The 57671-nt window shown below is 36.3% G+C and carries 59 protein-coding genes (1 of these 59 only partly in view); 37 read left to right on the top strand and 22 right to left on the bottom strand.

Annotated features, from left to right (window positions below; translation table 11 throughout):
• From lysA to HXY53_05395, 3 genes are all read left to right on the top strand, one after another.
• Positions 1–695, top strand: the 3' portion of a protein-coding gene (gene lysA, locus HXY53_05405) for a diaminopimelate decarboxylase (protein ID NWF75998.1). 562 nt of this gene lie to the left of the window's left edge; 695 of the gene's 1257 nt are visible here — the last part of the coding sequence; the start codon falls outside the window, past its left edge; the stop codon is at positions 693–695.
• 128 nt (positions 696–823) lie between these two features.
• On the top strand, positions 824–1732 hold the full coding sequence (locus HXY53_05400; GenBank protein ID NWF75997.1) for a diaminopimelate epimerase: 909 nt from the start codon (positions 824–826) through the stop codon (positions 1730–1732).
• Positions 1733–1755: 23 nt separating this feature from the next.
• On the top strand, positions 1756–2628 hold the full coding sequence (locus HXY53_05395; GenBank protein ID NWF75996.1) for a 4-hydroxy-tetrahydrodipicolinate synthase: 873 nt from the start codon (positions 1756–1758) through the stop codon (positions 2626–2628).
• Between the two features lie 8 nt (positions 2629–2636).
• On the opposite strand, the gene bioD is transcribed toward HXY53_05395, so the two are convergent.
• Both bioD and bioF read right to left on the bottom strand, forming a co-directional pair.
• Positions 2637–3347: a dethiobiotin synthase gene (gene bioD / locus HXY53_05390; GenBank protein ID NWF75995.1), complete on the bottom strand. Its 711-nt coding sequence runs from the start codon at positions 3345–3347 to the stop codon at positions 2637–2639.
• A 17-nt stretch (positions 3348–3364) separates the two neighbouring features.
• Entirely contained in the window at positions 3365–4501 is a 1137-nt protein-coding gene (gene bioF / locus HXY53_05385) for an 8-amino-7-oxononanoate synthase (GenBank protein ID NWF75994.1), read from the bottom strand.
• A 160-nt stretch (positions 4502–4661) separates the two neighbouring features.
• Between bioF and HXY53_05380 the strand changes: the two genes are divergently transcribed.
• The 10 genes from HXY53_05380 (at position 4662) to xerD (ending at position 13964) form a co-directional block, all read left to right on the top strand.
• Positions 4662–5081, top strand: a complete 420-nt coding sequence (locus HXY53_05380) for a hypothetical protein (GenBank protein NWF75993.1) — start codon at positions 4662–4664, stop codon at positions 5079–5081.
• Positions 5078–5692 (top strand): F0F1 ATP synthase subunit B, encoded by a 615-nt coding sequence (gene atpF, locus HXY53_05375; protein NWF75992.1) that lies wholly within the window; start codon positions 5078–5080, stop codon positions 5690–5692. Before HXY53_05380 ends, atpF begins: the two co-directional genes overlap by 4 nt.
• Positions 5689–6228 (top strand): ATP synthase F1 subunit delta, encoded by a 540-nt coding sequence (atpH, locus tag HXY53_05370; GenBank protein NWF75991.1) that lies wholly within the window; start codon positions 5689–5691, stop codon positions 6226–6228. Before atpF ends, atpH begins: the two co-directional genes overlap by 4 nt.
• A 4-nt stretch (positions 6229–6232) precedes the next feature.
• The gene (locus tag HXY53_05365; protein ID NWF75990.1) at positions 6233–7750 is read left to right on the top strand and encodes a F0F1 ATP synthase subunit alpha; all 1518 of its coding nucleotides are present in this window, start codon (positions 6233–6235) and stop codon (positions 7748–7750) included.
• 26 nt (positions 7751–7776) lie between these two features.
• Positions 7777–8658 (top strand): ATP synthase F1 subunit gamma, encoded by an 882-nt coding sequence (atpG, locus tag HXY53_05360; protein NWF75989.1) that lies wholly within the window; start codon positions 7777–7779, stop codon positions 8656–8658.
• Between the two features lie 47 nt (positions 8659–8705).
• Complete coding sequence (gene atpD, locus HXY53_05355) at positions 8706–10127, top strand: F0F1 ATP synthase subunit beta (protein ID NWF75988.1); 1422 nt, start codon at positions 8706–8708, stop codon at positions 10125–10127.
• A 26-nt stretch (positions 10128–10153) separates the two neighbouring features.
• Positions 10154–10561, top strand: coding sequence for a F0F1 ATP synthase subunit epsilon (locus HXY53_05350; protein ID NWF75987.1), 408 nt, complete (start codon positions 10154–10156; stop codon positions 10559–10561).
• Positions 10562–10885: 324 nt separating this feature from the next.
• Complete coding sequence (locus tag HXY53_05345) at positions 10886–12340, top strand: response regulator (protein NWF75986.1); 1455 nt, start codon at positions 10886–10888, stop codon at positions 12338–12340.
• 26 nt (positions 12341–12366) lie between these two features.
• Positions 12367–13074 (top strand): tRNA1(Val) (adenine(37)-N6)-methyltransferase, encoded by a 708-nt coding sequence (locus HXY53_05340; GenBank protein NWF75985.1) that lies wholly within the window; start codon positions 12367–12369, stop codon positions 13072–13074.
• Between the two features lie 8 nt (positions 13075–13082).
• On the top strand, positions 13083–13964 hold the full coding sequence (gene xerD, locus HXY53_05335) for a site-specific tyrosine recombinase XerD (protein NWF75984.1): 882 nt from the start codon (positions 13083–13085) through the stop codon (positions 13962–13964).
• Positions 13965–14128: 164 nt separating this feature from the next.
• Here xerD and HXY53_05330 read toward each other — a convergent pair whose 3' ends face one another.
• From HXY53_05330 to HXY53_05310, 5 genes are all read right to left on the bottom strand, one after another.
• Entirely contained in the window at positions 14129–14482 is a 354-nt protein-coding gene (locus tag HXY53_05330) for a Fic family protein (GenBank protein ID NWF75983.1), read from the bottom strand.
• A 253-nt stretch (positions 14483–14735) separates the two neighbouring features.
• A complete protein-coding gene (locus HXY53_05325; GenBank protein NWF75982.1) occupies positions 14736–15038 on the bottom strand; it encodes a hypothetical protein in 303 nt (100 codons plus the stop codon).
• A gap of 129 nt (positions 15039–15167) precedes the next feature.
• Positions 15168–15431 carry a hypothetical protein gene (locus tag HXY53_05320; protein NWF75981.1) on the bottom strand — a complete coding sequence of 88 codons (264 nt, stop codon included), beginning with the start codon at positions 15429–15431 and terminating at the stop codon, positions 15168–15170.
• Between the two features lie 259 nt (positions 15432–15690).
• On the bottom strand, positions 15691–15909 hold the full coding sequence (locus HXY53_05315; GenBank protein ID NWF75980.1) for a hypothetical protein: 219 nt from the start codon (positions 15907–15909) through the stop codon (positions 15691–15693).
• Positions 15910–16312: 403 nt separating this feature from the next.
• On the bottom strand, positions 16313–16747 hold the full coding sequence (locus tag HXY53_05310; GenBank protein ID NWF75979.1) for a type II toxin-antitoxin system VapC family toxin: 435 nt from the start codon (positions 16745–16747) through the stop codon (positions 16313–16315).
• A gap of 681 nt (positions 16748–17428) precedes the next feature.
• Here HXY53_05310 and HXY53_05305 point away from each other — a divergent pair.
• Together HXY53_05305 and HXY53_05300 are read left to right on the top strand one after the other, a co-directional pair.
• On the top strand, positions 17429–19855 hold the full coding sequence (locus tag HXY53_05305) for an AAA family ATPase (protein NWF75978.1): 2427 nt from the start codon (positions 17429–17431) through the stop codon (positions 19853–19855).
• Between the two features lie 46 nt (positions 19856–19901).
• Positions 19902–20798, top strand: coding sequence for a lysophospholipid acyltransferase family protein (locus HXY53_05300; GenBank protein NWF75977.1), 897 nt, complete (start codon positions 19902–19904; stop codon positions 20796–20798).
• Here HXY53_05300 and HXY53_05295 read toward each other — a convergent pair.
• Genes HXY53_05295 through HXY53_05270 form a run of 6 tightly spaced genes read right to left on the bottom strand, consistent with a single transcriptional unit; the run spans position 20795 to position 26335 of the window.
• Positions 20795–21376 (bottom strand): flavodoxin family protein, encoded by a 582-nt coding sequence (locus HXY53_05295; protein NWF75976.1) that lies wholly within the window; start codon positions 21374–21376, stop codon positions 20795–20797. The two genes, HXY53_05300 and HXY53_05295, sit on opposite strands and share 4 nt — an antisense overlap.
• 1 nt (position 21377) lies before the next feature.
• Positions 21378–22895, bottom strand: a complete 1518-nt coding sequence (locus tag HXY53_05290) for a hydroxylamine oxidase (GenBank protein NWF75975.1) — start codon at positions 22893–22895, stop codon at positions 21378–21380.
• A gap of 30 nt (positions 22896–22925) precedes the next feature.
• On the bottom strand, positions 22926–23420 hold the full coding sequence (locus tag HXY53_05285; protein ID NWF75974.1) for a rubrerythrin family protein: 495 nt from the start codon (positions 23418–23420) through the stop codon (positions 22926–22928).
• Positions 23421–23432: 12 nt separating this feature from the next.
• Positions 23433–24101: a hypothetical protein gene (locus HXY53_05280; protein NWF75973.1), complete on the bottom strand. Its 669-nt coding sequence runs from the start codon at positions 24099–24101 to the stop codon at positions 23433–23435.
• Between the two features lie 3 nt (positions 24102–24104).
• Positions 24105–25319: an FprA family A-type flavoprotein gene (locus HXY53_05275; protein NWF75972.1), complete on the bottom strand. Its 1215-nt coding sequence runs from the start codon at positions 25317–25319 to the stop codon at positions 24105–24107.
• 38 nt (positions 25320–25357) lie between these two features.
• The gene (locus HXY53_05270; GenBank protein ID NWF75971.1) at positions 25358–26335 is read right to left on the bottom strand and encodes a radical SAM protein; all 978 of its coding nucleotides are present in this window, start codon (positions 26333–26335) and stop codon (positions 25358–25360) included.
• A gap of 120 nt (positions 26336–26455) precedes the next feature.
• Between HXY53_05270 and HXY53_05265 the strand changes: the two genes are divergently transcribed.
• The 3 genes from HXY53_05265 (at position 26456) to HXY53_05255 (ending at position 28135) form a co-directional block, all read left to right on the top strand.
• Positions 26456–27079: a nitroreductase family protein gene (locus HXY53_05265; GenBank protein NWF75970.1), complete on the top strand. Its 624-nt coding sequence runs from the start codon at positions 26456–26458 to the stop codon at positions 27077–27079.
• Positions 27080–27310: 231 nt separating this feature from the next.
• Positions 27311–27811: a ferritin family protein gene (locus HXY53_05260; protein ID NWF75969.1), complete on the top strand. Its 501-nt coding sequence runs from the start codon at positions 27311–27313 to the stop codon at positions 27809–27811.
• A gap of 138 nt (positions 27812–27949) precedes the next feature.
• Positions 27950–28135, top strand: a complete 186-nt coding sequence (locus HXY53_05255; protein ID NWF75968.1) for a ferredoxin — start codon at positions 27950–27952, stop codon at positions 28133–28135.
• 152 nt (positions 28136–28287) lie between these two features.
• On the opposite strand, the gene HXY53_05250 is transcribed toward HXY53_05255, so the two are convergent.
• The gene (locus tag HXY53_05250; GenBank protein ID NWF75967.1) at positions 28288–29433 is read right to left on the bottom strand and encodes a radical SAM protein; all 1146 of its coding nucleotides are present in this window, start codon (positions 29431–29433) and stop codon (positions 28288–28290) included.
• A 119-nt stretch (positions 29434–29552) separates the two neighbouring features.
• Between HXY53_05250 and HXY53_05245 the strand changes: the two genes are divergently transcribed.
• From HXY53_05245 to HXY53_05175, 15 genes are all read left to right on the top strand, one after another.
• Positions 29553–31742 (top strand): PAS domain S-box protein, encoded by a 2190-nt coding sequence (locus HXY53_05245; GenBank protein ID NWF75966.1) that lies wholly within the window; start codon positions 29553–29555, stop codon positions 31740–31742.
• A gap of 6 nt (positions 31743–31748) precedes the next feature.
• Complete coding sequence (locus HXY53_05240; GenBank protein NWF75965.1) at positions 31749–32087, top strand: hypothetical protein; 339 nt, start codon at positions 31749–31751, stop codon at positions 32085–32087.
• 44 nt (positions 32088–32131) lie between these two features.
• The gene (locus HXY53_05235) at positions 32132–32599 is read left to right on the top strand and encodes a ferritin family protein (GenBank protein ID NWF75964.1); all 468 of its coding nucleotides are present in this window, start codon (positions 32132–32134) and stop codon (positions 32597–32599) included.
• Between the two features lie 15 nt (positions 32600–32614).
• Complete coding sequence (locus HXY53_05230; GenBank protein NWF75963.1) at positions 32615–34342, top strand: 2-oxoacid:acceptor oxidoreductase subunit alpha; 1728 nt, start codon at positions 32615–32617, stop codon at positions 34340–34342.
• Positions 34320–35171, top strand: a complete 852-nt coding sequence (locus HXY53_05225; protein ID NWF75962.1) for a 2-oxoacid:ferredoxin oxidoreductase subunit beta — start codon at positions 34320–34322, stop codon at positions 35169–35171. The genes HXY53_05230 and HXY53_05225 overlap by 23 nt, the downstream gene beginning before the upstream one ends.
• Before the next feature lie 133 nt (positions 35172–35304).
• Positions 35305–38526: an AsmA family protein gene (locus HXY53_05220; GenBank protein ID NWF75961.1), complete on the top strand. Its 3222-nt coding sequence runs from the start codon at positions 35305–35307 to the stop codon at positions 38524–38526.
• Positions 38527–38551: 25 nt separating this feature from the next.
• A complete protein-coding gene (locus HXY53_05215) occupies positions 38552–39169 on the top strand; it encodes a DUF1318 domain-containing protein (protein NWF75960.1) in 618 nt (205 codons plus the stop codon).
• A 430-nt stretch (positions 39170–39599) separates the two neighbouring features.
• On the top strand, positions 39600–40817 hold the full coding sequence (locus HXY53_05210) for an efflux RND transporter periplasmic adaptor subunit (protein NWF75959.1): 1218 nt from the start codon (positions 39600–39602) through the stop codon (positions 40815–40817).
• The gene (locus HXY53_05205) at positions 40817–41518 is read left to right on the top strand and encodes an ABC transporter ATP-binding protein (GenBank protein NWF75958.1); all 702 of its coding nucleotides are present in this window, start codon (positions 40817–40819) and stop codon (positions 41516–41518) included. The genes HXY53_05210 and HXY53_05205 overlap by 1 nt, the downstream gene beginning before the upstream one ends.
• The gene (locus HXY53_05200; protein NWF75957.1) at positions 41493–42650 is read left to right on the top strand and encodes an FtsX-like permease family protein; all 1158 of its coding nucleotides are present in this window, start codon (positions 41493–41495) and stop codon (positions 42648–42650) included. The genes HXY53_05205 and HXY53_05200 overlap by 26 nt, the downstream gene beginning before the upstream one ends.
• A 25-nt stretch (positions 42651–42675) precedes the next feature.
• Entirely contained in the window at positions 42676–43842 is a 1167-nt protein-coding gene (locus HXY53_05195) for an ABC transporter permease (protein NWF75956.1), read from the top strand.
• A gap of 130 nt (positions 43843–43972) precedes the next feature.
• The gene (locus tag HXY53_05190; protein ID NWF75955.1) at positions 43973–44308 is read left to right on the top strand and encodes a hypothetical protein; all 336 of its coding nucleotides are present in this window, start codon (positions 43973–43975) and stop codon (positions 44306–44308) included.
• A 515-nt stretch (positions 44309–44823) separates the two neighbouring features.
• Complete coding sequence (locus HXY53_05185) at positions 44824–45528, top strand: hypothetical protein (GenBank protein ID NWF75954.1); 705 nt, start codon at positions 44824–44826, stop codon at positions 45526–45528.
• A gap of 415 nt (positions 45529–45943) precedes the next feature.
• Complete coding sequence (locus HXY53_05180) at positions 45944–46234, top strand: LysR family transcriptional regulator (protein NWF75953.1); 291 nt, start codon at positions 45944–45946, stop codon at positions 46232–46234.
• Positions 46147–46446: a hypothetical protein gene (locus tag HXY53_05175; GenBank protein NWF75952.1), complete on the top strand. Its 300-nt coding sequence runs from the start codon at positions 46147–46149 to the stop codon at positions 46444–46446. Before HXY53_05180 ends, HXY53_05175 begins: the two co-directional genes overlap by 88 nt.
• Here the strand turns inward: HXY53_05175 and nth are convergent.
• The 8 genes from nth to HXY53_05135 all read right to left on the bottom strand — a co-directional run bounded on the left by nth (position 46432) and on the right by HXY53_05135 (position 53521).
• Positions 46432–47064 (bottom strand): endonuclease III, encoded by a 633-nt coding sequence (gene nth, locus HXY53_05170; protein NWF75951.1) that lies wholly within the window; start codon positions 47062–47064, stop codon positions 46432–46434. The two genes, HXY53_05175 and nth, sit on opposite strands and share 15 nt — an antisense overlap.
• A gap of 117 nt (positions 47065–47181) precedes the next feature.
• Complete coding sequence (locus HXY53_05165; GenBank protein NWF75950.1) at positions 47182–48390, bottom strand: cofactor-independent phosphoglycerate mutase; 1209 nt, start codon at positions 48388–48390, stop codon at positions 47182–47184.
• Complete coding sequence (locus HXY53_05160) at positions 48387–49478, bottom strand: threonine synthase (GenBank protein ID NWF75949.1); 1092 nt, start codon at positions 49476–49478, stop codon at positions 48387–48389. The genes HXY53_05165 and HXY53_05160 overlap by 4 nt, the downstream gene beginning before the upstream one ends.
• 86 nt (positions 49479–49564) lie before the next feature.
• On the bottom strand, positions 49565–49801 hold the full coding sequence (locus tag HXY53_05155; GenBank protein NWF75948.1) for an NIL domain-containing protein: 237 nt from the start codon (positions 49799–49801) through the stop codon (positions 49565–49567).
• A gap of 13 nt (positions 49802–49814) precedes the next feature.
• Positions 49815–50087, bottom strand: coding sequence for a MoaD/ThiS family protein (locus HXY53_05150; protein ID NWF75947.1), 273 nt, complete (start codon positions 50085–50087; stop codon positions 49815–49817).
• Positions 50088–51332 (bottom strand): threonine synthase, encoded by a 1245-nt coding sequence (locus HXY53_05145; GenBank protein ID NWF75946.1) that lies wholly within the window; start codon positions 51330–51332, stop codon positions 50088–50090. It abuts the gene before it with no gap.
• A gap of 303 nt (positions 51333–51635) precedes the next feature.
• Positions 51636–52064, bottom strand: coding sequence for a M67 family metallopeptidase (locus tag HXY53_05140; protein NWF75945.1), 429 nt, complete (start codon positions 52062–52064; stop codon positions 51636–51638).
• A gap of 209 nt (positions 52065–52273) precedes the next feature.
• Complete coding sequence (locus HXY53_05135) at positions 52274–53521, bottom strand: class I SAM-dependent methyltransferase (protein NWF75944.1); 1248 nt, start codon at positions 53519–53521, stop codon at positions 52274–52276.
• A gap of 248 nt (positions 53522–53769) precedes the next feature.
• On the opposite strand from HXY53_05135, the gene HXY53_05130 reads away from it, so the two are divergent.
• The 4 genes from HXY53_05130 to katG all read left to right on the top strand — a co-directional run bounded on the left by HXY53_05130 (position 53770) and on the right by katG (position 57580).
• Entirely contained in the window at positions 53770–54273 is a 504-nt protein-coding gene (locus HXY53_05130; GenBank protein NWF75943.1) for a lipocalin family protein, read from the top strand.
• 7 nt (positions 54274–54280) lie between these two features.
• Complete coding sequence (locus HXY53_05125) at positions 54281–54682, top strand: pyridoxamine 5'-phosphate oxidase family protein (GenBank protein NWF75942.1); 402 nt, start codon at positions 54281–54283, stop codon at positions 54680–54682.
• 252 nt (positions 54683–54934) lie between these two features.
• Positions 54935–55372: a transcriptional repressor gene (locus HXY53_05120; protein NWF75941.1), complete on the top strand. Its 438-nt coding sequence runs from the start codon at positions 54935–54937 to the stop codon at positions 55370–55372.
• 51 nt (positions 55373–55423) lie between these two features.
• A complete protein-coding gene (gene katG / locus HXY53_05115; protein NWF75940.1) occupies positions 55424–57580 on the top strand; it encodes a catalase/peroxidase HPI in 2157 nt (718 codons plus the stop codon).
• Positions 57581–57671: the final 91 nt, after the last annotated feature.

Here is a 57671-nt window from a genome sequence, read left to right as displayed (position 1 = left end):
TGAAGAATATCAATGTCATTGGAATACATAAGCATATAGGTTCGCAGATTACTAAGATTTCGCCATTTGTTGATGCATTAAAGAGAGTGCTTATTCTTATAGACGAGCTTAACCTTCAGGGCGCAAAGATACAGTACCTCGATGCAGGTGGTGGACTCGGAATTACTTACAAAGATGAAGAGCCACCAGTCCCTAAAGACCTTGCAAAAAATCTTATACCTTTGCTTAATGGAAGAAAGCTGACTCTTCTTATAGAACCGGGTAGGTCTATAGTCGGAAATGCTGGAGTGCTTATTACAAAAGTTTTATATCTAAAAAAAGGTGCAGAGAAAGAGTTTGTAATCGTTGATGCAGGTATGAATGATCTTATAAGACCTTCCTACTATGGTGCATATCATGCTATTCTTCCTGTGGAGAAAAAGAAGAGGGATACTATTGTCTGTGATGTTGTTGGCCCAATATGTGAATCGAGTGATTTTCTTGCAAAAGACAGAAAAATGAAGGCAGTCAAAAAGGGAGAATACCTTGCTGTTATGAGCGCAGGAGCTTATGGATTTTCAATGAGTTCAAACTATAATAGCCGACCAAGGGCTGCAGAAGTAATGGTTAAAGGTAGAGACTGTTTTATGATAAGGGAACGCGAAACTTATAGTGATATTATCTTAAAAAATAAAATCCCGGTATTTTTAAAATGATATCAATTTAAAAATTTAGACTGTATCGCTATCTTAGCATGTGCAGAATATCTCGATTTATGAATATGAAATGAAGATTTAAGAGGTATCTCGAATAATTCAGTTGGCTATTATAAAATAAGATGAAAATACACTTCACAAAGATGCATGGTCTTGGTAATGATTTCATACTTGTGGATTGTATTACCCAGAAATGCGAAATACAACTTTTCAATGATTACCATTACCAAAAGGGGGGGAGAGGAGAAGAGGGGTTATCTTTTGCTGAATTAGCAAAAAACTTATGTGATAGACGGTTTGGCATTGGAGCTGATCAGATACTTTTACTTGAGAAGTCAGCTATTGCAGATTTTCTAATGAGGATTTTTAATGCTGATGGTAGTGAAGTCGAGATGTGTGGGAATGGAATACGTTGCCTCGCTAAATACATCTGGGATAGAAATCTTTCAAATAATACTAATATGCTTAAAATTGAAACACTTGCAGGCATAATCAAACCAGAGAAAGCAGGAGACATGGTGAAGGTTGATATGGGAGAGCCGTTCTTTGAACCTGAAAAAATACCGGTAAAAATAAAGAAATCAGAAGTCGGAAATCAGAAGTCAGAAGAAGCAAAGATGGTCACCGATTATCCTTTACAGGTCTCTGACAGGGAATTCAAAATTACCTGTGTTTCCATGGGAAATCCTCATGCAGTTATTGTTCTTGAAAATGTATCTGATTTCCCTGTAGCCTATTATGGTCCTCAAATAGAGACTCATCAAATTTTCCCTAATAGAACGAATGTAGAATTTATTCAGATAATAAATCCCCATGAAATTAAAATGCGTGTGTGGGAAAGGGGAGCAGGTGAAACTATGGCGTGTGGAACTGGTGCCTGTGCTGCAGCTGTAGCATCACATCTGAAAGGTCTTACAGAAAGAATTTTAACTGTCCACCTGCAAGGTGGAGATCTTTTCATAGAATGGGCAGGTGATAACCATGTTTACATGACCGGTCCTGCTGTTGAAGTTTATAAGGGAATTATAGAAATTTAACCGATGTAAAAATGGAGGGCGATATGTTTAGAGGATCAATCGTTGCAATCGTAACACCTTTTAAAAGAGGCAAGGTTGACGAAAAAGCGCTTGGAGACCTTATAGAGTGGCATATATCTCAGGGAACCAATGCTATTGTGCCATGCGGGACAACGGGCGAATCAGCAACACTTGATTATAAAGAGCATTATAGGGTCATAGATTTTACTGTAAAAACTGTTAACAAAAAGATTCCTGTTATAGCTGGAACAGGAGCAAATTCTACTGACGAGACGATAGAGATTACAAAGCATGCTAAAAAATCAGGAGCTGACGCTGTACTGCTTGTTGCACCTTACTATAATAAACCTACACAGGAAGGTATTTACAGGCACTATAAAACAGTTGCTGAAAAAGTTGATATTCCTATCGTGTTGTATAATGTGCCTGGAAGGACTGCTGTTAATATACTTCCTGCGACTGTAGCACGTCTCGCAGAGATCAGTAACATAGTCGCAATTAAAGAAGCTTCAGGCGATATGAAGCAGGTTAGTGAGCTTATTAGACTATGTGGAGATAAGATAACAGTTATATCCGGGGATGACTTTACAACTCTGCCTTTGCTTGCACTTGGGGGGAAGGGTGTAATATCTGTTTCTGCGAATGTAACCCCCAAGATGGTCTCGCAGATGTGTTCATTATGGCTTAAGGGTCAATATGAAAAGGCAAGAGAGATACATTACAGACTTGAACCTCTGAATGCAGCAATGTTTATAGAAACCAATCCGATTCCAGTTAAAACAGCTCTTGCAATGATGGGAAAAATTCAGGAAGAATTCAGGCTTCCTCTCTGTGAGATGTCACAGGGCAATAAAGATAAACTAAGAAAAGTTCTGACGGATTTAAAACTTATATAGATGAAAATTTAAGGCTGAAGATATCTTTCAATAATATCGAGGTTGAGATATTTTACTGCCATTTTTTCGAATGTGCTGCTTTCAAAATCTTTTAGATATGGAAATATGCCTAATAAGGGGACAGGACTGATTTTGCTTATAATGTCAGGATTTGTTTCTTCGGCAAGAGTATATTCAGGTGGGTGGTGATTATTTAAGATAATTCCTGCTACTTGCAATCCTTCTTTTAAGGCGTAATTGAGTGTGAGAAGGGTATGGTTGATTGTTCCGAGTCCAGGTTTTGCAACAATAATTAATGGAAGACCGAATTCCTTAGCAAGGTTAAGCACAAAATAGTCTTTTTTTATGGGGACAAGCAATCCGCCAATTCCTTCAACTATAACAGCATAATATTTTTTTGTGAGATTTATATAAGCTTTTTTTATATTTTCGAGATCGACAGTTATTCCTTCTATTTCAGAAGCCGGAAAGGGTGCGAGTGGACTTTGAAAGCAGCATGGTGAAATATGTCTGATATTCTCCTCCATATGTGCCATTGTTTTTATCAACATTCCATCAGAAGGTATAAAAACGTCACCTTCCTTTAAACACCCTGTTTCAATCGGCTTCATGCCCCCTGCTTTTTTACCGAGTAGATTTACTGCTTTAATAAGAGCTACTGTGATGATAGTTTTACCAACCCCAGTATCAGTTCCAGTTATGAAAAAACCTTTCGACATAATCTCATATTATAATTTTAAACCCTTATCTTTACCAATGCCTCGATAAATCTTTCAATGTCTTCGTCTGTATGTGCTGCAGTAATTGTTATCCTTATACGAGGTTCTTGCACAGTTGGAGGTCTGATAGCAGGAGCATAAATTCCGAGATTAAAAAGATGTGATGATATTCTAATGGTATTTTCTATACTCCCTGTTTTTAAAGGAATTATAGGTGTTTCGCTTCCCATAATATCATATCCCATTTGTTGAAGCCTGTTAGCTACCTTATTCCTGTTAATCCATAATTTTTCAATTATGGCAGGATTGTTCTCAATAAATTTTAGAGCAGCTATAGATGCAGCAATAACACAAGAGGGCAAGGCTGTTGAATAAATAAAACTTCTTGCATTATTTGTAACCCATTGTATTATGTTTTCGCTCCCGACGAGAAAAGCACCATATGAGCCAAATGCTTTTGAAAATGTCCCCATTTGAATAATCCACGGGTCAGGTTTGATATTAAAATGAGCAAGGCTTCCCTTGCCTTTTCCAAGAACTCCGGTTGCATGGGCATCATCTATATACAGAAATGCCTCATATTTTTGACATAGAGTGCATAGCTCCTTTATTGGGGCAATATCTCCATCCATACTAAATACACTATCAGTTGCGATAATCTTCTTTTTTTTGCCTGCTGTTCTTAATAATTCTTCAGCATGAGATATATCTTTATGTTTGTAAATTAAAGTGTTCGATTTGCTGAGTCTACAGCCATCTATAATGCTCGCATGATTTAATTGGTCGCTTAAAATTACAGTATTTTCATCAGTAATGGCCGGTATGATACCAATATTTGCAGCATAGCCGGAATTGAATAGAAGTGCTGATTCAGTCTCTTTAAATAATGCAATATTCTTTTCAAGTTCTTTATGAAGGATGCTCCCCCCGCTAAGGAGTCTGGATGCGCCAGCTCCATACCCATATATATATAAGAAATGTCTTACAGCTTCAATTATTATAGGGTGATTCGTTAGTCCAAGATAATCATTAGAGGAGAAATTTATATATTCAACGTTATTGAATTTGATTCTCGGTCCCTGAGTTGATTCCCTGTCTTTTATTGTCCTGAAGAGACTTTTTTCCTTTAAAATTCTTAGTTTTTCGTAAAACATAACTATTTAATTGTAACACAACATTTTCAATTAAAATTAAGTAAGGCTTGATTTAAAGTTAAAATTAAAAATTTAAAGGACCTCAAAAATAGCTTGACAATTTTTTTTGCACTGTGGTAATCTTCCCCTGTTTTTCAATCTACTTAAGGGAAGGTGTAAAATGCTTGAAATTAATAAATGGATACTTGTACTTGCCATTAATTTTTTCATTTTGCTCTTCATTTTAAATGCCATACTTTTCAAACCCATCATGAGAATCTTCAAAGAAAGAGAAGATACGGTAAAGGGTGCTCTCGATGCTGCAAAGGAAATGAGCAATAAAAGAGAAGAAGAGATTGCAAGGTTAAACCGTGAGTTGCTCGAAGCAAGAACTAAGGCAAAGGAAGTCTTCGATGCTTTGAAAGCAGAAGGATTAAACAGGCAAAAAGAGGTTATATCTGCTACTACCGTTGAAGCAACTGCAATGCTCGAAAAGGCAAAGGCTGAGATCAGAGCTGAAGCTGAAAAGGCACGGAGTTCATTGAGGGCAGAGGTTGATAAATTTTCAGATGAAATAGTTAGAAAGTTGGTGAAGGTATGATAAGAACAGATAAAGAATTAAAAGTTAAAAACAAAAAGTTAAGAACACTTATCTTACCATTATTTATCTCCGGTATCGTTTTTACATCTTATGCTTTTGGAAGTAGCGGAGGTGAGGAGGCTGCTCATACGCCACTTTGGAAAGATTATATGTGGAAGATTATCAATTTTGCAGTCCTGATAATTATCCTCTGGAAATTTGCAAAAAAACCTTTCCAGAATTTCTTGAAAAATAGAACCGAGTTAATCGAAAAAACACTTAATGAAGCCAAGGCTGCAAAAGAGGCTGCGATGAAAGCATTACAGGAAGTTGAGGAGAGGCTTAAAACAAAGGATGCAGAGATTGAATCCGTTATTTCTGCATCAAGACGTGCTGGGGAGCAAGAACGTGACAAAATAATAGCAGAGACAGAGAAACTGAAAGAAAAGATATTAGAACAGGCTAAAACAAATATTCAATTCGAATTAAAACACGCAAAAGAACAGATAAAAGCTGAGGCTGTTAATCTGGCTATAGAGCTTGCTGAAAAGAAAATCAAAGATAAGATAACTAAAGAAGATCAGGAGAAACTCCTTGATGAATCCCTCATGAAAATAGGAGGAAGAGGGTGAAAAAGACAAAGGAAGCACATAAATATGCAAAAGCATTATTGGTAAATGTAGGCCTTGACGAAGTAGAAAAAACATTAAGAGAACTTGCTGTTATGAATGATTTAATAATGAAGAGCAAGGAGCTAAGAAATTTCCTTGTCAGTCCACAATTCACAGCGGATGAAAGAACAAAGGTAATACAGTTGATAGCGCAAAAAATGAGTATTTCTGAATATACTGTAAAATTAATACTACATCTGTCTGAAGTAGGACTAATCCTGACCCTTTCGGATATTATAAGAATAGCCACAAATATTTATCTTGAAAGGAAGAAAAAGGCAAAGGCAGTTGTAATGACTCCTGTAGAGATAGGTAAAGAGCGCGAAAGCACTATTAAATCTTCGCTTAAGAAATTAATGGACAGGGATGTAGACATAGATTATGTTGTTGACCCTTCCCTGCTTGGTGGAATTCTCGTAAAAATAGGCAGTACAATGTATGATACCAGCATAAGAAGCCAGTTAAGGCTTTTAAAAGATGAGCTAATAAAGGGGTGAAATTATGGCAATTGAAGGAATCAAAACAGAAGAAATAAGTGAGCTGTTAAAGAAACAAATTACTGATTTTGAGAAAAAGGTTGATGTAAGTGAGATCGGTACTGTTACTTACGTTGGTGATGGTGTTGCAAGGATTTATGGACTCGACAATTGTATGAACCTGGAGATGCTCGAGTTCCCGAATGGTGTTTTTGGAATGGCACTTAACCTTGAAGAAGATGCTGTTGGTGCTGTTCTCTTCGGTGAAGACAAACTCGTTAAGGAGGGTGACATAGTCAAGCGAACAGGCAAGGTTATGGAAGTCCCTGTTGGCGAAGGTCTTATAGGAAGGGTTGTTAATGCAATTGGGCAACCAATTGACGGAAAAGGACCAATACAAACAAAAGAAACCAGGCTCGTTGAAATAGTAGCACCAGGTATTATTAGAAGACAGCCTGTTAACCAGCCATTGCAGACAGGTCTTAAGGCAATCGATTCAATGATCCCTATCGGAAGAGGACAGAGAGAACTCTGTATTGGTGACCGCCAGATCGGGAAAACCGCTATTCTAATTGACACTATTATTAATCAAAAGGGTGGAGATGTTATTTGTATTTACTGTGCTGTTGGTCAGAGAAGACCAGCAGTTGTTAATACCGTAAAGAAACTTGAAGATATGGGTGCAATGGAGCATACTATCGTCGTTGTTGCAACAGCAAGTGAACCTGCACCAATGCAATATATAGCACCATATGTTGCATGTACTATGGGTGAATATTTCAGAGATTCCGGCAGACATGCTTTTGTTGGATATGATGACCTCACAAAACAGGCACACGCATATAGACAACTTTCTCTTATTCTTAGAAGACCACCTGCACGTGAAGCATACCCTGGTGATGTCTTTTATTTGCATTCAAGGTTGTTAGAGCGGGCTGCAAAAATGAGCGATGCTATGGGTGGTGGTTCACTTACAGCTATCCCTGTTATTGAGACTCAGGCTGGAGACGTTTCAGGATATATACCGACAAACGTTATTTCCATTACTGACGGGCAGATATACCTTGAGCCAGAACTTTTCTATGGTGGTATCAGACCAGCGGTTAACGCTGGTCTGTCAGTTAGCCGAGTTGGTGGTGCGGCTCAGATAAAAGCAATGAAACAAATAGCTGGAATGCTCAGACTTGATCTTGCACAGTATAGAGAGCTTGCTGCATTTGCACAGTTTGCATCAGATCTTGATAAGGCAACACTTGCACAGATTGAAAGAGGGAAACGAATGATCGAACTTCTTAAACAGGATCAATATGTGCCTATGCCAGTTGAGGATCAGATTATAGTTATCTTTGCAGGAACTCAGGGATTTCTCGATGATCTTCCTGTGGAAGCTGTTAGGCCATTTGAAGAAGGATTGCTTAGATATGTAAGGGCAGAGAAGCAGGATCTTAGAAAGGAAATTATAACAAAGCAGGCACTTGATGACGACCTGAGGGCAAAAATTACTGATGCTATAACAGCATTTAAGAAGACTTTTCAGGCATAATTACCTTTAAGTAGGAGAGAATATAGATGCCAACGTTAAGGGATATCAGAAAAAGATTAAGAGCGATACAGAATACAAAAAAGATAACAGCAGCTATGAAAATGGTTGCTGCTGCAAAATTGAGGAAGGTCCAGGACAGAATGTTGAATTTCAGGCCGTATGCTACCCGTATGGAGACTGTTCTATCAGACCTTGCAAAAGTTGCAGAAAGGGAGATTCATCCACTTCTTGCTTTGAGACCAAGGAAGAAAGTTGAGGTACTGGTTATTACATCAGATAAAGGTCTATGTGGTGCTTTTAATGCAAATCTTCTCAGGTATACTGCAAAATACCTCGACAGTCTCAGACATGAAGGTGTTGAATTAAGCATGAATATAGTTGGAAGAAAAGCGCGTGATTACTTCCGTAGAAGAAATGTCCAGATGCGGAAGACATGGCTTGGGCTTTCGGGGAAAATAACCTATTCGGACGCACAAAATATTGCAAAAGATTTAATTGAGAATTATGTCAACGAAACGATGGATGAAGTAGTCGTTATATATAATGAATTTAAATCTTTGATATCACAGAAGGTTACTACATTGAAGCTTCTTCCTATTGGTACACTTGAGCCAGAAGGTGAAGCAGCAAAAGAGTCTTCCGTTTTTGGTGATTATATGTATGAGCCTTCACGTCAGAGGATTTTTGAAACATTATTGCCAAAACACATTGAGATCCAGATTTACAGGGCATTACTTGAATCATCTGCATCAGAAGAAGCAGCAAGAATGACAGCTATGGAAAATGCTACGAAGAACTGTTCCGAAATGATTGATAAAGTAACACTCTTAGCAAATAAGGTCAGGCAAGCTTCAATAACCAAAGAATTAATGGATGTTGTTGGTGGTGTTGAAGCACTGAAGGGATAAAACGGGTCTAAAGTATGAAGCTTTTATTGATAAAGGGGGTATAAACCATGAATGTAGGAAAAGTTGTACAGGTTATTGGTGCAGTTGTTGATATCGAATTTGAGAAGCAATTACCAAAGATACGCGATGCTATAAGAATAGATGTGGCAGCAGATCCTGCAAAGGGCATACCGGAAATACATCTTACTTTAGAAACAGCGCAACATCTGGGCGAAAATAAGGTCAGAACAATAGCTATGTCAGCAACAGATGGACTTGTTAGAGGAATGCCTGCTGTTGACACAGGTAATCCTATAATGGTACCTGTTGGAGAGGCTGCTCTGGGCAGAATAATGAATGTTATCGGTGAACCAGTCGATGAGTTGGGTCCTATCGAAGCTAAGGAAAAATCACCCATTCATAAGCCCGCTCCAGAATTTGTTGAGCAGGAAGCTACTACACAGGCATTTGAGACGGGGGTTAAAGTCTTTGACCTTCTGATCCCATTTGTTAGAGGGGGTAAAATGGGGATGTTCGGAGGCGCTGGAGTCGGCAAAACCGTTATCATTATGGAGATGATTCATAATATCGCTATGGTACACGGTGGTGTTTCGGTCTTTGCAGGTGTTGGTGAAAGGACAAGAGAAGGAAATGACCTGTACCTTGAAATGAAACATTCTGGTGTTCTACCAAAAGCCGCGCTAATTTATGGCCAGATGAATGAACCACCCGGTGCGAGGGCGAATGTTGGTCTGAGCGCTCTATCAGTTGCTGAATATTTCAGAGATCAGGGTCAGGACGTTCTTATATTTATTGACAATATATTCAGATATACACTTGCTTGGGCAGAAGTTTCCGCACTCTTAGGAAGAATGCCCTCTGCTGTTGGTTATCAGCCAACTCTTGGAACGGACATGGGTGCACTTCAGGAAAGGATTACAACAACAAAGAAAGGCGCAATTACAGCTATGCAGGCAATATATGTTCCTGCAGACGACCTTACAGACCCAGCTGTTGCAACAGCTTTTACGCATCTTGATGGTAGTGTTGTTCTCTCAAGACAGATTGCAGAGCTTGGTATTTATCCTGCTGTTGACCCTCTGGATTCAACTTCAAGAATCCTTGATCCTAAAGTAATCGGCGAAGAACATTATACCGTAGCCAGGAATGTGCAAAAGACTCTCCAGAGATATAAAGAACTGCAGGATATTATTGCAATACTTGGTATCGAGGAATTATCCGAAGATGATAAATTAATCGTTGCAAGAGCAAGAAAGCTACAGAGATTTCTAAGCCAGCCTTTCCATGTTGCTGAAACATTTACCGGTAACCCTGGTAAATATGTAAAGACTGAAGATACAATAAAAGGATTTAAAGCACTTGTAGAAGGTAAATATGATGATATGCCAGAACAGGCTTTCTATATGGTTGGACCAATTGAAGAGGCTGAGGAAAAGGCAAAGAAACTCGGTTGGAGCAGAGAGCTATAAAGTAAAGAACAAAGGGAGAATAGTTCATGGAGACAAAGTTAAAACTTGAAGTTGTTACCCCTTACGGTCTTGTAATAAGTGAAGAAGTTGACGAAGTAGTCTGTTCAGGAAGTGAAGGTGAATTTGGTGTGTTACCGGGGCATGTCCCCTTTTTTACTACCCTTAAGATAGGAATGCTTGCTTACAAGATCGGTAATACAGTTAAATATGTTTTTGTCAACTGGGGATATGCTGAGGCTGGTCCTGATAGAGTTTTAGTCCTTGCTGACAGTGCAGAAAAAGCTGAAGATATAGATGTTGAAAGAGCGAAAGCCGCAATGAAGAGGGCAGAAGAGAGGCTCAAAAAGTTAGAAGAGTTTGATTTTGCAAGGGCAACTTCATCTCTTGAAAGGGCTGTTACAAGAATACAGATAGCACAGAGAAAAACAGGATAAATTTTAGTTTAGTTTTTTTATTATTTTGTAAAAAGGCCATGCATTTTTGTATGGCCTTTTTTATAAAACTTTTAATGCCATTTGCCTGTCTTTATAGTTAACCTAAAAATGCATTTAAAATAATGCAGATGTTAATTCCTCCCTTGCCAAGTGGGACGAAGGGGCCTATCGAATTAAAGAAATTTTTGAGCAATGTCTGCATTTTTCGGCTTTAGATAAACTTTTTTTAATTAGAGTTATAGCTTGTGCTAATATGGCATAAAAATTGATAATTTGTAGATTCTTATGGTATAAAAGTTTTAGTTATTTTGGAGATGTGCTCATTTGGATAGAGAAAATATACTTGTTATAGATGATGAGGCTTCTATAAGAAGTCTCTCTGAAGATATCCTGACGAAGTTTCAATATAATGTGAAAACTGCCTCTAATGGAGAGGAAGGCATCTATCTTTTGGAAAAGGAAAAATTTGACCTGATATTAACAGATGTCAAAATGCCAAAGATAGATGGGCTGGATGTTGTAAGTCATGTTCGCTCAAAAAATAACGAGATACCGATTATTATTATCACAGGTTATGGAACCCTTGATATAGCAATAAAGAGTTTGAGATTAGGTGCTCAGGGTTTTTTATTAAAACCATTTACTCCATCAGAACTAATAGGGGCAGTAACCGAAGCACTGGAAAAGATTAAGTTGCTCAATGAAAATATCAGAATGCGGGCTTTAATGCCTCTTTTTGAAGTGAGCAAAGAGATTATAGGAGAGGTTGACCCGAAAAGGCTCCTTAAATCAATCGTTGATATTGCAGTGAAGGAAACACATGCTGATAAGGTATGGCTTGCATTGATAGATGAAGCCAATTCTCGGATGACTATAAAAGAATGGTATGGATTAACTTCACAATTTGTAAGAGATTTTGGACATGAATATTCCGATATTATTACTTCATTAATTGCAAAAGAGAAAAAACCTTATCTTATAAGTCCTGATAAGAAAGTTCCTTTAGAGCTTGAAAAGATCAGGATGCTTGAAGAAATATCATCAGCTATCTTTGTGCCTTTAACTATAAGGAGTAAGATGATAGGGCTTCTATGTATTTGCAGGATCAGCACTCAAGATCCGTTTACTACTTCAGATCTGGAGCTAATTTCTGTTTTGAGCGGGCAGGCTGCTGCTGCTATTGAAAATGCGCGCCTTTACGAGAAACTTGAACAGTCTTATCTTTCTACAATCATAACGCTTTCAGGTGTTGTTGAGGCAAGGGATCAATATACGGATAAGCATATGAAAGATATTTCCGAATACTCCGTTGAGATTGCTAAGAAACTTAAACTTCCAGACGATGAGATTGAAAATATAAGAAAAGCAGCACTTTTACATGATCTTGGTAAGATATCTGTGCCAGATAGAATATTAATGAAACCAGGTAAACTTTCTGAAGAAGAAATGGATGTCATTAAAAAACATCCATCAAACGGTGCAAAGCTTATTGAAAAGGTTGAACCATTAAGATACGCCAGAGAGATCATCAGGCATCATCAGGAATGTTTTGACGGAACAGGGTATCCTGATGGTCTAAAAGGAGAAGATATTCCTCTTGGAGCAAGGATTATAGCTGTTGCAGATGCATTCGGTGCAATGACAACCAGCCGTCCTTATAGAGAAGCACTTTCGATCAATGATGCTGTAAATGAGCTGAAAAAGTATTCAGGCATACAATTCGATCCTCAGATTGTGGAAATATTCCTATCTATTCTTAAAGAAAACAATGTCTTATAAAGTTTTCTTGAAAAGTTTTGTATCCTATGAATATTACGCTCGATAGTATCTGCAATATACAACTCTATCAATCAAAAACAGGATACCGTTTTTCTGTAGATTCACTGCTTCTATATGATTTTGTAAATCTAAGAACTTCAAAAAGTATTGCTGATTTTGGTGCAGGTTCAGGCATTGTTGGAATTTTACTTGCAAGAAAATATCCTGAGGCACATGTTACACTCTTTGAAATACAGGAAAGTCTTGCAAAGCTTGCAGAAGAAAATGTGCGGCTAAATAAACTTGAAAAAAGGGTGAGTGTTGTAAAAACTGATATAAAAATGCTTCCTAAAAGAAGTATATTTGATTTGATTGTATCAAATCCTCCGTTTAGAAGACTCAAAAGCGGACGCATAAATATTGAGGAAGAAAGAGCTATTGCGAGACACGAGATAAATCTGAGTCTCTCAGATCTCATTAAATCAGCAGCGAATACAGTGTTAGCTAAAGGACGGTTTTGCTTAATATACCATCCATGGAGACTTTCTGAACTTTTCGTGACGCTAAGAAAAAATGATTTTGAGCCTAAAAGGTTGCGTTTCATTCATTCGAATCCTTCTACAGAAGCAAAAATGGTTTTGCTGGAATCAGTAAAAGGAGGAAAAATTGGATTAAAAATAGAAAAACCCCTTTACATTTACGAGGAAAGTGGCGAATATACAGAAGAAATAAAAAATATATATAATAAGTCTTAAATCTTAGCATGGAAATACTTGAAAATTATCTATCATATGCTTCAGCAGAAAAAGGATTATCCATGAATTCTGTTGAATCATATGAATTTGATTTAAAGAAATTCCAGAATTTTCTCACTTCAAAAGAAAAGGATTTTATTAGTTTCTCAAGAACTGATATCATTGACTTTATTGAAACATTAAGAGATAAAGGTTATTCACTGTCAAGCATATGCAGATTAATGTCGTCAATAAAAGGTTTATGTAAATATCTTATTATTGAAGACTTAAGAAAGGATGACCCCTCAGAAAGCCTAAAATCACCAAAGCGATGGGAAAGGCTTCCAAAGTCACTCAGCATTGTTGATATAAGAGCTTTTCTTGAATCAAGTTTGTCACAAGCATCTGACGCCATTTCAGTAAGAAACCATGTGATGTTTGAACTTATGTACTCTTCAGGTTTGCGAGTCAGTGAGATCATATCTCTGAAACTTGAAGATGTTAATCTGGAGGCTGGATTTTTACGTGTTATGGGAAAGGGCTCAAAAGAGAGGATTGTGCCGGTAAACTTAAGGGCTGTTGAAGCTATTAAACAATATTTAGTGCATCAGAGATTGAAAATCCTTAAAAAGAAGAAATCGCCTTTTCTTTTTATTACTAATAGAGGCAGACCGATGACAAGACAACGTTTCTGGCAGGCGATTAAGGAGTTAGGCAGAAATCTCGGGATTCAAATTTCTCCTCATGTTATGCGGCACACTTTTGCAACACATTTACTTGAAGGTGGAGCAGATCTAAGGTCATTACAAAAGATGCTTGGCCATTCTGACATATCGACAACACAGATATATACAAAAGTCACTGCTGAGAGGCTCAAGCAGGTTTATTCAAAGCATCACCCAAGGGCATAAAAAAGATTACCTTGTCCATAAAGTCTTATTTAACCAATATCATTCATGAATTTTTAAGATATAGACAGGACATAGTATTTAAACGGATGAATAATGCAGATGTTGTGAGAAAATTTATTTTTCGATACCTATCGAGTTAAAGAAATTATTGAGCAATGTCTGCATTATTCTTTTTTAGCAAGGATGTGTTTATTTTCAACATACGTATTTAAATTCGCAATATACTTTTTCATCAGTTCAGGAACTTCCTGATAATCAGGAGGCAGATAATCGGTTCCTGTGGTGATGACATTTTTCTGTCTGTATCTGCCTGCATTCTCAAAATCTATCTGCTGAAAAAAGAGCTTATGGAGAAACAAAATATCTTCCTCTGATATCGGCCTGCCCATCAGAGTGTAAATATGGTCATAAGCCTTTGCGTGTCCTATTGCCTCATAATGTTCTCTCAGGGATTTCCCACCTATTGTTATGCATAACCTTTGTTTCCGACTCTGTAAGCGTATTGCCCTCGATTGCATTGGATGTGTATGTCAGCCCAATGCGGTAATAGTCTTTCAGTTGTTTTACAACATGTTCTGAAAAAGGACGGTAACCGTCAAGGTCAAATTTGATTGAGTCAATTCTATTGAGGATGTTTTTAATTTCCGTTATCATGCTTTTTGTCTTTTAATTGCAAACATTTACTATGCAAGTAAGAGAGCTATATGCCAATCTATACTTTGTCATTCCGTCTTGTGATGGAGAGATTTGAACAATTATTTTCCTCATCTTTCAATAGAAATCTAAAGAATCATAATCATCATCAGTTAATCCATAGCGTTTTAACATTTCAAAGTTTTTTAATAACGCACCTCGTTCTTGATGATAAGCTTCAGGATGATAAAGAACAACGCAATCTTTATAACTATCAAGTAAAGCTATAATGTCTTCTTTCTTCATTTTGTCTATTTTTAAGTCAGGATAATATTCATTAACTGCTTCTAAAAGATTTTCCAACGCTTCTCCTGCAGTAATCAAAAGTACAGGTTCATCAGGATTTATGCCTACTCTTTTCAATAAAAACGATGCTTCCATCCCCATAACCTCCTTATTTGTATTTCCTACTTGTCTTTGGATATGTCCATTTATTTCATGGAAGTCATAGCAGTCAAAAAAATACTTGTAGAAATTGATAATCATTTATCTCGTGTAGCGATAACCAGTTTATTTTGTAAATGGTACAAGTCTATAGAGAAATTTGCCCTCTGATAACCGTGATTCTCCCTCATTTTCTTCTTGAAAGGTTATAAGTTCTTCTTTTGTAGGAATGTATTTTTCAAAATGATAAGGAATACCATCGATCAAAAGTATAGCTCCATATATATGTTCACCGATTCTTTCATCCTCTGGATGAAAAGGTCCTTCCATATCAACAATTACACTTTCTCGTGTTTCATAATCTTTAATTTCTACAAAGTAAGGTTCCATCACTCCTCCTTCTTTTAAAACTTCCAACTAAATATTATCTCTTGGATTCTGTGCAAGTTTTTTTTCTGTAATTCGTTAATTGCTTTATGTTATAAATCAATTTTTGTGCCTGGTATCTTGAAATATCTACTTCTTTCCAAATTTTTCTTTATATTTATAAATTGTCTTTGGAGTGCTATACAAACTTTCTTTTACCATTAATATTTGCTGTTTTGATTTATCTTTTCTCTTGTAACTCAAAGTTATTACCCCTTTTTCTTCATAGCCTGAACCTCTCCTTTTTCCATGCCAGAAACTTTGCCTTTGTCAGTTTTAATTGTTTATCAATCCCGTTAAAAATTTTGTTGACCTCTGCTTCTGTATATTCATAAGAACTCTTATTCGAACAATTTCCGAGTATTCTTATCTTCTCAAGAATCTCGTTAGTACGTTTAGATGCTATTCTTTTAAACCGTTCATGCCTGCTTTCCTGTTTCATAAATGTTCCAAATATTAAAATTATGTTCAAAATATATAATTATTATTTATAAATGTCAATAAAATAATTGCTATATTTATATAAAATAACTAAAAAACATTCAATCTATTATACTACATATAAAATTGTATAAATTTATTAAGGAGTTAAGGCAGTTGTGGGCTTGAAGGGCAGAATGATTTTTATGTAAGTTTGTGTTATTCATTCAAAAACTATTCTGTTCATGCAAGAGACAATTATTCCTTAGATGAACTACCGATTACTTTATTTATCTCCCTGTCCATCTACTTTTCAATGAAAATGATCTTTATCTTCTTCTTTGGAGTCCATCCATGCTTATGCGGCTTGCATAAAGCACATCCTTTTGATTTTTTGTCTTTATATACTTTTCCCATATTATCTTTCAAATTTCGCCATACATCTTGAAATCTATAAACTCTTTTATCCTTAAAAAATTTTTTACATTAGATGTGACTACAACTGCTCCGATTCGCCTTGCTGAAAGGGCAATCAAAACATCATTAGTTATTTTTAATAAAAATTTTTCTTCAAAGACATATTTCTGGCCGAGCTTGGTAATAACCTTTCCTGTTTTTTGCCAGTCAGATGCCTCTGGAACAACTATGCGACCAATATCTTCAAAAGTTTCATACATCCTGTCTAAACATTTAATAGACTTGTTATCAAAGGCGCCTGCATAAAGCTCCTCAACAACTACTGCACTCATATAAAACAATGGTTTATATTCAAGATTAAGTACAGGATGTGCAATTCCTGAATTAATAAAGGGAATGTATATCGAGGTATCAATGATAACTTTAGTGAGGTAATCTACCATAAACGTCTTTTATACAGCCCTTGCCCTTGATTTACATAAGCATTTTCTCTATTTTGCTGTTTGATATCACAAGATCTAATGCCTTGTCTACAGCTTCTGTGTCTGTTTTTGCCCTTGTAATTTCTCTGACAGATTTAATTTTTTTGAATCAAGAATAAACTGTTTCCTCATTTTCAATGCATTACTCATTCTGATCACCTCCTTTCATGTGTATTTTATGGAATTATATACACATTGTTAATTGGTTGTAGTCATATCATATCCATAATGTTACCCTAACCTTGTTTCAAGAATCTCAAGCTAACATCATCAAGAGATACTTAATCCGAAAAATGCATTATTCAATTGCATTATTCGGGTTAATAGTTTATGTTACTTCATCAATCAACCCATTCAGAACCTCAACCAACCTTATGTATCCATCTTTACCTGCTTATAACATGCCCGCAGATTTAAGTCTCTTAGATACATTATCGCCTTCTTGCCGAAGATATAAGAAAACTCAATGTTAATACCATTTTTGAAAGGATCGCATGCACTTTTCAAGCATTCCCCCCATCCTTGACCAGTTCAGATTAAGTGGATGATTATATGATTAGTTGAAACGATTAGAAAAACCATGTAAACTGTTTAAATTATAAGAAATAATAAGGTTGAATAAATTATGCATGGAGGAAATTAATGGTTGAAAAATTAAAATTCGATCAGCTTTATAAATTCTGTGATCCTGAAATCTTTAAATTTAAAACAACAGATGAACTTCCTGACATGAAATATACAATAGGGCAGGAAAGGGCGCTTCATGCTATTGATTTTGGGCTTAGTCTGGATAGTAGTGGATTTAATATTTTCATTCTGGGTGAACATGGCACAGGCAAAATGACTACTGTAAAGTCATTTCTTGCACAAAAAGCCCTGAGTGAGCCTGTGCCTCATGACTGGTGTTATTTATACAATTTTAAAGACCCTGATTCACCTGTAGCTATCTCTATGAAGCCAGGTGATGCCATTATATTTCAAAAAAGTATGGATGAAATGATAAAGATTTTAAGAACAGAAATACCAAAGGTTTTTGAATCAACAGAATATGAGAAACAGAAAAATAAGATTATAGAGGCATCGCAACAAAAACAACGTGAGGTATTCAGCAGCCTTGAGCAGGAAGCTCAAGAAAAGGGATTTTCCCTCAGAAAGACAGTAAGTGGATTGATAATTGTTCCTGTCAGGAAGACAGGAGAACCTCTTACTGAAGAGGAATATGAATTACTTGATGAAAAAACAAGAAAAAGGTTGGACGAAACAGGAAAGACATTGCAGGAAAAGCTCAATGATGTTGTGCGTGTCATAAGAGAAACCGAAAAGTTGGTGAAAGAAGCTGTTGCAAAACTTGAAAAAGAGGCAGCTCTTTCTGCTGTTGGGCATCTGATAGATGAAATCAAAAATGAGTTTAAAGAATATGAAAGGATTACTTCATATCTTGAGGATGTTAAAGAAGATATTCTGGAACACCTTGATGACTTTAAATTTCAAGAAGAACAGACTCCGCAGTTACCATTCATGAAACTACCTAAGGCAGAGCCAACTTTTACACGATATACCGTAAATGTTCTTGTAAACAATAAGGATTGCAAAGGGGCACCTTGCATATTTGAGAGCAATCCAACATATTACAATCTTTTTGGAAGAATAGAACATAAGATACAGTACGGTATTGCGTTAACAGATTTTTCAATGATCAAAGCAGGTTCACTCCATAAAGCAAACGGTGGCTACATCGTTATAGATGCTCTTGACCTTTTAAGGAATATATTTGCATATGATGCATTAAAACGTGCTATCAGAAACAAAGAACTGAAAATAGAAGATGTGTGGGAACAATATAGGTTAATATCTACAACAACACTAAAGCCTGAATCTATTCCACTTGATATAAAGGTTATACTTGTCGGAAATCCTTATCTATATTATCTCCTTTACAACCTTGATGAAGAATACAGGGAACTTTTCAAAGTAAAGGCAGATTTTGATAGCAGAATGAACAGGACTGATGAGAATATTCAGAAATATGCTTCTTTTATTGCTACGATCTGTAGAGAAGAAAAGCTTCTTCCATTTGATTCAACAGGGGTTGCAAAAATAGTTGAAACAGGCTCCAGGCTTGCCGAGAATCAGAACAAATTATCTACCCGTTTTAGTGATATAACTGATATCCTGCGAGAGGCAAGTTATTGGGCATCGAAATCGGGTAGCACAGTTGTGACCGAAAAACATGTTCAGCAGGCGATTAATGAAAGGATATTCAGGAATAGTAAGATTGAGGATCGTTTGAGGGAAATGATTCTGGACGGGACCATTATTGTTGAAACAGAGGGAGAAAAGATAGGGCAGATTAATGGGCTTGCAGTGCTTGATTTTGGTGATTACAGTTTTGGTAAACCATCCCGGATAACAGCGAGGTGCTATGCAGGAAAGGCAGGTGTAGTGAACATTGAGAGGGAGACTAAGATGAGTGGCAAGATCCATGAAAAAGCAATCCTTATCATCTCAAACTATCTCGGTAGTAGATATGCAATAAAAAAACCAATCAGTCTCTCAGCATCAATTACCTTTGAACAATTATATGAGATGGTTGAGGGTGATAGCGCATCCTGTGCTGAACTTTATGCTCTGTTGAGCAGTATAGCTGGAGTCCCGCTGAAGCAGAATATTGCTGTTACCGGTTCTATGGATCAAAACGGAGAGGTTCAACCTGTTGGTGGCATAAATGAAAAGATAGAGGGGTTTTTTGCTCTCTGCAGATTAAAAGGACTTGACGACAGTCACGGTGTGATTATACCGAAAAGAAATGTAAAAAATCTGATGCTGAAAAACGATGTGGTTGAAGCAGTCAGAAGTGGTAAATTTTCCATTTATCCCATAGAGAAAGTTGATGAAGGACTTGAGATAATGACTGGCTTGAAGTGCGGAGAACTTAGAGAAGACGGCACATATCCGGAAGGAACGGTTAACTATCTTATTGTAAAACGTCTTACAGAAATATCAGAGTCGATGGAAAAGAAAAAGGAAAAAGAAGATGAATCAACAAAGGAGAATAGGGATAAAATTTAACTGATCCCGGGGGTTTTAATATGTGATATATTGAAAGACATTTATAATGAGAAAATTACTTCAGTTAATTGAGGCTTTTTTTATAATAGGTTTTTCTTCCCCACTTGCAATCCTACCACATGGATTATCTCTAAAAATTGGAGAAATACTTGGCCTCTTACTTTATTATCTTTGGGGTAGTAGAAGAAAGATTGCTATAAACAACTTGAAAACCACATTATCATTGAATGCAATAGCAATTTCAAAACCGGCAGAAAAAATTATTCAGGAGCATTTTAGAAATCTCGGTAGATCATTTTCAGAAGTAATAAAAATTTATTATGGTCTTGGTAAAAAAATTGTAAATTCTGTTGAGATTGAAGGCATCGAAAATTTTTTATCAGCACAATCAAAAGGCAGAGGTGTATTATTTGTCACAGGGCACTGCGGTAACTGGGAGCTTATGGCAATTGTTATGTCTGCAAAGTTTCAGGGAATTGCTGTTGTTGCACGGTCATTAAATAACATTTATCTAAATAAGTTTGTGGAAAAGATTAGGGAGTATTACGGAAATACTGTAATTTATAAAAAGGGTGCCCTCAAAAAGATTTTAAAGATTTTAAATAATAATGATTGCGTGGGAATATTAATGGATCAGGCTGTGCTATCAGATGAAGGCTATGTTATAGATTTTCTCGGAAGGGGTGCCTGGACTACAAAAATGCCAGCTCTTATTGCAAGGAAAACGGGATCTGCTGTTTTGCCTGCATTTATACATAGAACAGATAAAAATCATAAGATAGTAATTCATAAGGAAGTAGTTTTATCCACTAACAATGACCGCGAGCAAGCTTTAAAAGAAGATACAAAAAGATTTTCTGAATATATTGAAGAATATATAAAAAAGCATCCATCTGAATGGCTATGGATCCACCGCAGATGGAAAAGGGTTAAACAGGTTTAAATCTTCACAAGCTCCTTTCCTGCCTCATATGCTTCTTTTAAAGCAGAGGGATGTTTTAAAATTGCACCTTTTGCATCGACTTCTATATAACCTAATGTCTTGTGTTCAGGGACACTGATGGTTCTGAAAAAGGCTCTTACGGTCTTTTCTGCACATTCCAGCCCGGATGTGCCTATTTTGCCTTTCATGCCACCGACAAGCAGAAGGAGTCCCCTTCTCCCGTTCACACCCTCTGGAATATGTCTCTTAAGGAGATATTTTTCGCACCAGAAGGCCTGACATCTATCTATCATAATTTTTGTCTGTGCACTGACATTTATAAAAAAAATTGGTGAAGCGAGTATTATACGGTCAGCCTCTCTGATTGCTTTATATATTTGAGTCATATCATCATCATAAACACATATTCCTGTCTCTTCACATCCCCCACAGTTTTGACATGGCATTATATTCATGCTATTAAGTCGAAAGGTGTGTGCATGGAATCCCGATTCCTCGATTCCTTTAATTGTTTCTCGTAACAGCAGCTCTGTATTTCCTTCTTCCCTTGGGCTACCGAGAAATGCGATGATCTTCATCTCAATCGTGGTCCTCACTATTTTCTTTGAATTTTATCCAATCCCTCATTCTCTGTATGTTTTCATCAAAATACCACCAGCCATTTTTGAAACTTGTATAATCAGGAGCACCAGTCATAGCGGAAGCATAGCGTATGGAATTTGCATAAAATAGCCACTGTCTCATCCACATCTTTTCTATGGTTTCATCAAAGGGATTTTTGTTGTCCTCGATTTTCTTTCCCCATACGGTTATTATTAAATTTGTAGCAGTTTTTATCATATCATCTGTTTCTTTAATAGTTTTGTCAAGTTTTGCAAAATGGCCGTTAATCCAATCAGAACTGTGACAGCTATTGCAGATATTACTCATAATCTTAAATCTTTTTTTCTGCTCATTTTTATCAATCAGAAAGTCTGAGGATTGTTCGCCACCAAAGGTTACTGGTAGAGGAAGACCATCTTTATTTTTAATTATAGTGGTATCGCCTGATTTGGGTTGTGCATGTGTATAAATGAGCCCAAATATTCTGACCCATAGACGTGATCCGAAGTCATGTGTTCTTTCAGCAATTACATTTCCTGAAGGAGAAATAATAAGACCATTGTGACATGTTGCACACGTTGGAGCTTTGAAGTCTTCTCCGATAACCCAAGGCACTGAATCGAAATTCCATTCACTAAATTTCGAGGAATAGATATTTCCGTGCTTACTTTCACGATATACATTCCATGCAGGCACATCAGGATCGAGATGACACTGACCACAGGTATAAGGCTTTCTTGCAATTTCGATCAAATAGCTATGTCTGGGATGACATGCGGTACAGGAACCAAGGCTTCCGTCAGGATTTATCCTTCCAACCCCCTGATTTGGCCAGTTGGTTAAATCTGGGAATGATATATCTCCGAGCTTAGTCGAGATATTCTTTAAGCCTTTTACTTCTACTTTTGTTCCATGACAACCAAGACATGTCTCGTGAAGTGTGGATTCCGAAGGTTTTGCTGAAACAAATGAATTGTTTTCTAAACTTTTGAATCCTGTTATTGTATCGACCATAGTTGCATAGACTGGATTATTCATCAAGATGCCATATGCATGAGCTTTTTTACTTCCTGAATATTGGCTGACTTCAACAGGATGGCATGTGCTACAATCAGATGGAGACACTATAACATTGACCTTATATCCAAAATGGTCAAAATTGTCTTTGTGGCTTTTTACGTTCAAGCTGTGGCATTCATAGCATCCTACGGCATAGCTGTAAAGGTTTTCTGTTAATTTTTCAGCAGATATCCTTTTTTCAAATTTAGATTTCTTAAAGGCTTCTTCTGGGGTTGTTTTCGAATGTCTGCTCGTTTCCCAGTCTTTTACAATACCGGGTGTATATAAAGTATGACAACCAATGCATGCCTTTGTTTTAGGACTTATTTTAGGGTTATCAGGAAGTTCGATGCTTTCAGCATAAATATTATTTAAACTCAAGTATAAAAGAAGAAAAGTTGTGAAAAATAAGAGATACAATTTTTTTGTGTCCATACTTATTCCCCTTCAAAAATAGCCAAATTCCTACTCAATTTTTTTAAACATTTTTTTCGGTGCTCCACAGATAGGGCACTTATCAGGTGGTTCTCCTTCTACTGTATTTCCACAGACCTGACAGACAAAATAATCAACTTCAGGATTCTTACCGATATTCTCAAGTGCTTTTTTGTAAAGCTCTGCATGAATCTTTTCGACCTCATTGGCAAATTTAAAAGACCTTTCGGCACCTTTGTCTTCGTCAGCCTTTGCATCTTCTATCATAGCAGGATACATATTCTCAAATTCAAAGATTTCACCATTCATTGCAGACTCAAGATTTTCTTTAGTGCTCCTTATCTCGCCAAGTTCCCTTAAGTGATTGAAGGCATGGACTGTTTCTGCTTCGGCTGCTGCCCTGAAGAGTTTTGCAATCTGTTTATAGCCATCTTCTTCAGCCTTTTTTGCAAAGGCAAGATATTTTCTATTTGCCTGTGATTCACCGGCAAATGCATATTGAAGATTTTTTTCTGTCTTTGACATTTAATACCTCCTTTAATTATTTTTTAATAAATTCTCAAGCTCATCTATTTTGAGCTCTTTTCCGATAAGCTTCGGAGTAAGACCAGTCTGGTGAATTATTTCTTTTAAAAATGTCTCATATGGCATGCTTGCCTCCCAGCATCTGTAAAAATGATCTTTAAGTATGCCAGCGAGTCCTTCTGAAGGTATTCTGAATCCTTTTCTGGTAGCTTCTTTTTCACCTGTACTTTCCGGTATACCAATGACTACTATTTTATCATCAACAATAATGAAACGTATATTATTTGCTATAGCACAGATACTATATCGTACTTCTGCGCCTGCCTTTGAGTATAAATATCCTATGTGTAATCGGTCATAAAACTTTGGCATAAGATATTTTATTTTTACACCTTTTGTAGACAGGCTTTCTATATTATGCAAAATATCTTTTACTCTTTTTTTATCCTCATCTGCTGGTGACCTTCCTGTGATAATACCAATTAATTCTTCTTTTGCATCTGTCATTGAATCGACAACAGAAAGAAAATATTCCTGCCTTGTAAGGATTTTCGTTACCTTTCCTACCTCCAATAAAAGTTTTTTCCTGCCTCTTCCTTCTTTAAGGCTATAAAGGAGTAATATTATGGTAGCTATAAGTAGAACGGATTCAAGGATAAGGAGAATAATTTCAATATTCATAATTTAAAACTTTGTGTGATAAGCCTTTACTTTTTTTGCAAAATCCTTCCCGAATTCATAACAACGATCGTTATCATCAGGTGATGGTTTATAAATAACTTGAATGCCAGGCTCAACAACCTCAAGCCCCATTTTTTTCAAGTCTTCATAAATATCTCTTACAGCTCCACCTGCCCAACCATAACTTCCAAAGGCTCCAGCGATACGATTTTTTGGCCTGAGTCCTTTGAGATAAGTCAAAAACTCTCCGATTGTTGGGAAAAAGGTGTTGTTTAAAGTTGGAGAACCAATAAGACATCCTCTTGCCTTCCAAAATTCCTTAATAGCAATGCTTAAGGGGGTTGCTCTTAGTTTTATTACCTTTACATCGACGCCCTCATCTTTTATGCCTTGAGTGATGGGGAGGGTCATATACTCGGTACTCTGCCACATTGTATCGTATACTATCAAAACTCTGAGGTCTGATTTTCCATCTGCCATATCGAGATACATATTTACAATCTTCAATGGATCCTTTCTCCATATAATCCCGTGATCCGGAGCAATAATATCGATCTGAAGTCCGAGTTTCTGAATCTCTTCAATTTTATTTTTAATAAGCATGCCAAAAGGCATCAATATATTTGCATAATAGTCTTTTACAGCATCCTCAAGTTCAGATACTGAAAAACAATCAATAAACTCATCATCAAATCTTGCTGAAGAAGCCAGATGCTGTCCGAATGCATCCTGACTGATTAGAATCTTATCTTCCTTAATATAAGTCATCATTGAATCAGGCCAATGAAGCATGGGCGTCTCAATAAAAAGCAGATTTCTTTTACCGATGTTAAGTGTATCCCCTGTTTTTACAATCCTGACATCCCATTTTGATGTATCGAAAAATCTGATTAACCCTTTTTTGCCTCTCTCTGTTATATAAATTGAAGCCTCTGGTGCCAAAGACATTATTTTATCAAGACTTGTAATATGGTCATTTTCGATATGATTTATTATGATGTTTTTTATCTTTGACGGTTCTACGAGGCTTGTAATATTGTCTATTGTAACATCTGCAAAAGGATACTTTACAGTGTCAAGCAGTGTAATTTGTTCATCGAGTATAAGATAATTGTTGTAAGTTGATCCATTCGGTGTAAGATATCCGTGAAAGTCTCGAATTGCCCAATCAATGGCTCCAACCCAATAAATATCTGATTTGATCTCTATTGCTTTCATTCCAAACACCCCTTTTTTTTATTAATTTTACCTAATTATTACTTCTTTTTACAGCGAATGTCCCCTCCTTCAAAAGAACGAGAATAATAATAAATATGAGCAGGACAACCACCTCTGCATGAAATGAAGTATTTACAATTTGTATTTATGCAACCGTTTTTTTCATGATTTCTGAAATAGTTAATGATAGGGTTTTCTAAAATTTTATCGTATTTATCAATAAATATATTGCCGAGACAGAATTCCTGAAATCCAGCAAAGAGATTACAGGGAAAAACTGAACCATCCGGAAGTATTGCAAGCTTGTCATTTCCTGCTTTGCATCTCATATTAGAATTGCTTAATTCTGATAAAAAGCCTGATGCAACAACAGCCCCTATCTCTAAACGCCCTCTTGTGAATTTTTTAAGATTATGATAAAAATCCCAGAAATGAGGGAAAGGAATGCAGTGTGAATTATTATCCATCCCAATAGTATCTTCAAACATAATGTAATATCTCCGAACGCCGATTTCTATAAGATAATCAACAAGAGAAAAAATTTCATTTATATTTTCAGGTGTCAGTATGCTTTTTACATGAGGAATTTTCCCTGCTTCTATCAAGAGTTTGATCCCGTATATAGTTCTTGTAAAATTGTCTGAACCTGTTAATGCATTGTGAGTTTTTGAAAGACCGTGAACAGAAAAGCCTATATTCAATAAATCCGTCTCAAAATTTCTAAATTGTTCTATAAACTCGGTAGAGCTTCCATTTGTGCTGATGTTAACCCTGATGCCATTTCCTATTATAGGCTCAATAAACCTTATCAGCCATGGAATAAGTAAAGGCTCTCCACCTAATAAATCAATTTCTGAGATACCGTTTGCTGAGAATAATCCACTGAGATAAAATGCTTTTTGAATATCCATATCTTTAAAATCTTTTCTGTTAGGAATTATCTGATTGAAGCAAAAGCTGCAATTCTGATTGCATCTTAAAGTCAGATAAAGCTGAATGTATGATGGTTTTCGCATGTTTTATTTATTATAACGGATTTAATAGATATGAATTTGGTATTAAAGTTGACATTATTGCATACCATGTTAATATTAAAAAAGGATATTATTAAATATTAGACAATGAAGGAGAAACATATGGATATTATTCAAGCAATAAAAGAAAGGCGTTCAATAAATTTTTTTAATGATAAAGAGGTATTATCCGATGATGTTATAAGAGAACTCTTAGAAATCGCAAATTTCTCGCCATCTTCTTTCAACCTTCAACCATGGAAGGTGATTATTGTGAAAAATCCAGAAAGAAAAAAAGTGTTGAGAAAATGTGCGTTTAATCAGCCGAAGGTTGAAGAGGCCTCAGTGGTTTTGATACTGATTGCAGACCCTCAGGGGGTAGAGGAAAATTTAGGTCGGGTGCTTGATAGCTGGCAGGAACTTGGATATATGAAAGCCGAGATGCGTGAGACATACGAAAATATGACAAAGACGCTATATGGTGATCCGGACAGTTTGAAGAGAAAGATTTTTGCTGTGAAAAATACTGCACTATTTGCTATGAATCTCATGCTTGCAGCAAAAGGTCTTAAACTCGAAACACATCCAATGGATGGTTTTGATGAAGAGTGTATTAAAAAGGAGTTTAATATTCCAGAAGATAAGATTATACCTATGATTATAGCTGTTGGAATTTTAAACAAAGGAGTCAGTCTTCTACCGAGGTCTTTCAGGAGAAAGTTTGAAGAATTTGCTAAATTCGAATAAAGCTTCCACAAAGGTGAATAATAAGTTGATTACAACTGATAAAAAAGATTAAACTTTAGATGAATATCTCCGCTATGAGGTAAGATTATGCATATAGATAGGCGGGACGCCTGTCCTAATACAGGAAGGGGTAGTGGGTAATATATTAAATTCTCCCATAAGGTGGGGGTATAAGCTTTTTACTTATATATTATTTTATGACAATTTGAATCTGAAGTAGAGGAGGAGAAGATGAATGCGATCGAGATATCCATTAAGATGGAAAAGGATGCTATAGATTTTTATACTCAGGCAGCTGAGAAAACAAGTCATCCTGTTGGGAAAAAGATGTTGTTGAGCATAATTGAAGATGAGAAAAGACACTTGCAGATGCTTTCACAGATTTTTAGAGAAATAGATATCACTATCCAGGATGTGAATCCTATGAGGAATATCAAAACAATTTTTGAGACTATGAAAGATTCGATGATTAAAAGGATCGAGGCAACTTCAGATGAGCTTGAGGCATTTAAGATCGCTATGCAGATGGAAAAGGAAGGAGTCGAATTCTACAAGAATGCAGGTGCTGAGGTAACTACAGAGAAAGAAAGAGCGCTTTTTGAAAGGCTTGTAAAGGAAGAACAGCAACATTATGAAATTTTTGCAAATACATATTTTTTTCTCTCGGATACTGGAAGCTGGTTTATGTGGGAAGAGCATAGTATTGTTGATGGTGGCACTCCTTGGGCGTAAAAAATACATTTATTTTGGAGCATAACATATAGAAAATTTTTGAGATTTTATACTATAATGTTTTGATTTTTTCCTTCTTAAATTTTAAAATAAGAGGGTTTTTTAGTTTAAATTTTATAAGTAAGGAGGTATGTTTATATGCCAAAGCCTGTAATCAATGAAGACCTATGCGAGGGATGTGCAACTTGTGAGGAAATTTGCCCCCAAGTTTTCAAAGTAGGAGATGATGGAAAGGCTCATGTAATCGGTCCTGATAAATGTGATACTTGCAATTGTCAGGAAGCTGCTGATACATGTCCTGTTCAGGCAATAACCTTAGAGTAATTAAGGATACTAATAGAGGCTGACTTTCAAGTCCAGCCTCTATTAATTTTACCACTTAGCAGGAACTTTTACATTTACAATTGGTACAAACACCTTTTTGTACTTTTTTTATTGTCATAAAGTACACCTCCTTTCAAAGAGGAAACAGGACTTCATGTCCTGTATTTATTAATTTTACCATAATAAAAACATTTGTAAAGGTCTTTCCCATATAGGTCTCCAAGAAGGAGTGCTCTATATCTGCATCCTCCTCTACATAATTCAATATGTTCACAATCACATTTAAGTTCATTAAGTCTGATAGGTTTTATTTTCTGCCAGCATTGTCTTAATCCTTCTTCAATAGTTCCAACAGAATATTCAGAAAAAAATGTGCATTTTGAAACTCTACCATCAGATGTTATACCCATCAAATGTAAGCCACAGGCAAATCCTGTTGACCCTTTATGGAGTCCTTCTCCATAACCATATCTGAAATATTTTCCAGCTATTTCAGGAGGGACTAATAAATCAGGATTTTCTTTAAGTCTACCGGTAACACAGGGGATGTCAACAGTCCAGTCCTTTATCCCCATGCTTTTAAAGAGTTTCTCCATTTTCTGAAAATCTTTGAGATTTCCGGAATGAACCATAGTTGATACAGAGACTTCAAATCCGCAATCAATTGCATTTTTCAAAGCCTTAAGGGTATTTTTGTAAGTGCCTTTTCCTCTCAATAAATCATGGGATGTTTCAAGGCCATCTATACTAATCTGGATTTCGTCCACATGAAGTTTTTTTAAAATCTGTTTATTAAATAATAAACCATTTGTGAATAATACTTTTCGCATGAAAAAATCAGGAAGCATCTCATTTATTTCTTCGAATGAACTGTGAATTAGGGGTTCACCTCCGGATATCATTACCCTCAAACCTTGCATTTCCTCGAATTCTTTAAGGATGGTTCTTATCTGTGTGATGGAAAGTTCTGAATATTTTCCTTCTGTAATAAAACAATGCCTACACCTAAGGTTGCATCTGTTGGTTATCTGCAATTCAAGATACCGAAGTGAAGGAATTAGAGATTTTATCACAGGTGGATAATTCATTTTTATTTTGTCTCTTGTTAAAATTCCCTCATTAAGACAATACATTACAAAATCAGTATATTCTGAGTCGCAGCCAGTTTCAGAGGCACATTGTATTAAAAAAGTGAAGGAATCATCATCAAGCTCATAGAGGTCATCTTTTTTTATGTTATACACAGAAGGTATTTCAAGCCATTTAAGAGGAGCCTCTTTAGCGAGAAAAAATTTCATAAGTTATATATATTTTATATCATAATGAATATTGTTTCTCATATACTCCATACCTTTTTATGATATACTTAACTGAATATTTTAGTATCTAATGAAAGAAACTACTGGAGCAAAGGATAGTGATTAACACTAAGGGGAAGATTCTCTGTGTAGATGATGACCCAGACCTGTTAAATATTAATTCAAGTATTTTACAATTAGCGGGTTATAAAGTGGTTTCAGCTATTACAGGTGCTGAATGCCTTGCCAGGCTGAAAGAAGAAAGGCCTGATTTAGTATTACTCGATGTAAACCTTCCAGATATTAGCGGAATCACCATATGCAGAGAGATTAAGAGCAATCCAGAATTTTTTGGAACATATGTAATACTTATTTCAGGAGTGAGAACTTCTTCTGAAAATCAGATAGAAGGGTTTGAGACAGGAGCTGACGGATATATTGTTCGCCCAATTTCTGGTCAGGAGCTTATTGCACGTGTTCATTCGATGATGAGGATTAAAGAAGCAGAAATAGCACTCAGGAAGAGCAAAGAGCGTTACCAAATGCTAATTGAGATGATGAATGAAGGATTAATAGTAGTGGATGAAAACAGATTTATTACTTATGCGAATAATAAACTATGTGAAATGATCGGCTTATCTCGGTCTGAAGTAGAAGGGAGGCTTGTAAGTGATTTTCTCGATGATTTTAACAAAAAGATATTCAATGAGCAGTTTGTGAAACAAGAAGAAAATATAAATAGCCCTTATGAACTTACATGGCAACATAAAGATGGAAATACCATATGCGCTATTGTCTCCCCACGGGCTATTTTTGATAAAAGTGATAATTTTAAAGGTAGTTTTGCAATCGTAACAGATATTACTGAAAGAAAACAGATGGAACATATCTTAAAGGAGAAAATTGAGAGGCTTGATCTTGCACAGAAGGCTGCGAAAGTCGGGATTTTCGAATGGCACATTCCTACTGGTCGTATATCATTTTCAAAAGAACTTGAACATCTTTATTCCATGAGATCACGTGGTTTTCAAGGAGACTATAAAAGCCTGCTTGAGACAATTCATCCTGATGACCGACCTTCTGTTGAAAATACATGGAGAACTATGAGAGAAAAAAGAGAAGATTGTGACATTGAATTCAGAATAATAACGTCAGATCGAACAATACGTTGGGTCAGTTCAAGATGTAATATTTTCTGTAATCAAAACGGAGAGCCTGATCGCATACTCGGTATAAATATTGACATTACTGAACTGAAGAAAGCCTCAGAAGAGATAGAAAAATTAAATAAGGAACTTGAACAGAGGGTTATCGATAGAACATCACAACTCAGAACGTTGATTGAAGAACTCGAAGTTGAAATACTTGAACATAAACAAACAGAAAAAGCCCTAAAAGAGAGTGAAGAAAAGTTACATATGATCACATTTGCTTCAAAGGATGCGATTATTCTAATAGATGATGAACAGAAAATATTATTCTGGAATCCCGCAGCAGAAAATATGTTTGGCTACTCTACGCATGAGGCTGTTGGTAAAGATTTTCAGCAGTTGCTCTCATTACAGGAATATCCTGAAGTTACAAAGAGCCGACTTGAACCATTCAGGAAATATTGGGAATGGGCATCTATTGAAGAGGCTGTGGAGTTTCTTGCTGTAAAAAAAGATGGTACAAAATTTCCTGTAGAAGTTTCACAATCTCTTGCCAGAGTGAGAGGAAAGGATGTTACTCTAAAAATCATACGTGACATAACATATCATAAACTTGATGAGGCAACAATCCAGCAATATGCCAGGCGATTGCAAGCGCTGACAGAACATTGGTTAGAAATGCAAAAAGAGAGGGAATCCCTATCTGCTGAAATCGATGAAAAAATTGGTAGTTATCTGAATGTTCTTAAGGTATCTTTAGAAGAAATGAAATCGCAGGCTCACATAAATATTACTGAAAATCTGAACAAAGCTTTATCAATTATTGAAAATCTCCTTGGTAATATTAAGGATATATCACTAAAGCTATACCAGCCAATGCTTGATAAAATTGGTTTGATTTCTGCTTTTAAATGGTATCTAAACCAGTATTCAAGAATGACAAATGTGAATGTTAATTTTAAACATGAGGGATTAGATATTCCTTTTCCTGCAGAGGCAGAAAATATTGCATATCATTTTATACAGGATGCGCTGCTAAATCTTGCTAAATATACTACTGTAAATGAGGTAAAAATATCAGTATCTGCTGAGCGGAACAGCCTTGTTTTAAAAATTGAAGATAATGGAAAAATTAACGAGCAGTTTAAACAGGTTTGAAGAAACATGAAAGCAATTGATTTAGACAAGACAATATGTCTTCGTTACTGTCATTATTATAAACCTAACAAGAATGAAGAACTTGAATGTTTTGGCTTTACAATTATAGAGAGATTAATAAATAAAGGAATAGAGATTTATTTTAAAGATTTCCAGCACAAGGCAGACAGTATAATAGATGAAGAATTAATTCAGACTATCTGTGCAATTTGTCCCTTCTCTCAAGAAGACTGTGACTTTTTTGTGAAAAAGACAGATGCAAAACCTTGCGGAGGTCTTAGTCTTCTGGGTTACCTTATTGATAGTCATAGTATTTCTATTAAAGATATTAAAGATGTAATTTAGAAATATATATAGTTTTAACGAATAAATTGAATGGAGGATATACGATGGTGAAATTTTCAATAAGAGAGGTTGTTGAACAGGCTATTCAGACAGAAAAGTTAGGTTATGAGTTTTATACACTCATGGCAGAAAAATTCAAGGATAATAGCGAATTGAAAAAACTCTTCGAGTTACTTGCAGCACATGAGACAAAACATGGTAGGAGTTTTTCCGATTTGCTAAATAAGATAAACGACGAAGAGCCTGAAGGATGGGATGAGATCAAACTTTATCTAAGAGCTATCATTGATTCTGAATTCTTTCTTGGAAAAGATAAATGTCTGCCTTCACTTGAACATGTAAAATCTGCACGAGAGGCTATTGATTTTGCTCTCTGTTTTGAACGCGAGACGTTACTTTATTATTATGCGTTGAAAGAAACAACTGGGGAAAAAGAGATTCTGGATAAAATTATCAATGAAGAGAAAAGCCATATTGTTTGGTTGAATAATTTAAGAAAAAGCTTTGTTTAAGTCGAATACATAAAAGTGGACTATTCAATCAAGATAGGCGGTGAGGCAGGACAGGGTATCCAGACCATTGGAGATACACTCGCAAAGGTATTTTCACGTTCGGGATACAATGTCTTAACCAGCCAGGATTATGAATCAAGAATACGGGGAGGTCACAATTTCTACCAGATAAGGATTTCAAACACCCCGGTCACTGCTATCAGCGAAAATGTTCATATACTCATTGCTCTCGATAGAGCAAGTATAGAACAGCATGCTTTTGAAGTCGTAGATAATGGCCAGATCATTAATGATTCATCTGCTATAGGAGAAGTAAAAAGAGAAGGAAAGGGATTTTATCTTGATGTCCCATTCACAAAGCTTGCTATTGAGCACGGTAGCAGCAAGATTATGGCAAATACTGTTGCAACCGGCGCTGTCCTTGGAATGCTTAAGATGGAACTCGATATCCTTAATGCGATCATAAAAGATACTTTCAAAAAGAAAGGTGAGGGGGTCATTAATGCAAATATTAAATCAGCACAAGCAGGATATGACTATGCAGTGAAAAACTGTCTCCATTGTTCTCTTATACCAGCACCTTTATCAGGGAAGAAGATGCTTATAAATGGTATTGAAGCTATAGGACTCGGTGCGATTGCATCTGGATGCAAATTTTATTCTGCATATCCTATGACACCTTCTACAGGAATAATGAATTATCTTGCAGGAAAAGAGAAAGAGTATGGGATTATTGTTGAACAGGCTGAGGATGAGATCGCAGCTATCAATATGGCCATAGGTGCATCATTCGCAGGCGTAAGAGCAATGACCGGAACTGCTGGTGGAGGATTTGCTCTCATGGTAGAAGGGCTATCTCTGGCTGGGATGACTGAGACCCCTGTTGTTATTGCACTCGGGCAAAGACCAGCTCCAGCTACAGGTCTTCCAACGAGAACAGAGCAGTCTGATTTACTTTTCACAATCCACGCTGCACATGGGGAATTTCCCCGTGTTATTTTTGCCCCTGGAACACCTGAACAGGCATTTTATCTTACTAATAAAGCATTCGATATGGCTGAGAAATATCAGATTCCTGCCTTTATATTGTTTGACCAATATCTGGCTGATTCTGGATGGACTTTCGATGCTTTTGATATGAGCAGAATTTTTTATAAAGACTATAGACTCAGAGAAGAAGAATTGAAAAATTTTAACAACTACAAAAGGCATGCCTTTACAGAAACAGGGGTGTCGCCTCTCGGAGTTCCTGGAGTTTCTAAATCATTAATAGTCACAGACAGCGATGAGCATGATGAGGATGGTCATATTATAGAAGATGCAGAGAAGCGAATAAAGATGGTGCAGAAAAGGCTTTTCAATAAACTGCCTCATATAAGAAAAGATATTAGTCCTCCTGTGCTTTATGGTGACAGTAAGCCCCGCCTGATTATTGCAGGATGGGGCTCTACATTTGGAGTCATGAAAGAGGTGGTCGATATTCTTTCGAAAAATAAAGAGATAGCGATGCTTCATTTTAGTGAAATTTATCCTTTCCCTGCAACAGTATTTGATTATTTGACTTTGCTGAAGAATGCAGAGATGACCGTTTGTATTGAACAGAATGCAACTCGACAATTTGCACGTCTTATGAAAGCAGAGATGGGCTATGAATTCAAGGCACATATTAATAAATATGACGGAAGGCCATTTACTGTTGAAGGACTTTTAAGAGAGTTAGATGTCAGTATTAGAAGATTATAAAGGTCAGATACCTGCATGGTGTCCGGGATGTGGCAACTTCGGCATCCTCAAAGCATTTAAAGAGGCAATGGTCGAGCTTGGACTTGAGCCTCATCAATTTACGATTGTATCAGGGATCGGACAGGCAGGGAAATTCCCGCACTATCTGAAATGTAATACTTTCAACGGACTTCATGGAAGGACATTGCCGGTTGCTACGGGAATGAGGCTTGCAAATCATGAAATGCTTGTCATAGCAGTAGCAGGAGACGGAGACTGTTACGGTGAGGGTGGGAACCACTTTATACATGCGATGAGAAGAAACATAAACGTTAAACTCTTTGTGCACGATAACCAGATCTACGGGCTTACAAAAGGTCAGGCATCCCCTACAAGTCTGGAAGGAATGATAACTAAAAATCAGCCTTTCGGGGTCTTTTCTGAACAGTTGAATCCTATAGCAATTGCGGTTGCAAATGACTGCAGTTTTATAGCAAGAAGTTTTGCAGGTGATACTCTGCATTTAAAAGAAATCATAAAAGAGGCAATTAAACACAAAGGTTTTTCCCTTGTAGATATTCTCCAACCATGTGTGACATTCAATAAAATTAATACATATGAATGGTATAACCAAAGGATATATAAAATAGAGCCTGAATACAACCCTGAAAACAGAATAGAAGCTTTTAAAAAGGCTCTTGAATGGGGAGAACATATCCCTATAGGTATAATCTATAAAAACCGCCGTCCGATTTTAGAGGAAAGAATACCTATCATTAAAGACAATCCATTAGTCAAACAGCCAGTTGATCTGTCAGTGTTAGATAATATAATGAAGGAATTCTTTTAAAATATTTATCAAACTATTATTAACCCGAAGAAGGTATTTTATTAACCAGGACTTCTCATAGTTTAAAACTCTTTTTACAAGGGAGGCAGAACAGGGAAAATACCTTTAAACACAAAGAGTTGTAATATAGATTATGTCATTGAAAGTAAAAAGATTAATAAAAATAATCTCTCTCGTTCTTCTCGTCCTTACTATCTGTTTTGTTACCCTTGCCTATCTTAAATATCAGGATTTTAAAAAAGCCCTCATTTCAAAAATGGAAGATGAAGCTACTTCATTTATGGGTCAGAAAGTTGACATTGGTGATATGTCCTTCAGCCTTACAGGCATAGACATATATAATATTTCAGTGAAAAACCCTGTGGGTTTCAGCTCAGGGGAACTTCTCAGGATAAAAAAGCTCCATTTGAATATGAAATACAGGGAGCTTTTTAATAAAAAATTCTATCTTAAAAGAATCTTAGTCTACTCCCCTGAACTCACTCTTGTAAAGGACAAGGAAGGAAGGCTTAATATTTCTGAAAAGCTGAGAAATTTTTTCAAGAGAAAACCAACAATTATTTATCAGATAGACAACCTCGAATTGAAATCAGGTTCGTTTGATTTCAATAAAGTATTCAGGACAGAAAAAATCAATATACACATAAAAAATCTTTCCTCAAATGCAGGAGTAAAAACCTCAATAAAAGGCAGTTCATCATTTGTCGAAGATAATAAGATAAGTTTTGAAGGATGGGCATATCTGAAAGATGAACCAAAAAGATTGAATATTTCTGTTTTATCTAAAGATATAAACCTATTGCTGTTCAAACAAATTTTTAACAAATATGGAATAAATACCGAAAATACAAAAACCAGTTTTTACTTGAATGCATGGGGTGATACCACAAAAGGATTGAATATCAAATCTGATATAAGTATTAAAAAAGCAGGGTTTGCTTTCTTTAAAAGAGACACTAAGGAAATCCTGCTGAACATGCGTGCTTTCCTTAACATGCCGGAAAAACTGCTCTCAATTGAAGATTGCTCAATCAGCTCAAATCATATTGCTACTACTACATTGAAAGGTGAAATAAAAAGGATGGAAAATGACTTCGTCTTTACCATATGGCCGAAAATAAACAAGCTTGACCTATCAAAATTCAATTTTATGAAGAATGTGCAGTTAAACGGAATCATTACATCTGAGAATCTTCTAATTCATGGAAGCATTAAAAAGCATTTTCCTGAAATATCCGGGACAGTTAACCTCAGGGATGGTGTCTTTAAGTCAAAAAATGCAGATATCGATGCAATCAATGCTAAGCTCATATTTTTGCCTGGAAAAAATATAAGCGCCAGAGCAGAGACTATAGTTAGAATATCCAGGTTGAAAGGATATCAGTTTAATACAACTGCAAATGCAAATTTTATGTTTAAAGCAAAAGAAGATCTGAAGGATATAGTTCTTATATCTTATATTAATCTATCGCCTGTTGAAATAGATATTGAAAAAGAAAATAAAGTTCAGATGGAGAGTCTTACGTTGGATGTAAAAGGGAATTTTAAAGAAAAGAAATTTTCATTAGAAGGCCTGGCTGATATAAGAAATGTACAGTACAGGAAATATAAAATACCCCAACTACATACAGGATTTATTATTAAGAATAGCGGTGAAGATATTGCTTTGAAGAATTTAAATATTGATGGGAAAGATTTCAAATTAACATCTGAGCTTGTGACTGTAAATTTCCCGGAAAAAGGAAAGAAGGTCGAAGCAACAATAAAAACAGAAAAATTAAATGCTTACTATCCAGTAAAAAAAGCAGAAATCAGGGATACATCTCTTTATCTGGATATCAGGAGAATAAGCAATTTGATTAAAGGAACTTCTAATTTTTCAATAGGTGGCCTTTGGTTTAATGGTATTCATACCGCTTCAATAAGAGGTGGAGGGAAATTTAATAACGAGATCTTTTCTCTTGAAATCTCGAAGGCTGAAGTTTTGCATGGAAATGTGAGACTAAAGGCAGATGGACGGATATCTAAAAGTCTTTATCCATTAAAGATTGAATTATATACAGAAGATATTGACCTGGGCAAAATGTCAGAAGAGACCATGAAGATTATAGACTTACCTTACAGGGTGTCAGGAAACCTTAAGAGATTAATATTTGATGGAATATTAGAAAATGCTGGGGTCTTAGAAGGTAGGGCAAAAATGGAGGCAGAAAAAATTGAAGTGTTTGATAAAAAAACTAAAAGCATACTAAAAGATATCTCGATGACAGGTGATGGTGAGTTTAAAGGAGAAGATATAAGTTTTATTATCAAGGCCTCTGAAGGAAGAATATCAGCAGACATATCTGGATCAGTAAAAAATTTTTTTAAAAAAGACAGATTATTTGAGATGAAAATAACCCATCCAGAGATAAAATTAACAGACGTCAGAGAGACTTTATGGGAAGTATTCCCTGACAGTTTTCTTTATGCTGAACTTGGTGGAAGTTTTTCATCTGTTTTTTCTATTAAATATACAGCATCTTCATTACAAGTGGATGGAAAATTAAAATTAAATAACATTGTTTTAGAAGGAGAAAACAGGGAATATTATGTTGGTCCTGTAAACGGTATTATTCCGATTGGATATAAAAAACCACGTGTAAAAGCTGTTAAGGATATGCCATTGTTCGAACGTTCAGAATTTAACAATCTTAAAAAATATTTTTCTCGTGGGATTGATGACTCTGCATATAGTAAAATAACAATTGGTTCTTTGATATATGGGTTTAAATTGTTAGATAACCTCACTCTATGGGTGAAGCAGGAGGGCAATATTTTCAATGTTGAACGATTCAGTGCCGATGTTTTTGGTGGGAAAATGTATGGTACTGCTGTTTTTGATATCTCAAATGGTTATAATTATAAAGTAGGTTCAATTTTAAAAGGTCTCAGACTTTCAACATTATGCGAGGAAATAAAACCGATTCGCGGTTACCTGTCAGGAATGCTTGATGGCTTTATACATCTGAAAGGGACGAATGGAGGGATATCGACAATACTCGGCAAGACAGATTTCTGGACATACAGTGCTAAAGGAGAATCGACAAAACTTAGCAGAGAATTCTTAAAAAAGGTTGGTGGACAGTCTATAAAAACCTATCTCGGGGACAGAGATTTTGATAAAGGGTTTATGAATCTTTATGTGCAGAATGGATTTCTGATATTTCATGAATTAGAAATCTCTAATAAAAACTTTTTCGGTTTTACCGATCTTTTGATAAAGGTTGCTCCTTTTAATAACAGGATAGCAATAGATGATCTTATGTGGACAATAACAGAGGCAGCGAATAGAGCAAAAAAAGAGAAAGATTAATATTTTATTAAAGGAGGTTTTAACTATGAAAACAAGGACTAAATATCTACTGGTGGCACTGATTTTTATAATAACATCATGTGTTGCGATAACAGTTAATATTTACTTCCCTGAAAAAGATGTTCAGGAGGCATACAAAAATCTTGAAAAAGAGCTGATGAAAACAGATCAGGAAGAAAATATCGGAAAGCCAGAGGAGAAACCACAAAGTTCGATTCGTTTTGAATTTATTGCAACTGCTAATGCACAGGAGTCCGGACTTGCAGATAAAGTATCAGAGATTGTTAAGAAAATGCCGGATGTAGTTAATGCATATAATGAAATGGGGAAAAGGCTTCCGGAGATTGATAGACTCAGGGACAGCGGAGTTGTTGGTGAGGGGAATAATGGATTACTAATAGAAAGAGAGGGCAAATTGAGCCCTCAAGACAAAAAGCTTGTTAATATGGAGAATGAAAATAGGAAGACAGTTATGAATGGAATGGCAAAGGCAATTATCAGGGTTAACAGGGATAGAGAAAATGAAGAGACTATGAAAAAGGCCATGCCTTTAGCTGTCGAGCAATTTGCTGCACTTAGACGTGACAAGGCAAAAAAAGGATGGTGGATACAGGATGCAAATGGCAATTGGGATAAAAAATAGTCTTAAAAGAATCTATTCAAAATCCTTAATAGTTATTTTCAAATTTAGTGATTAGATGAGAAAGTTCTTATTTAAGTTGTCGTTGCGAGCCCCGAACGCTTTCAGGGCGTGGCAATCTCAATGCTAAAGATTGGGTTGCTTCTACTGAATCAAGTCCGAGGTTGCAATGAGGTGTATATGTTATATGGGTAAAAGTATTCATAAAACCATTATTTATAGGTAAACTAAGGTATCGAAAAATAAATTTTTTCACACATCTGCATTATTAGAATTTCATTTAGTTTATCATCATGACCTCTGAGGATTAGATATCCTCAGCACAGGCCATTCCATAATTATCAATTATCATAAAATAAAAAAATAGCATTAATTGTAAAATATTATAATAAAAATTAAAGTAATTATATAAATTTCCTTAAAGGAGACATAAATGGCAAATGAAGATCTGTCTCAGTTAAAGATTGATAAATCTGCTGTAACCTACCGTCCGAAAAGACATAAGAAGTTAATATATTGGATGGCAGGGTTCATTCTAATTGCTGTTATTATAACCCTTTACCTAACAGGTTTCTTGACACCTTCTGTTGATGTTGAAGTTACAAATGTAACACAACTTTATCCTTCACAAACATTTACAGTTTTGAATGCCAGTGGATATGTTGTTGCTCAACGTAAAGCAGCAGTTGCATCAAAAGTGACAGGTCGTCTGGTGTCAATCTCTGTAGAAGAAGGAAGTAGAGTCAGAACAGGTGAAATTATTGCTCAACTCGAAAACGAAGATGTGTTTGCTTCTAAGCGACAGGCAGAAGCTAATATGAAAGTAGCACATCATAATCTTGAACAGGCAAAAGCTGAGCTTACTGATGCCAGTCTATATTTCAATAGAATCAAAAATCTTTTGGAGCAGGATTTTGTTTCAAGGTCAGAGTATGATGCAGCAGAAGCCCGTTACAAGAAGGCGCTTGCATTGGTTGAAGCTTCAGAAGCTTCAGTAAAGGCAGCTACAGCAGCTCTTGAGGTAGCCAGGGTATCACTTGATTATACCTTTATTAGAGCACCTTTCGATGCCGTTGTTCTAACAAAAAATGCAGATATTGGAGATATTGTCAGCCCTTTCAGTGCGGCTGCGAATGCAAAGGCTGCTGTGGTGACAATAGCTGACATGAATTCACTTCAGGTAGAAGTTGACGTATCAGAGTCAAATATTCAGAACGTAAAAATTGGACAGCCCTGTGAGATTCAACTTGATGCTCTGCCTGATTCACGTTTCAGGGGAAAAGTGCATATGATAGTGCCCACTGCTGACCGCACAAAAGCAACTGTGCTTGTGAAAGTTAGTTTTATTGACAGAGATAAACGTATTTTGCCAGAAATGAGCGCTAAGGTGGCTTTTCTATCCAGAGAAGTCAAGTTAGAAGAACAGAAACCTTTTACAGCTATTAATAAAGATGCTGTCATAACAATAAATGGTAAGAGTTATGTGTATCTTGTCATTGAAGATAGAGTTAAGAAGACCTCTATAAATATTGGATCGAAGTATGATGAAATGACAGAAATTTTGAATGGAGTTAAGGCAGGTGACAGGGTTGTGCTGAGACCACTGAATAAAATGAGGGACGGTTTAAGGATAAAGATAAAAGAAGAGTAATGACTAACAGAAATATAATTCTTGAGATAAAAAATGTCTTCAAGTCATATCGCAGAGGGAATCAGATTCTACAGGTATTAAATGATATATCACTTGATATTGAAGAGGGTGAATTCCTTGCTTTGATGGGGCCTTCGGGTTCAGGCAAGACAACGCTTTTAAATCTTATTGCAGGGATCGATAAGGTTGACAGCGGAATAATAAAGATCAAAGGAATTGATATTACTCAACTTACTGAGACCGAACTTGCAACATGGCGATCATCAAATGTAGGTTTCATATTCCAGTTCTATAATCTGATCCCGGTGCTTACCGCTTTTGAAAATGTTGAGTTGCCTTTGCTCTTAACAGGTCTTTCAAAAAAGGAACGCCGGATACATGTAGAAACTGCTCTTAATATAGTTAATCTTGCAGACAGGATGGAACATTATCCCGGACAATTGTCAGGAGGTCAGCAGCAGAGGGTTGCTATTGCTCGTGCCATTGTAACAGATCCTATAATACTCGTTGCTGATGAACCAACCGGAGACCTTGACAGGATTTCTGCAAATGATGTTCTCGAGCTCATGGAACGCCTTGTTCATGAACTTGGGAAAACCATTATCATGGTTACACATGATCCAAGGGCAGCTAAAAAAGCACATATAATAATGCATCTTGATAAAGGTGTTTTAAATGCAAGTTTTCAAGTTAATTTTTAAAAATGCATTCCGTCACAAGCTACGCACTCTGCTGACTATAATGGGAGTCGCTATCGCTATACTTGCATTCGGACTTCTGAGAACAGTAATCGACACTTGGTATTTAGGTGTAAAAACAGCATCAGCAAGTCGTCTTGTAACGAGAAATGCTGTATCATTGGTTTTTCCTCTGCCGCTTTCATATAAGGAGAAAATAAGACAGATTGAAGGGGTAAAAAGAGTTTCTTATGGCACATGGTTCGGAGGTATTTATATAGATGAGAAACATTTTTTTGCAAACTATGCAGTTGAACCTAAAACATATCTTGAAATGTTCCCTGAGATTATATTGCCTGCTGATCAGAAGGAGAATCTTTTCAGGGACAGAAAAGCAGCAGTTGCCGGCCGTAAATTAGCAGAACGATATGGTTGGAAGATTGGAGATACTATAACTCTTAAAGGATCTATTTTCCCGGGAAACTGGGATTTTGTATTAAGAGGCATTTATAAGGGAAGAGATCAAAATGTGGATGAAACAGCCTTTTTCTTCCATTGGGAATATCTGAATGAATCACTTAAAAAAGCCAAAAGGTTATGGGCAGACCAGGTAGGATGGTATATGATTGAGATTAAAAATCCAAATCTTGCTGCTGAAGTTTCTTTAAAGGTAGATAGTACTTTTAAAAACTCTATTGCAGAAACACTTACTGAAACAGAAAAGGCATTTACTTTAAGTTTTATTTCAATGACAGAGGCAATTGTAATGGCTATACAGTTAGTATCATTTGTTATTATTTTTATCATTCTGGCTGTTGTTGCAAATACGATGATAATGACCGCACGTGAGCGAATAGGTGAATATGCAATTTTCAAGACTCTTGGCTTTGGTGGTTTGCATATTTCTGGCCTTATATTCGGGGAATCTCTGTTTATCACAATGCTCGGTGCAGTGTTCGGAATTATTCTAACTTTTCCTGCAGCAAAGATTTTCAGTAAACAATTGAGTGCTTACTTCCCTGTGTTTAATATTGAAAGGGAAACTATTTATATGGATATAATCGCTGCATTCTTCGTCGGTTCTATTGCTGCAATCTTTCCTACCTGGAGAGCGATCAATATAAAGATAGCCGATGGATTGAGAAGGATAGGATAGAATTTAAAGATGACAAAAAGATAAAGTGAAAATACCTTTTATATATAATTTACGTAACCTGTGGACACGGAGGCTTACAACTGCTTTGACTGCCTCTGGAATGGCTTTAGTTGTATTTGTTTTTTCAGCAGTTTTAATGCTTGCAGAGGGTCTTCAGAAGACTTTAATAGAGACAGGTTCATATGATAATGTTGTGGTAATAAGAAAGGCAGCAGGTTCGGAAGTGCAAAGTGGAGTAGATCGGTTGCAGGCATCAATAATCGAGATGCAGCCAGAAATTGCTATTGGTAAAGATGGGAAACGGATGGTTGCTAAAGAACTGGTAGTTCTGATTGTGCTTCCCAAAAGAGGAACAGACAAACCCTCAAATGTTGTAATACGCGGAGTAGAGGAGCAATCCATGGTTCTTCGTCCTCAGGTAAAGCTAATAGAGGGAAGGATGCCAAGACCTGGCTCATCAGAGATTATTGCAGGCTTAAGCATAGCAAGACGGTTTCACGGGGGCGGAATAGGAGAAACCATCCGTTTTGCCATGAGGGATTGGACAGTAGTTGGAATTTTTGATGCAGGAAATACAAGCTTTAATTCAGAAATATGGGGGGACGTTATTCAGTTTATGCAGTCTTTCAGAAGGCCTGCTTATTCGTCGATGATATTTAGATTGCACGAACCTTCAAAATTCTGTGAAGTTAAATCACGGATTGAGAATAATCCACGACTTACAGTTGAGGCTATGCGTGAACCAGAATACTACAGAAAACAGTCAGAGATGATGGCAAAATTTCTACGCATCCTTGGACTGACACTTACTATCATATTTTCTCTTGGTGCAATAATTGGAGCAATGATTACCATGTATTCTGCAGTTGCCAATCGTGTTTTTGAAATAGGCACGCTACGAGCACTTGGTTTTCAGCGAAGAAATATATTAATAGCCTTTCTCCTTGAATCACTATTTCTTGGTTTTATTGGCGGCATCACAGGACTATTCTTTGCTTCTTTTCTCCAACTTTTTACTGTGTCAACATTGAACTTTCAGACCTTTTCTGAAATTGCTTTCTCTTTTTCTCTCACAATTGAGATTATCTATCAGGCAATTATTTTCTCTCTCTTTATGGGGTTTGTTGGTGGTTTGTTACCAGCAGTCAGAGCTTCTCGTATGAATATTGTCGAAGCATTGAGGGCAAGATAAAAGTATCTCCAATTCGAAGTATTGTTTTATTTTTAGAAATGTTTTAAATTAAAATAAATCCAGTAGCAAACAAATTTTATAAGAAAGGGCCAGTAATAGTTAAGATAAAGATAACTGGCAAGGGGAGAAAATGAAACGTTTTACAATAATATCAATTATGATGTTAATACTTTTGTTTCAAAGCAAAGATCGAGGTATTTTCGCTGATCAATCAACTGAAAGTATAAAAGATAAATCTTCATTATCGGGGAAGGTAATTGAAACAATGGATAGTGGCAGATACACTTATGTATGTCTTGAGAAAAACAATAAAAAAACATGGGTGGCAGTTTATAAAATGAAAGTAGTTTTAGGAGAAGATATATCTTTCAAGCCCGGGATCGAGATGGTAAATTTTAGGAGTAAAACCCTCAATCGTACTTTTGACAGGATATATTTTTCTGAAGGCCCAATAAGCAATGAATGAAATTTCCGAAAAATGGGGCGGGGTGATACATTTAGAAGTTTATTATGTAGATATATCAATTAATAAACCGGTGTCTTGTTATGGAGGATGCTGTTGCCTCCATATACAATAAGTTTATTCAATTATTCCCACAGGAAAAGAGGTTTTGGGAAGATCTCTATAAAGATGAAAAAATGTATACTTCCTTTTTAATCTAAGTTGCTGATAGCGGAGGATTCGATGAAATTAACACAAAAGATTTAGGATTTTCAATCCCTTTTGGATTGCTTCCTGTAACTCTCCTCCCTTAAACTTGCTATAATTTTGCTGAGTACAAATGAAATTCTATAGGCAATGGGTAAATTGTATGTTGTCTAAAAACATAGAGAGAGCTTAAAATGAATTTTTTAATGCTGTAAATAAAGATGATGCTTTAGAGAAGAAAACAACCATGATTAACTTGGCCGAGTCCGAGCGCAAAGTCGTTAAGTACATGACAGCAAAAGAAATCTTGGCAAATAAGGAGAAGATTTAACATGGAATTTAATGAGGAAATTAAAAGACATCCAATGTGGATGAAGATTCAAGCATTCATAGAGAAGCGAGGTATGATGATCGATGAGGTTCAAGGGCTTTTGTATATCGTGTCGATGATGGCTGGTTTTTTGATTTCCCGTTTTATCAAAGAAAAAGCAAATCTTCCTGTGATACATCCCGAGGAAATAAAAGATGATGAAAGTCGTATGGAAAAGCTTGGCAGGATCTTGGATTACGAATGTCGTCAACGCCATATCGAGTTTCAAGATGTATTGTCTGAGTTGGTTTTTCCCATGGCAGAAAATAATGCTATTATAGATCCGATTCTCCAGAAAATATACGGTATGCTCGATTCTCTAGTCATATCCGACAATTTCCGCGAAGGTGTCGAAAAAGAGATCGAAAATACTGATTTTTGGGGTGACAGCCTTACGCACTATGCAGAACGGAAAGAGGACTATTTTGAAGGTGTTAAGGAACTCTTTCTCTTTACCCTTGCTACTGCACGCCCAAGCGTCGCTAAAGATTTAGAAACAACAAACCATGATAAAGAACTTGAAGAAATCAGAAAAAAATATGGGATTGAACCTGATGATTTTTTGAAACTCAGAAGACGGGCAATAGAATTTTTTAAAATTGCATTTGCCACTTATCTCGAGATTGTATTCCGCCCCTTAAGGAAAGAGGTAGATGAAAAGTTTTGATATTCGTGGATCATAAAAAAACTCCTCATGGACAGATATTTTAATTTTTCGAATTATTCTGCAGTTGAGCCCCTGCTCTAACATAATTTATATACAGAAAAACTATACTTCATATCATAAAAATATAAATTATCTATTTTAAATAGATATAAATTTTATGTTAAACATATAAAAAAGTTATTTAAAGGAGGTTAAGATGTCAAAGGATTATACAAAAATGTGGAGCGATCTGGAGATTAATCTGGAAGCGCACGACGGATCTTATTGTCGTTGAAACAACCTGTGATGTGAGGAATCTCGTCGTTTAAGAAAAAATGCCACGCACCTTTCAGGTGCTCACAATGACACATATAACAAGGTATTACGTTGTTTATCACTGGATTTAGGTAATAATTTTCTGTAACGTGATAAATTTATGAAAATTGTTCAACTCAAATTGTTTGTCCTTGTATTCAAAAATAGAAGTTTTTCTAAAGCGTCAGAAGAATATGGACTAACACAACCAACCATAAGTGATCATATTAAAAAATTAGAAAAAGAATTAGGATGTAATCTCTTTGATAGGTTAGGGAGAAGTATCATTCCAACAAAAGAAGCTGAACAGCTTTATCCTCATGCATTAGACATCATTCAAAAAACAGCAAATATGCAAAACTTAAAGTTGCAGGGTTTTTTGGGTCTACCGATGCTGTTAAGCAGGCAGTAAAAGAAGGTCTTGGATTTTCTTTCCTTCCAAAAATTGTTGTTACCGATGAACTGGAACATAAAATGCTCAAAGAAATAAAAATACCTGAAGTCGCAATAAGAAATAAATTTTATTTAGCTATATATAAAGAAAGTCATATCCCAAAAACATATAAAACTTTTTTAGAGCATATTATTTCTATATACAAAAATACTAATTTATATATTCCGTGAAGGGCATAGGTCGTAAAGGACGCATTCTTTATGATTCGGTTTTTTTGCCTGGCAGATTTTTCTTCCGTGAAAGATAAGAAGGTGAGAAAGATTTCCCCAGTCATCCTTTGGTGTAATAAGCATCAGGTCATTCTCTATCTTAACCGGGTCATTGCTCTTTGTAAGGCCAAGCCTCTGTGAAAGTCTTTTGACATGTGTATCCACAGCAATTCCTTCATGAATACCATATGCATTTGAAAGGATGATGTTTGCAGTTTTGCGTGCAACTCCGGGAAGTGTTATCAGTTCTTCCATTGTCTTCGGAACTTTTCCGTTAAATTTCTCGATAATCATCTTTGCAGCAGCCTGTATATTTTTTGCTTTGTTCCTGTAGAAATTGACCGAACTTATGTCTTTCTGAAAAGTTTCGAGCGAAGTATTTGCATAATCATCCACTTTTTTATATTTCCTGAAAAGTTTTTCAGTCACTTTATTTACAAGAACATCTGTTGCCTGTGCCGACAGTATCGTCGCAACAAGGAGTTCGAACGGCGTCCGGAAAGCGAGAGCAGTTTTGGGTTCCGGATAAGACTTTTTCAGCCGATTTAAAATCTCAATTATCTTTTCTTCAGGATTCATATTTTCATTAATCCAGAAAATGCAATTGAATAATGCAGATGTTGAGAGAAAATTTATTTTTCGATACCTTAGTGTACCTTTTAAAGAAATTTTCGAGCAATGTCTGCATTATTCGGGTTAACCTTTTATAAAATAATCCATTAACCTGTAACCTTCCTCAAAAACGAGAATCCCGTCTCTTTGAGATATAGATTCATCGAAAGACACATTCTTATTCGTTCTTTTAACCCGACTATCAAAAATAACAAAGGGCACTGGTTCGTCAGTATGGGTTTTAACTGCTATTGGGGTAGCGTGATCAGGCAAAAGCAATATTTTGTATTCAGTAAAAGATTTTAATCCCCTCAATACATTACCTACAACGAATTTGTCAAAATCCTCTATTGCTTTAATCTTATCCTTAATATTGCCAGAATGTCCTGCCTCATCAGGTGCTTCTACATGAATGTAAGCAATGTCAACCTTTTGAAGTGCTTTGATTGATGACTCTGCCTTACCTGAATAATTTGTATCCAGATATCCGGTAATTTCTGGTACATTGAGAATCTCAAATCCTGCACTTATACCAATACCTTTGATAAGGTCGACAGCAGATACGAGAGAGCCATTCAATCCATATTTTTCAATGAAAGTTGGAAGGATTTTTCTTTTGCCCTGTCCCCATAGCCATATACCATTGGCAGGCTTTTCACCTTTTCTTATACGGTTTCTGTTAATAGGATGTCCTCCAAGTATGGCACTCGCCTTTAACATTATTTCTCTTAAGAACTCTTCGTGGTCTCCAACTGGAAGATAATCTGCAATATTTTTACCAGTAATGTCATGTGGAGGGGTACATTCAATATTCACTGCGCCTGAAGACCATACCATAATATGTCGGTAGCTGACACCGGCATAAAAGCTGATCTTTTCAGAGCCTAATTTTTCATTGATTTCTTGGATAAGTTCTTTTGCTTCTGCTGTGGGAATATGGCCGCTGCTATAATCTTCCATTACAGCTTTTGTTTTATCTTTATTGTACTTAAGTGTAACTAAATTACATCTGTATGCTACATCATTTTCTTTAAGTTTAACACCCATACTAAGTGCTTCTAAAGGTGCTCTGCCTGAATAGAATTCTTCAGGATTATATCCGAGGATATTAAGATTAGCAACATCAGAGCCCGGATGAAATCCATGAGGTATAGTTTTTATCCTGCCAATGAAACCTTCCCTTGCAAGTTTGTCCATATTAGGAGTCCTTGCTTTTTGCAGAGGGGTTTTACCCTTAAGTTCTTTAAGCGGTCTGTCAGCCATCCCATCACCAATAATAATTATGTATTTCATATGATACCTTCTATTGCTTTTTCTACAGTGCCTAAATCAGCTTTGACCTTAATTGGTTCCCTGGCTACCTTAAATACTGTATCAGGGTCCTTAAGGCCATTTCCTGTTAATGTGCATACAACAATAGCGCCGGGTTTGAAGTAATTTTCTTTGTGTAATTTTATCACACCTGCAAGAGAGGCTGCTGATGCAGGCTCACAGAAAATTCCCTCTGCATAAGCAATTAATTTATATGCATTCAATATTTCATCGTCAGTTACTGAGTCAATTCTTCCTCCCGATTCATCCCGTGCTGCTACAGCACCTTGCCAGCTTGCAGGATTACCAATTCTTATTGCTGTTGCAACAGTTTCGGGTTTTTCAACCGGCTTGCCGAGGACAATAGGTGCAGCTCCTGCTGCCTGGAAACCAAGCATAACTGGAAGCGACGAAATTCTTTTAGCTTTATAATATTCATTATAACCTTTCCAGTATGCTGTGATATTCCCTGCATTACCAACTGGCAGGGAATGATATTCTGGAACAAAACCAAGTTGATCACATACCTCAAATGCAGCAGATTTCTGACCTTCAATTCTGAATGGATTAATGGAATTTACCAGTGTTATAGGATGTTTTTCCACAAGTGACTTGACTATATTTAAGGCCACATCAAAATTTCCATCGACCTGAAGGACGTGAGCACCGTGAACGATTGCCTGCACAAGTTTTCCGAGCGCAATTTTACCTTCTGGTATCAGGACGATAGCTCTGATATTTGCCCTTGCAGCATATGCGGCAGCAGAAGCCGAAGTATTTCCTGTCGAGGCGCATATTACAGCGCTGACTTTATTCTCCATAGCTTTAGAAATTGCGAGAGTCATGCCCCTGTCCTTAAAAGACCCTGTAGGATTTGCACCATCAAATTTGAAATACAGTTCAATATCGAGGTCGAGTTTTTTCTTGATGTTCTGACTTTTAATAAGAGGAGTATTTCCTTCTCTGAGGCTTACAATTGGTGTATTATCTGTAACTGGAAGAAATTCACGATACTCTTCAATAATACCTCTCCATGAAATACTACTACTATTACTTTCTCCTAATTCCATAAAATCTCCGAATTTAATTTAAAGTATTTCCCAGCTCAAGCGATATAAGGGTTCTGTCATCTTATCGGTTGATTTGGGTATTAAATTTATTCTATTACATCGCCTTCTGCGAGTTCGACAATAATTCCTTGATCTTTCAGTGATTGAATACCCTTATTAAGATTTTCTTCTGAACCATCAAGTTCAAGAACCATTTCGCCAACAGTTTCTGTGACTCTTGCCCGCCGTATATTCGGCATGATGTCATATTTTTTCGCCATGGTAAAAATAACAGGTTCTTTAATAAGATGCTGAGGAAAAGTCAACTTAACCCTTTGTTTCATTATTCCTCCTGATTTATCCTCCTGCTATTGCAGGAACAATTGATACCTCATCATTGTCTTTAACCTCTGTCTGTTCATTCTTAAGGAATCTGATATCCTCTTCATTCAAATAGATATTTATAAATCTTCTAATTTTGCCCCCTTCGGATATCCTTTCTGCAATTCCTGGATATTTCCTGTCAAGCTCATTAATGAGATTTATTATAGTCCCCGGAGAACCTTCGACTTCTTCTTTCCCTTCAGTGAGTTTCTGCAATGGGGTAGGTATCCTTACTTTTACAGCCATCTATTTTCCTCCTGCTCTAATTTTTTCTAATGTATCCTCAAATGAACGAATATTAGGTTTTATAAAAAATGGTTGAATAGTATTTCCACTAAGTGCTTCTTGTGTTTTTAGCCCATTTCCTGTTATGCAAATTACTGTGACACCGTTTCTGCTTATTTTGCCTGATTCAATAAGTTTTTTTGTAACTGCAACCGTGACACCTCCTGCTGTTTCAGCAAATATCCCTTCTGTCCGTGCAAGGATTTTTATTCCATCTATTATCTCCTGATCTGATACATCCTCGCCAGTTCCTCCTGCTTCGTTAATAACCTGTGTAGCATAATAACCATCAGCCGGATTCCCGATAGCGAGTGATTTGGCGATTGTATAAGGTTTTACCGGCCTTATCACATCAATACCTTGTTTTATTGCTGTTGTAATTGGAGAACATCCTGTTGCCTGTGCAGCAAAGACTTTTGTATTGAGCTCCTCTATGATACCAATCTCTTTAAGCTCTTTAAAACTCTTCCATATCTTAGTGAGAAGTGAACCACTTGCACAGGGTATTATAATATTATCAGGTGTCTTCCATCCAAGTTGTTCAACAATTTCAAATCCATGAGTCTTTGATCCTTCTGCATAGAAAGGTCTTATATTAATATTGACAAAAGCCCATTTGTATTTATTTGCTATTTCACTACATAACCTATTCACATCATCATAATTTCCATCAACTGCAATAAGATTTGGTTCGTAAATTAAGGAAGCAATAATCTTACTCGCTTCAAGAGTTGCTGGAATAAAGATAAACCTTTGAAAACCAGCTTTTGCGCCATGTGCAGAGACTGAATGGGCAAGATTGCCTGTTGAAGCACAGGCGACAGTATCAAAACCAAATTCTTTTGCCTTAGTTAATGCTATTGCAACAACCCTATCTTTGAATGAAAGTGTTGGATGAACTACTGTGTCATCTTTTATATAAAGTTCTTTTAAGCCAAATATCTTCGCAAGATTTTTAGCCTTAACGAGCGGAGTAAAGCCGGAATTTAATCCAGCCTGAGGTTCCCCATCAATAGGCAGAAGCTCTTTGTATCTCCAGAGATTTTTTGGCCTTTTTTCAATTATGTTTTTTGTTAATACTTTCTTTATGCTTTCATAATCATATACTACCTCAAGAGGCCCAAAGCAGAACTCACAGACATATACTGGAGCGATAGCATATTGCCTGCCACACTCACGGCACTTAAGACCTCTTACATAACCCATATAAATATCTCCTGAGTCTCTATTACTGAGAAATTCCTCGTTTCGCCCGGAATAACGACTAAAATAGACTGCAATGATTTTAAATTTTACTTCAAAATAGAGAATAATTGAAAGGGATGGTTCTAATTAACCCAAATAATGCAATTGAATAATGCAGATGTTGCGAGAAAATTTATTTTTTGATACCTTAGTGTACCTTTAACTAATGGTTTTACGAATATTTTTATTCATCGAACGAATCTGAATAATTTAATAAATTCATCGAGTTAAAGAAATTTTCGAGCAATGTCTGCATTATTCGGGTTAATGAGTCTCTATGATTTCTATTTCTCTGACGCCATCTTTTATCTCAAAGGCTTTGATTACGGCAGCACCGGAAGCAAGACTTACGATGACATGAAATGTGTCAGGGTAAAATGCGAGGCTTATGTCTTTGGGCGAAGGATATGCAGAGGAAACAGGATGAGAGTGATATATTGCGACCATAGCGAGTCCAAGCCCGCTCATTTCTTTCATGGCAATAAATTGTTCCCTTGAATCCATCAGATAACTTACAGAAGATTTTTCGACATTAGTCATCTTGAAGACTTTTTCTACGACATTGTTTTTCCCTGCAAGAATACCACATGCCTCATACGGAGATTGTTCCTGGCAGTGTAAGATAATTTCTGTTAAAAAATGGCCAGGGATAATTAATTTAGCGGAAAAATGAGAGGGGTCACACTTTGACATAGGACAATTGTCTCTCTATTTTCTCTACCTCTCTTCTTAATCTTGTGTTTTCTTTCAATCTTCTTTTAAACCGCTCATATATCTTTACTACTGCAGAATAACTTAAATTACTAAAATATTCTCCAATCTGTATCTTTGAGTAAAAGGAATTACGTAAGGTCACTTTGTCTTTCGTCAAGGTGCAACCCCAAGAAACCCTATAAGCTTTCTTACCCTTTTTGTCCCCACACCGCATATACCGGATCTGAATAAGGCATAGCTGGATAATATCTATCATCCTCATTTCTTGGAAGTCCTCTCATCGAAAAGGTTTTAAGGTTTTTATATAAGCCTTTTTGTAAAAAATATTCAAGAATGAGACCCATCCGTTCAAAATCGTGGAGTTCAGTCCATATCTTTATAACCTTGGGCGGAAACCACCGATTTGAAAAGGTAACCATACAATACCCGCCTGTTTTTAGAACCCTTGCTATTTCCACGAAAACTTCGAAGGGGTATATCAGGTATTCCACAGAAACGGTACAAATAACTGCATCGAATGTGTTGTCGGTGAAGGGGAGCAATGGATCTCTATTCAGATCATGTATAACTTGATCGGTAAGTTGGGGATTCTGCAACATCTCCTCCCGATTGAGCCCAAGCCCGACAAGCGATTCAAGTTTTATGTTCTGGGGTATATGTGACCTCCAGCTGCTCATAAGATCCAGAACCTTCATCCCATTTTCCAGTGTCTGACCATATAAATCACTGATTACTGATATGGCTCTATCATCAATATGGGTAACAAGACGAGGTTTTTTATAGAAGTCTGCATCAATATGTTCATTTATTCTCCTGAAAGGTTCATCCGAAAAGAAATCTGTGGGAATACTTCGGCAGCGTGTCTGCATCCCAGGGCCGGAGGTTATTATTTCCATCCAGTCGGTACATGACCCACCAAGTATCCCGCTATTCCTCCTTACATCTTTTATAGCCATAGTAAGATTGCCATTCATAAGTGAAAGCGGATGATTAAAATCCACGGTAATGGTAGCATCTGTTATCCCCGAACATCGAAATGGCTCAACGTTCCCGCGAAAGATGCCCGGAAGCGCCTTCAGCAGGCCTTTTGGATAAAAACGTCCAAATCGAGGCTCTGTCTTTAATGGAGCAGTGTAAAGATGGTCAAATTGTCTTTGTTCAATAGAGAACTCATAATTCTGTGAGTAGGGCGATACAATGTCTTTTATAATGTTTGGGATTACTATTGTATCTCCTTTTGATTTTCCCATTAGCGAATCGCTAATCTTCTGCGGAAAGATGTCACGGTAAAAATTCACTTTCCCTGCAAAAAAGCAGTCGGTGTGGAATATAGCGGAGTTTTCCCAGCATAGTGAGAATTCAATGCTTGCTACTGATTTTTCATGTATGATCGTTGCTGTATGTTCCAGTGATTTATTCCTGTTTGTCTTTGCCACAAATCACAAGTTGCAATTGAGAAATTATTTTATATATTATATATAATTAATAAGAAATGAAACAACCGTTCAAGAAGTCCGGTTTATAGTCTGAAGGTAGAATTATAAAGAAAATCAGAAAAGTATCTAAGCAGGTTTCATTGACCTGTAAATGCAAAAGTTTCTGTTATTGGTAACAAAGACGAGAAATGAATCGATATAATTTTACATCAAGGTTAATAGCATTCTGTATTTTAATCATCACTTCAATGTTTCTGAATTTAATGGGATGCATGGGTACCAAGGAAAAAACTTATCTGCCTTTACAGATTGTGCCTTATGTGGATTTAACACGCTATGCAGGAACATGGTATGAGATTGCAAGATATCCCCACATCTTTCAGGAGGGTTGTGTAGGAAGTAAGGCAACGTATACCCTGAGAGATGATGGTAAAATCTCTGTTCTAAATGAATGTTATGACAAATCTTTCAGCGGCAAAATTAGGTCTGCAAAAGGTAAAGCATGGATAGTCGATAAAGAAACAAATGCCAAGTTGAAGGTATCTTTTTTCTGGCCTTTTGCTGGAGACTATTGGATAATTGATCTGGGTAAAAATTATGAATATGCCGTTATAGGACATCCGAGTCGGAAATACCTTTGGATTTTGAGCCGCACAAAGGAGATTGAGCCAGAGGTATATAAAGCAATTCTCTCTCGTTTGAGGGATAAGCAATATGATACCTCTAAACTTATTAAAACTGAGCAAAAATAGGAGAAACATGACACTCAAAGAATATTTCAGAAGCGCAAATGGCATAGGTATTTTATCTACCGCTGATTCAAAAGGCAAGGTAGATATAGCAATCTATTCTGTCCCTCATGTTTTTGAAGACGGAACATTAGCTTTTATAATGAGAGAACGTCTTACTCATCATAACTTGCAATCAAATCCATATGCCGCATTTTTATTTATTGAAAATAATGCAGGTTATAGAGGGGTAAGGCTGTTTTTGAAAAAGGTAAAGGAAGAGACTGACTCAGCCTTAATAGCTAAAATGACCAGACGCAATTTAACACCTGAAGAGGACAAGAATAAAGGTCCAAAATTTTTAGTATATTTTACCGTTGAAAAGGTACTCCCATTAATTGGAGGCGGCGAAAGCAATATCAGCTTATTTTGATGTTACAATCATATTCTATTTCTCGTTATAGCTATTAAAATCCGACCGCTTAAATTGATAAGAATTTGAAAGAGTTCTTTGTTGCTACCTTTTATTTCTTGAAAGTTTCCGGTTTCTGAAAAGATTTTCCGTAATACTTTTCAATATATTTTCTATGAATTATTAAAATAACGAATTGGTTTTAAGTAAGTAGATTTTAAAAGATTTAGATAGCACTTGATTAATAGGAATTATTACTATATAATATTAATTATGAAAAAGGAAATGTTAGATTCTTTTTTGTCAGCTTTTTATGAAGCGTGTCAAAAAAACAATTTAAAGGTAACACCTCAACGGGTTGAGGTATATAAAGAATTAGTAAAATTTAATGACCATCCTTCTGTAACAAAGATATATAAGAGAGTAAAACAAAAATTTCCTAATATTTCTTTTGACACTGTTAATAGAACGCTTCAATTATTTGTGGAAATAGGAGTGGCAAAACTTGTAGAAGGAGTGCAAGACATAAGAAGGTATGATGGCGTTACAAAACGACACAATCACTTCCATTGCGTAAAATGCAATAGAATTATTGATATTTATGATGAGCGTTTAGATAACATTGAAATTCCAGAAGATTTATATGAAAAATTGGCAATTATAGATACTAAAATTGTATTTAATGGCCTGTGTGAAAAATGTAAAAAATAATAGTAATTTTCAATGAGAAACCCTTTGGGTTTAAAACAATAGGAGGTTTGTATGGAACATCAAACAAAAGAATCAATAAAACAAAAAAGATCAATATGGGGAAAATGGCCTGATCTTCTGAACCTAAAGATACTCTATCAAAACCCAGTTGATAACAATCCCTATGGAAAAGATTATAACTACCCTGAAGAATTCAAGAGCCTTGATTTAGAAACAGTAAAAAAAGACCTTAAAGAACTCATGACAAAATCTGAAGATTGGTGGCCTGCTGACTTCGGACATTATGGCGGACTGTTTATTCGTATGGCATGGCATAGCGCCGGCACTTATCGAATTGGCGATGGTCGCGGTGGTGCAAATGCAGGTCAGCTACGTTTTCCACCCCTGCATGATTGGCCTGATAATGTTAACCTTGATAAGGCAATAAGGCTTCTCTGGCCTATCAAAAAGAAGTATGGGAGAAAGATTTCATGGGCTGACTTAATTATTCTTGCCGGAAATGTAGCCTTAGAATCAATGGGGTTTAAAACTTATGGATTTGCTGGTGGTCGTGAAGACTGGTGGGAATCTGATGAGAGTGTTGACTGGGGACCTGAAGCAGAATGGCTTGAAGATAGACGCAGGACTAAAGAAGGTGAAATTGAAATGCCATACTCTGCTGTTCAGATGGGGCTTATTTATGTTAATCCTGAGGGTCCCGGAGGCAATCCAGACCCTGTGGCTGCTGCAAAAGATATCCGTGAGATTTTTAAACGTATGGGCATGAATGATGAAGAAACTGTTGCTTTAATCGCTGGTGGACATTCTTTCGGTAAATGTCATGGCGCTGCACATGAGTCTCATGTTGGCCCAGAACCAGATGCTACATCCATTGAAGAACAGGGATTGGGATGGAAAAACAGTTTTAAAACAGGCAAAGGGCCTGATACCATAACAAGTGGCTTAGAAGTGACATGGACTACCACACCAACAAAGTGGAGTATAAACTTTTTATATAATCTTTTTAATTACGAATGGGAACTGATTAAAAGTCCAGCAGGTAAATATCAATGGATAGCAAAGAATGCTCCAGAAATCATACCAGATGCCCATGATACAAATAAAAAACATAAACCAACAATGCTTACTACTGACCTTGCCCTGCGGTTTGACCCCATTTATGAAAAAATATCCCGTCGTTTTTTAGAAAATCCTGAAGAGTTTGCAAAAGCTTTTGCAAAAGCCTGGTTCAAACTTACCCATCGTGATCTCGGTCCAAGAGCGCGCTGGCTTGGACATGAAGTCCCCAAAGAAATCGAGCCATGGCATGAACCTCTGCCAGAACTTAACCATCCAGTAATTGAAGATAAAGATATTACTGAGTTAAAGAATAAAATACTTTCTTCAGGTCTTGGCATTTCAGAATTAGTTTATACTGCATGGTCATCAGCTTCTACCTTCAGGTGCTCGGATAAACGTGGTGGTACAAATGGTGCAAGAATTCGTCTTGTTCCTCAGAAAGATTGGGATGTAAATATGCCGGAACAGCTTGCTAAAGTACTTAAAGTACTTGAAGACATACAAATAGAGTTTAACAATAATCATGCTAAAACTGATGCTAAACAAGTATCTCTCGCCGACCTTATTGTTTTAGCTGGCTGCACAGCAATCGGAGAGGCTGCCCGTAAAGCTGGCTATGCTGTGCAAGTACCATTCACACCAGGGCGTGTTGATGCATCACAGGAACAGACGGATATAGAGACTTATACTTATATGGAACCAAAACATGATGGTTTTCGTAATTATCTAAAAACAAGATTTCGTTTACTGCCAGAAAAACTATTAGTTGATAAAGCTCAACTTCTTGGGTTAACTGCACCTGAAATGACAGTCTTAATCGGTGGGTTGAGGGTTCTGAATGCAAACTATAAAAATTTAAGATATGGTGTATTTACCAACCGTCCTGAAGTATTAACAAATGATTTTTTTGTAAACCTTCTTGACATGGGAATATACTGGAAACCAGTTGATGATAATTACTTATTTGAAGGATATGGTCGCAAAACCAACGAACTCAAATGGACTGCTACAAGGTTTGATTTGATATTTGGTCATAATCCACAACTTAGAGCAATTGCCGAAGTTTATGCCTGTGATGATGCAAAAGAAAAATTCGTAAATGACTTTATATCAGCATGGAATAAGGTGATGAATCTTGGTCGTTTCTAACTATTTGAAATATCAGAATAAATATTTGTTTAATGCTGAGAAGGTTCACCCAGATAATTTAGGCATTGCTTAAAAATTTATTTAACTGATT

The sequence above is a fragment of the Nitrospirota bacterium genome, from assembly GCA_013388455.1.
GTDB lineage: Bacteria > Nitrospirota > Thermodesulfovibrionia > Thermodesulfovibrionales > SM23-35 > JACAFF01.
Note: the sequence above shows the minus strand (reverse complement) of the source record. Positions and strands in the feature narration are given on the sequence as shown.

Bases quoted from the DNA above. Each gene is read 5' to 3' on its own strand.
- HXY53_05395 (NWF75996.1), top strand. From the start codon at position 1,756: ATGTTTAGAGGATCAATCGTTGCAATCGTAACACCTTTTAAAAGAGGC.
- bioD (NWF75995.1), bottom strand. From the start codon at position 3,347: ATGTCGAAAGGTTTTTTCATAACTGGAACTGATACTGGGGTTGGTAAA.
- bioF (NWF75994.1), bottom strand. From the start codon at position 4,501: ATGTTTTACGAAAAACTAAGAATTTTAAAGGAAAAAAGTCTCTTCAGG.
- HXY53_05380 (NWF75993.1), top strand. From the start codon at position 4,662: ATGCTTGAAATTAATAAATGGATACTTGTACTTGCCATTAATTTTTTC.
- atpF (NWF75992.1), top strand. From the start codon at position 5,078: ATGATAAGAACAGATAAAGAATTAAAAGTTAAAAACAAAAAGTTAAGA.
- HXY53_05365 (NWF75990.1), top strand. From the start codon at position 6,233: ATGGCAATTGAAGGAATCAAAACAGAAGAAATAAGTGAGCTGTTAAAG.
- atpG (NWF75989.1), top strand. From the start codon at position 7,777: ATGCCAACGTTAAGGGATATCAGAAAAAGATTAAGAGCGATACAGAAT.
- atpD (NWF75988.1), top strand. From the start codon at position 8,706: ATGAATGTAGGAAAAGTTGTACAGGTTATTGGTGCAGTTGTTGATATC.
- HXY53_05350 (NWF75987.1), top strand. From the start codon at position 10,154: ATGGAGACAAAGTTAAAACTTGAAGTTGTTACCCCTTACGGTCTTGTA.
- HXY53_05340 (NWF75985.1), top strand. From the start codon at position 12,367: ATGAATATTACGCTCGATAGTATCTGCAATATACAACTCTATCAATCA.
- xerD (NWF75984.1), top strand. From the start codon at position 13,083: ATGGAAATACTTGAAAATTATCTATCATATGCTTCAGCAGAAAAAGGA.
- HXY53_05330 (NWF75983.1), bottom strand. From the start codon at position 14,482: ATGCAATCGAGGGCAATACGCTTACAGAGTCGGAAACAAAGGTTATGC.
- HXY53_05325 (NWF75982.1), bottom strand. From the start codon at position 15,038: ATGGAAGCATCGTTTTTATTGAAAAGAGTAGGCATAAATCCTGATGAA.
- HXY53_05320 (NWF75981.1), bottom strand. From the start codon at position 15,431: ATGGAACCTTACTTTGTAGAAATTAAAGATTATGAAACACGAGAAAGT.
- HXY53_05315 (NWF75980.1), bottom strand. From the start codon at position 15,909: ATGAAACAGGAAAGCAGGCATGAACGGTTTAAAAGAATAGCATCTAAA.
- HXY53_05310 (NWF75979.1), bottom strand. From the start codon at position 16,747: ATGGTAGATTACCTCACTAAAGTTATCATTGATACCTCGATATACATT.
- HXY53_05305 (NWF75978.1), top strand. From the start codon at position 17,429: ATGGTTGAAAAATTAAAATTCGATCAGCTTTATAAATTCTGTGATCCT.
- HXY53_05300 (NWF75977.1), top strand. From the start codon at position 19,902: ATGAGAAAATTACTTCAGTTAATTGAGGCTTTTTTTATAATAGGTTTT.
- HXY53_05295 (NWF75976.1), bottom strand. From the start codon at position 21,376: ATGAAGATCATCGCATTTCTCGGTAGCCCAAGGGAAGAAGGAAATACA.
- HXY53_05290 (NWF75975.1), bottom strand. From the start codon at position 22,895: ATGGACACAAAAAAATTGTATCTCTTATTTTTCACAACTTTTCTTCTT.
- HXY53_05285 (NWF75974.1), bottom strand. From the start codon at position 23,420: ATGTCAAAGACAGAAAAAAATCTTCAATATGCATTTGCCGGTGAATCA.
- HXY53_05280 (NWF75973.1), bottom strand. From the start codon at position 24,101: ATGAATATTGAAATTATTCTCCTTATCCTTGAATCCGTTCTACTTATA.
- HXY53_05275 (NWF75972.1), bottom strand. From the start codon at position 25,319: ATGAAAGCAATAGAGATCAAATCAGATATTTATTGGGTTGGAGCCATT.
- HXY53_05270 (NWF75971.1), bottom strand. From the start codon at position 26,335: ATGCGAAAACCATCATACATTCAGCTTTATCTGACTTTAAGATGCAAT.
- HXY53_05265 (NWF75970.1), top strand. From the start codon at position 26,456: ATGGATATTATTCAAGCAATAAAAGAAAGGCGTTCAATAAATTTTTTT.
- HXY53_05260 (NWF75969.1), top strand. From the start codon at position 27,311: ATGAATGCGATCGAGATATCCATTAAGATGGAAAAGGATGCTATAGAT.
- HXY53_05255 (NWF75968.1), top strand. From the start codon at position 27,950: ATGCCAAAGCCTGTAATCAATGAAGACCTATGCGAGGGATGTGCAACT.
- HXY53_05250 (NWF75967.1), bottom strand. From the start codon at position 29,433: ATGAAATTTTTTCTCGCTAAAGAGGCTCCTCTTAAATGGCTTGAAATA.
- HXY53_05240 (NWF75965.1), top strand. From the start codon at position 31,749: ATGAAAGCAATTGATTTAGACAAGACAATATGTCTTCGTTACTGTCAT.
- HXY53_05235 (NWF75964.1), top strand. From the start codon at position 32,132: ATGGTGAAATTTTCAATAAGAGAGGTTGTTGAACAGGCTATTCAGACA.
- HXY53_05225 (NWF75962.1), top strand. From the start codon at position 34,320: ATGTCAGTATTAGAAGATTATAAAGGTCAGATACCTGCATGGTGTCCG.
- HXY53_05220 (NWF75961.1), top strand. From the start codon at position 35,305: ATGTCATTGAAAGTAAAAAGATTAATAAAAATAATCTCTCTCGTTCTT.
- HXY53_05215 (NWF75960.1), top strand. From the start codon at position 38,552: ATGAAAACAAGGACTAAATATCTACTGGTGGCACTGATTTTTATAATA.
- HXY53_05210 (NWF75959.1), top strand. From the start codon at position 39,600: ATGGCAAATGAAGATCTGTCTCAGTTAAAGATTGATAAATCTGCTGTA.
- HXY53_05205 (NWF75958.1), top strand. From the start codon at position 40,817: ATGACTAACAGAAATATAATTCTTGAGATAAAAAATGTCTTCAAGTCA.
- HXY53_05200 (NWF75957.1), top strand. From the start codon at position 41,493: ATGCAAGTTTTCAAGTTAATTTTTAAAAATGCATTCCGTCACAAGCTA.
- HXY53_05190 (NWF75955.1), top strand. From the start codon at position 43,973: ATGAAACGTTTTACAATAATATCAATTATGATGTTAATACTTTTGTTT.
- HXY53_05185 (NWF75954.1), top strand. From the start codon at position 44,824: ATGGAATTTAATGAGGAAATTAAAAGACATCCAATGTGGATGAAGATT.
- HXY53_05180 (NWF75953.1), top strand. From the start codon at position 45,944: ATGAAAATTGTTCAACTCAAATTGTTTGTCCTTGTATTCAAAAATAGA.
- nth (NWF75951.1), bottom strand. From the start codon at position 47,064: ATGAATCCTGAAGAAAAGATAATTGAGATTTTAAATCGGCTGAAAAAG.
- HXY53_05165 (NWF75950.1), bottom strand. From the start codon at position 48,390: ATGAAATACATAATTATTATTGGTGATGGGATGGCTGACAGACCGCTT.
- HXY53_05160 (NWF75949.1), bottom strand. From the start codon at position 49,478: ATGGAATTAGGAGAAAGTAATAGTAGTAGTATTTCATGGAGAGGTATT.
- HXY53_05155 (NWF75948.1), bottom strand. From the start codon at position 49,801: ATGAAACAAAGGGTTAAGTTGACTTTTCCTCAGCATCTTATTAAAGAA.
- HXY53_05150 (NWF75947.1), bottom strand. From the start codon at position 50,087: ATGGCTGTAAAAGTAAGGATACCTACCCCATTGCAGAAACTCACTGAA.
- HXY53_05145 (NWF75946.1), bottom strand. From the start codon at position 51,332: ATGGGTTATGTAAGAGGTCTTAAGTGCCGTGAGTGTGGCAGGCAATAT.
- HXY53_05140 (NWF75945.1), bottom strand. From the start codon at position 52,064: ATGTCAAAGTGTGACCCCTCTCATTTTTCCGCTAAATTAATTATCCCT.
- HXY53_05130 (NWF75943.1), top strand. From the start codon at position 53,770: ATGTTTCTGAATTTAATGGGATGCATGGGTACCAAGGAAAAAACTTAT.
- HXY53_05125 (NWF75942.1), top strand. From the start codon at position 54,281: ATGACACTCAAAGAATATTTCAGAAGCGCAAATGGCATAGGTATTTTA.
- HXY53_05120 (NWF75941.1), top strand. From the start codon at position 54,935: ATGAAAAAGGAAATGTTAGATTCTTTTTTGTCAGCTTTTTATGAAGCG.
- katG (NWF75940.1), top strand. From the start codon at position 55,424: ATGGAACATCAAACAAAAGAATCAATAAAACAAAAAAGATCAATATGG.